At 64.9% G+C, this 57,671-nt stretch carries 43 protein-coding genes and 1 tRNA gene (2 of these 44 only partly in view); 31 read left to right on the top strand and 13 right to left on the bottom strand.

Annotated elements, in window-relative coordinates; translation table 11 throughout:
• The 3 genes in view from murI to HUX88_RS22415 are tightly spaced (at most 16 nt apart) and all read right to left on the bottom strand, a layout consistent with a single transcriptional unit that may run on beyond the window.
• Nucleotides 1-802, bottom strand: partial view of a glutamate racemase gene (gene murI, locus HUX88_RS22425; RefSeq protein WP_176363179.1) — the 5' portion only. Its footprint begins 38 nt before the window's first position; 802 of the gene's 840 nt are visible here — the first part of the coding sequence; its start codon is at nucleotides 800-802; the stop codon falls past the left edge of the window.
• A complete protein-coding gene (locus tag HUX88_RS22420; RefSeq protein ID WP_117013260.1) occupies nucleotides 802-2,331 on the bottom strand; it encodes a fumarate hydratase in 1,530 nt (509 codons plus the stop codon). The genes murI and HUX88_RS22420 overlap by 1 nt, the downstream gene beginning before the upstream one ends.
• A gap of 16 nt (nucleotides 2,332-2,347) precedes the next feature.
• Nucleotides 2,348-2,938, bottom strand: a complete 591-nt coding sequence (locus HUX88_RS22415) for a YqhA family protein (protein WP_176363178.1) — start codon at nucleotides 2,936-2,938, stop codon at nucleotides 2,348-2,350.
• 220 nt (nucleotides 2,939-3,158) lie between these two features.
• Between HUX88_RS22415 and acs the strand changes: the two genes are divergently transcribed.
• The 5 genes from acs (at nucleotide 3,159) to HUX88_RS22390 (ending at nucleotide 7,405) form a co-directional block, all read left to right on the top strand.
• On the top strand, nucleotides 3,159-5,147 hold the full coding sequence (gene acs / locus HUX88_RS22410) for an acetate--CoA ligase (RefSeq protein ID WP_117013262.1): 1,989 nt from the start codon (nucleotides 3,159-3,161) through the stop codon (nucleotides 5,145-5,147).
• Between the two features lie 77 nt (nucleotides 5,148-5,224).
• A tRNA-Ser gene (locus tag HUX88_RS22405) sits at nucleotides 5,225-5,315 on the top strand.
• A gap of 219 nt (nucleotides 5,316-5,534) precedes the next feature.
• Nucleotides 5,535-5,906, top strand: a complete 372-nt coding sequence (locus HUX88_RS22400) for an Arm DNA-binding domain-containing protein (RefSeq protein ID WP_176363177.1) — start codon at nucleotides 5,535-5,537, stop codon at nucleotides 5,904-5,906.
• Nucleotides 5,907-5,995: 89 nt separating this feature from the next.
• Nucleotides 5,996-6,730, top strand: a complete 735-nt coding sequence (locus tag HUX88_RS22395) for an SDR family NAD(P)-dependent oxidoreductase (protein WP_176363176.1) — start codon at nucleotides 5,996-5,998, stop codon at nucleotides 6,728-6,730.
• Between the two features lie 72 nt (nucleotides 6,731-6,802).
• The gene (locus tag HUX88_RS22390; protein ID WP_176363175.1) at nucleotides 6,803-7,405 is read left to right on the top strand and encodes an NADPH-dependent F420 reductase; all 603 of its coding nucleotides are present in this window, start codon (nucleotides 6,803-6,805) and stop codon (nucleotides 7,403-7,405) included.
• Nucleotides 7,406-7,448: 43 nt separating this feature from the next.
• On the opposite strand, the gene HUX88_RS22385 is transcribed toward HUX88_RS22390, so the two are convergent.
• On the bottom strand, nucleotides 7,449-7,901 hold the full coding sequence (locus HUX88_RS22385; protein WP_176363174.1) for a helix-turn-helix domain-containing protein: 453 nt from the start codon (nucleotides 7,899-7,901) through the stop codon (nucleotides 7,449-7,451).
• A gap of 181 nt (nucleotides 7,902-8,082) precedes the next feature.
• Between HUX88_RS22385 and HUX88_RS22380 the strand changes: the two genes are divergently transcribed.
• Together HUX88_RS22380 and HUX88_RS22375 are read left to right on the top strand one after the other, a co-directional pair.
• The gene (locus HUX88_RS22380) at nucleotides 8,083-9,021 is read left to right on the top strand and encodes an SDR family oxidoreductase (protein WP_176363173.1); all 939 of its coding nucleotides are present in this window, start codon (nucleotides 8,083-8,085) and stop codon (nucleotides 9,019-9,021) included.
• A 33-nt stretch (nucleotides 9,022-9,054) separates the two neighbouring features.
• Nucleotides 9,055-9,684 (top strand): NADPH-dependent F420 reductase, encoded by a 630-nt coding sequence (locus HUX88_RS22375; protein ID WP_176363172.1) that lies wholly within the window; start codon nucleotides 9,055-9,057, stop codon nucleotides 9,682-9,684.
• 99 nt (nucleotides 9,685-9,783) lie between these two features.
• Here HUX88_RS22375 and udk read toward each other — a convergent pair whose 3' ends face one another.
• The gene (udk, locus tag HUX88_RS22370; protein ID WP_117013271.1) at nucleotides 9,784-10,425 is read right to left on the bottom strand and encodes a uridine kinase; all 642 of its coding nucleotides are present in this window, start codon (nucleotides 10,423-10,425) and stop codon (nucleotides 9,784-9,786) included.
• Nucleotides 10,426-10,661: 236 nt separating this feature from the next.
• On the opposite strand from udk, the gene HUX88_RS22365 reads away from it, so the two are divergent.
• Genes HUX88_RS22365 through HUX88_RS22355 form a run of 3 tightly spaced genes read left to right on the top strand, consistent with a single transcriptional unit; the run spans nucleotide 10,662 to nucleotide 12,882 of the window.
• Complete coding sequence (locus HUX88_RS22365) at nucleotides 10,662-11,129, top strand: MarR family winged helix-turn-helix transcriptional regulator (protein WP_176363171.1); 468 nt, start codon at nucleotides 10,662-10,664, stop codon at nucleotides 11,127-11,129.
• A gap of 11 nt (nucleotides 11,130-11,140) precedes the next feature.
• Nucleotides 11,141-11,989 carry a CPBP family intramembrane glutamic endopeptidase gene (locus tag HUX88_RS22360; protein WP_229219472.1) on the top strand — a complete coding sequence of 283 codons (849 nt, stop codon included), beginning with the start codon at nucleotides 11,141-11,143 and terminating at the stop codon, nucleotides 11,987-11,989.
• Between the two features lie 41 nt (nucleotides 11,990-12,030).
• Nucleotides 12,031-12,882 (top strand): GNAT family N-acetyltransferase, encoded by an 852-nt coding sequence (locus tag HUX88_RS22355; protein ID WP_176363170.1) that lies wholly within the window; start codon nucleotides 12,031-12,033, stop codon nucleotides 12,880-12,882.
• 55 nt (nucleotides 12,883-12,937) lie between these two features.
• Here HUX88_RS22355 and HUX88_RS22350 read toward each other — a convergent pair whose 3' ends face one another.
• Nucleotides 12,938-14,518 carry an isocitrate lyase gene (locus HUX88_RS22350; protein ID WP_176363169.1) on the bottom strand — a complete coding sequence of 527 codons (1,581 nt, stop codon included), beginning with the start codon at nucleotides 14,516-14,518 and terminating at the stop codon, nucleotides 12,938-12,940.
• Nucleotides 14,519-14,932: 414 nt separating this feature from the next.
• Between HUX88_RS22350 and HUX88_RS22345 the strand changes: the two genes are divergently transcribed.
• The 4 genes from HUX88_RS22345 (at nucleotide 14,933) to HUX88_RS22330 (ending at nucleotide 20,307) form a co-directional block, all read left to right on the top strand.
• Nucleotides 14,933-15,463: a lysozyme gene (locus HUX88_RS22345; RefSeq protein ID WP_176363168.1), complete on the top strand. Its 531-nt coding sequence runs from the start codon at nucleotides 14,933-14,935 to the stop codon at nucleotides 15,461-15,463.
• Between the two features lie 4 nt (nucleotides 15,464-15,467).
• Complete coding sequence (locus HUX88_RS22340; RefSeq protein ID WP_176363167.1) at nucleotides 15,468-15,923, top strand: hypothetical protein; 456 nt, start codon at nucleotides 15,468-15,470, stop codon at nucleotides 15,921-15,923.
• A 78-nt stretch (nucleotides 15,924-16,001) separates the two neighbouring features.
• The gene (locus tag HUX88_RS22335; RefSeq protein WP_176363166.1) at nucleotides 16,002-18,116 is read left to right on the top strand and encodes a phosphocholine-specific phospholipase C; all 2,115 of its coding nucleotides are present in this window, start codon (nucleotides 16,002-16,004) and stop codon (nucleotides 18,114-18,116) included.
• A 295-nt stretch (nucleotides 18,117-18,411) separates the two neighbouring features.
• Nucleotides 18,412-20,307 carry a methyl-accepting chemotaxis protein gene (locus HUX88_RS22330; protein WP_373886826.1) on the top strand — a complete coding sequence of 632 codons (1,896 nt, stop codon included), beginning with the start codon at nucleotides 18,412-18,414 and terminating at the stop codon, nucleotides 20,305-20,307.
• A gap of 7 nt (nucleotides 20,308-20,314) precedes the next feature.
• On the opposite strand, the gene HUX88_RS22325 is transcribed toward HUX88_RS22330, so the two are convergent.
• Entirely contained in the window at nucleotides 20,315-20,569 is a 255-nt protein-coding gene (locus tag HUX88_RS22325) for a hypothetical protein (protein WP_117013279.1), read from the bottom strand.
• A 114-nt stretch (nucleotides 20,570-20,683) separates the two neighbouring features.
• Here HUX88_RS22325 and HUX88_RS33155 point away from each other — a divergent pair, with 114 nt between their 5' ends.
• The 14 genes from HUX88_RS33155 (at nucleotide 20,684) to HUX88_RS22260 (ending at nucleotide 47,180) form a co-directional block, all read left to right on the top strand.
• Nucleotides 20,684-21,376, top strand: coding sequence for an MFS transporter (locus tag HUX88_RS33155; RefSeq protein WP_308937140.1), 693 nt, complete (start codon nucleotides 20,684-20,686; stop codon nucleotides 21,374-21,376).
• Complete coding sequence (locus HUX88_RS33150) at nucleotides 21,292-21,855, top strand: MFS transporter (protein ID WP_373886824.1); 564 nt, start codon at nucleotides 21,292-21,294, stop codon at nucleotides 21,853-21,855. Before HUX88_RS33155 ends, HUX88_RS33150 begins: the two co-directional genes overlap by 85 nt.
• A 104-nt stretch (nucleotides 21,856-21,959) precedes the next feature.
• Nucleotides 21,960-25,301 carry a GDSL-type esterase/lipase family protein gene (locus tag HUX88_RS22315; protein ID WP_176363165.1) on the top strand — a complete coding sequence of 1,114 codons (3,342 nt, stop codon included), beginning with the start codon at nucleotides 21,960-21,962 and terminating at the stop codon, nucleotides 25,299-25,301.
• Nucleotides 25,302-25,418: 117 nt separating this feature from the next.
• Nucleotides 25,419-26,645, top strand: a complete 1,227-nt coding sequence (locus HUX88_RS22310; protein ID WP_117013282.1) for a DNA-binding transcriptional regulator — start codon at nucleotides 25,419-25,421, stop codon at nucleotides 26,643-26,645.
• Between the two features lie 126 nt (nucleotides 26,646-26,771).
• A complete protein-coding gene (locus HUX88_RS33145) occupies nucleotides 26,772-28,715 on the top strand; it encodes an SDR family oxidoreductase (protein WP_176363164.1) in 1,944 nt (647 codons plus the stop codon).
• On the top strand, nucleotides 28,712-30,484 hold the full coding sequence (locus HUX88_RS22300; RefSeq protein WP_229213145.1) for an IlvD/Edd family dehydratase: 1,773 nt from the start codon (nucleotides 28,712-28,714) through the stop codon (nucleotides 30,482-30,484). Before HUX88_RS33145 ends, HUX88_RS22300 begins: the two co-directional genes overlap by 4 nt.
• A gap of 39 nt (nucleotides 30,485-30,523) precedes the next feature.
• Nucleotides 30,524-31,528, top strand: coding sequence for a D-xylose ABC transporter substrate-binding protein (gene xylF / locus HUX88_RS22295; RefSeq protein WP_117013285.1), 1,005 nt, complete (start codon nucleotides 30,524-30,526; stop codon nucleotides 31,526-31,528).
• A gap of 15 nt (nucleotides 31,529-31,543) precedes the next feature.
• Nucleotides 31,544-33,067: a D-xylose ABC transporter ATP-binding protein gene (gene xylG / locus HUX88_RS22290; RefSeq protein WP_176363163.1), complete on the top strand. Its 1,524-nt coding sequence runs from the start codon at nucleotides 31,544-31,546 to the stop codon at nucleotides 33,065-33,067.
• A 17-nt stretch (nucleotides 33,068-33,084) separates the two neighbouring features.
• The gene (locus HUX88_RS22285) at nucleotides 33,085-34,227 is read left to right on the top strand and encodes a sugar ABC transporter permease (protein WP_176363162.1); all 1,143 of its coding nucleotides are present in this window, start codon (nucleotides 33,085-33,087) and stop codon (nucleotides 34,225-34,227) included.
• A gap of 325 nt (nucleotides 34,228-34,552) precedes the next feature.
• On the top strand, nucleotides 34,553-37,507 hold the full coding sequence (locus HUX88_RS22280; RefSeq protein ID WP_176363161.1) for a TonB-dependent receptor: 2,955 nt from the start codon (nucleotides 34,553-34,555) through the stop codon (nucleotides 37,505-37,507).
• A 21-nt stretch (nucleotides 37,508-37,528) separates the two neighbouring features.
• Complete coding sequence (locus HUX88_RS22275) at nucleotides 37,529-39,175, top strand: DUF5597 domain-containing protein (protein WP_176363160.1); 1,647 nt, start codon at nucleotides 37,529-37,531, stop codon at nucleotides 39,173-39,175.
• 16 nt (nucleotides 39,176-39,191) lie between these two features.
• A complete protein-coding gene (locus tag HUX88_RS22270; RefSeq protein ID WP_176363159.1) occupies nucleotides 39,192-42,068 on the top strand; it encodes a TIM-barrel domain-containing protein in 2,877 nt (958 codons plus the stop codon).
• 1 nt (nucleotide 42,069) lies between these two features.
• Nucleotides 42,070-44,412, top strand: a complete 2,343-nt coding sequence (locus tag HUX88_RS22265; RefSeq protein ID WP_229219470.1) for a glycoside hydrolase N-terminal domain-containing protein — start codon at nucleotides 42,070-42,072, stop codon at nucleotides 44,410-44,412.
• Nucleotides 44,412-47,180 carry a glycoside hydrolase family 2 TIM barrel-domain containing protein gene (locus HUX88_RS22260; RefSeq protein WP_176363158.1) on the top strand — a complete coding sequence of 923 codons (2,769 nt, stop codon included), beginning with the start codon at nucleotides 44,412-44,414 and terminating at the stop codon, nucleotides 47,178-47,180. Before HUX88_RS22265 ends, HUX88_RS22260 begins: the two co-directional genes overlap by 1 nt.
• Here HUX88_RS22260 and HUX88_RS22255 read toward each other — a convergent pair.
• From HUX88_RS22255 to HUX88_RS22245, 3 genes are all read right to left on the bottom strand, one after another.
• Nucleotides 47,177-48,403, bottom strand: a complete 1,227-nt coding sequence (locus tag HUX88_RS22255) for an NADH:flavin oxidoreductase/NADH oxidase family protein (protein WP_217916402.1) — start codon at nucleotides 48,401-48,403, stop codon at nucleotides 47,177-47,179. The two genes, HUX88_RS22260 and HUX88_RS22255, sit on opposite strands and share 4 nt — an antisense overlap.
• Before the next feature lie 133 nt (nucleotides 48,404-48,536).
• Nucleotides 48,537-49,706 (bottom strand): M23 family metallopeptidase, encoded by a 1,170-nt coding sequence (locus HUX88_RS22250; RefSeq protein ID WP_176363157.1) that lies wholly within the window; start codon nucleotides 49,704-49,706, stop codon nucleotides 48,537-48,539.
• 58 nt (nucleotides 49,707-49,764) lie between these two features.
• Nucleotides 49,765-50,544 carry an alpha/beta fold hydrolase gene (locus HUX88_RS22245; protein ID WP_301549489.1) on the bottom strand — a complete coding sequence of 260 codons (780 nt, stop codon included), beginning with the start codon at nucleotides 50,542-50,544 and terminating at the stop codon, nucleotides 49,765-49,767.
• Nucleotides 50,545-50,683: 139 nt separating this feature from the next.
• Here HUX88_RS22245 and HUX88_RS22240 point away from each other — a divergent pair, with 139 nt between their 5' ends.
• A complete protein-coding gene (locus tag HUX88_RS22240; protein WP_117013296.1) occupies nucleotides 50,684-51,526 on the top strand; it encodes an alpha/beta hydrolase in 843 nt (280 codons plus the stop codon).
• Here HUX88_RS22240 and HUX88_RS22235 read toward each other — a convergent pair.
• From HUX88_RS22235 to HUX88_RS22225, 3 genes are all read right to left on the bottom strand, one after another.
• Nucleotides 51,507-52,955, bottom strand: coding sequence for a DUF3422 family protein (locus HUX88_RS22235; protein ID WP_117013297.1), 1,449 nt, complete (start codon nucleotides 52,953-52,955; stop codon nucleotides 51,507-51,509). The genes HUX88_RS22240 and HUX88_RS22235 overlap by 20 nt on opposite strands.
• Before the next feature lie 177 nt (nucleotides 52,956-53,132).
• Nucleotides 53,133-54,425: an ABC transporter substrate-binding protein gene (locus tag HUX88_RS22230; RefSeq protein WP_176363155.1), complete on the bottom strand. Its 1,293-nt coding sequence runs from the start codon at nucleotides 54,423-54,425 to the stop codon at nucleotides 53,133-53,135.
• Nucleotides 54,409-56,568: a TonB-dependent siderophore receptor gene (locus HUX88_RS22225; RefSeq protein WP_229219468.1), complete on the bottom strand. Its 2,160-nt coding sequence runs from the start codon at nucleotides 56,566-56,568 to the stop codon at nucleotides 54,409-54,411. The genes HUX88_RS22230 and HUX88_RS22225 overlap by 17 nt, the downstream gene beginning before the upstream one ends.
• A gap of 245 nt (nucleotides 56,569-56,813) precedes the next feature.
• Between HUX88_RS22225 and HUX88_RS22220 the strand changes: the two genes are divergently transcribed.
• Entirely contained in the window at nucleotides 56,814-57,347 is a 534-nt protein-coding gene (locus HUX88_RS22220) for a YfiR family protein (protein WP_117013299.1), read from the top strand.
• A protein-coding gene (locus tag HUX88_RS22215; RefSeq protein WP_176363154.1) for an ATP-binding protein crosses the window boundary here: on the top strand, nucleotides 57,344-57,671 show its start. It continues 1,631 nt past the right edge of the window; the window shows 328 of its 1,959 coding nt (coding positions 1-328); it begins with the start codon at nucleotides 57,344-57,346; its stop codon lies off the right edge, out of view. Before HUX88_RS22220 ends, HUX88_RS22215 begins: the two co-directional genes overlap by 4 nt.

The raw sequence follows: 57,671 nt of genomic DNA, 5'->3' as shown, positions 1-57,671 counted from the left end.
GCAGATTGGCGAAGGCCGGCGCCAGCGCGCTCACATCCGCCGTCGTGTAGCCGCGCAGGGACGCGGGCGCCTCGCCGTTGGCGCGCGCCGGGTGCAGCAGGCCGCCGCCGTCCAGCAGGCGCACCAGCTGGCGCGCCACGGCGTCGCCCGTATCGATCAGCATCACGTCCGGGTGTCCGTGGCCGCGCAGCACGCGTTCGATGCCGGCCTGGACGAAGGGATAGTGGGTGCAGCCCAACACCAGCGTGTCGGCGCCCTGGTCCAGCAGCGGTGCCACGTATTGCTCCAGCAGCGCGGCGATGGCCGGGGTGTCCAGGTCGCCCAGCTCGATCTGGTCGACCAGGCCCACGCACGGCTGCAGCAGGAACTCGGCCCGCGTGGCGGCGCTGATCTGCTCGCGCAGTTGCAGGAACTTGTCGCCCTTGAGCGTGCGCGCCGTCGCCAGCACGCCGACCTTGCCGCTGCGCGTGATCGCCGCGGCGGGCTTCAGGCCGGGCTCTACGCCGACCACCGGCAGCTCGGGATAACGCGCCCGCACCGCCTTGATGGCGGCCACGGTCGCGGTATTGCAGGCCACCACCAGCGCCTTGGCGCCGCGCTCCAGCAGGAAGGCGGCCACCAGCAGCGCACGGTCGACCACATACTGCTCGGTCTTTTCGCCGTACGGCGCGTGGCCGGAATCTGCGAAGTAGATCAAGTCCTCGGCCGGCAGCTGCGCCCGGATGTGGCGCAGCACCGACAGCCCGCCCACGCCGGAATCGTAGACGCCGATGGGGGCGCCGGGAGAGCGGGCGCCTTGCATCAGGCCGTCACGACCGGAACGTTCAGCGCTTCGATCTTGGCTTTCCATTCCTTCGGACCGGTTTCATGCACCGAGGTGCCGGCGGCGTCCACCGCCACGGTCACCGGCATGTCGACCACGTCGAACTCGTAGATCGCTTCCATGCCCATGTCGGCGAAGCCCAGCACCTTGGCGCCCTTGATCGCCTTCGACACCAGGTAGGCCGAGCCGCCGACCGCCATCAGGTAGGCCGACTTGTGCTTCTTGATCGACTCGATGGCGACCGGGCCGCGCTCGGCCTTGCCGATCATCGCGATCAGGCCGGTTTTCTCCAGCATCATGTCGGTGAACTTGTCCATGCGGGTGGCGGTGGTCGGGCCGGCCGGGCCCACCACTTCGTCGCGTACCGGATCGACCGGGCCGACGTAGTAGATCACGCGGTTCTTGAAGTCCACCGGCAGTTGCTCGCCCTTGGCCAGCATGTCCTGGATGCGCTTGTGCGCGGCGTCGCGGCCGGTCAGCATCTTGCCGTTCAACAGCAGGGTCTGGCCCGGCTTCCACGAGGCGACTTCTTCCTTGGTCAGCGTGTTCAGGTCGACGCGCTTGGACTTCTCGGTGTCCGGCGCCCAGCTGACGTCAGGCCAGGTCGACAGCGGAGGCGGCGTCATGTAGGCGGGGCCCGAGCCGTCCAGCACGAAGTGGCCGTGGCGGGTGGCGGCGCAGTTCGGAATCATCGCGACCGGCTTCGATGCGGCGTGGGTCGGGTAGGTCATGATCTTCACGTCCAGCACGGTCGTCAGGCCACCCAGGCCTTGCGCGCCGATGCCCAGCGCGTTGATGCGGTCGCACAGTTCGATGCGCAGCTCTTCCAGCTTGTTCTGCGGGCCGCGCTGCTTGAGCTCGTACATGTCGATGTCTTCCATCAGCACTTCCTTCGCCATCAGCATCGCCTTCTCGGCGGTGCCGCCGATGCCGATGCCCAGCATGCCTGGCGGGCACCAGCCGGCGCCCATGGTCGGCACGGTCTTCAGCACCCAGTCGATCAGCGAATCGGACGGATTCATCATGACCATCTTGGATTTGTTTTCCGAGCCACCGCCCTTGGCGGCCACCTTGACGTCGACGGTGTCGCCCTCGACCAGTTCCATGTGGACCACGGCCGGCGTGTTGTCCTTGGTGTTCTTGCGGTCGAAGTGCGGGTCGGCCACGATGGAGGCGCGCAGCTTGTTGTCATCGTAGTTGTAGGCGCGGCGCACGCCCTCGTTGACGGCGTCGGTGACGGTGCCGGTGAAGCCCTCGAAGCGCACGCCCATGCCGATCTTCAGGAAGACGTTGACGATGCCGGTGTCCTGGCAGATCGGACGCTTGCCCTCGGCGCACATGCGCGAGTTGGTCAGGATCTGCGCGATCGCGTCCTTCGCGGCCGGGCTTTGCTCGGCATCATAGGCGCGCGCCAGATGCTGGATATAGTCGGCGGGGTGGTAGTAGCTGATGTACTGGAGCGCGGCGGCAACGGATTCGATCAGGTCTTCTTGCTTTATGATGGTCATGATGTTCTCGCGAGGGTTAATGGGATTCGTTATGGGTGAGGGTGGTGATGCGGTCGGTGTAGGAGATCGCCAATGCCGACAGCAGGAACACCGCGTGTATGCTGGTCTGGGCGATCAACGTTTTCGGGTCGTAGACGCTGGCGTTGATGAAGGTCTTCAGCAAATGGATGGACGAGATGCCGATGATGGCCATCGCCAGCTTGGTCTTCAGCACGGAGGCGTTCACGTGCGACAGCCATTCCGGCTGGTCCGGATGCGTGTCGAGATTCATGCGCGAGATAAAGGTCTCGTAGCCGCCGATGATGACCATCACCAGCAGATTGGAAATCATGACGACGTCGATCAGGCCGAGCACGACCAGCATGATGGTGGTTTCGTTGAGCTTTGCCGGCAGCGGGGCGCCGGGCACCGCGACAGCCTGGAAGATGTGCTCCAGTGCGGTCTCATTGCCCAGCACGGCGCCGATCAAGTCCTTGAGCTCGACCCAGAAATGGAACACGTAGACGCACTGCGCCAGGATCAAGCCCAGATACAGCGGCAACTGCAGCCAGCGCGTCATGAAGATAAAGGCGGGCAGCGGGCGCAGTTTCGGTGGTGGCTTGGTCATTACGGCGGAACTCCTTGAATTGGTGCAGACTAACGAGATGGCGACATTTTACACGTGCTGCTCAGCAATCGCAGCGGGGAGACACGACGTATGGCTTTAGAAATATTGGTAAAATTACATAGAGCACCACATCCTCCGCCGGGGACGTCCAATCTGTAAGGGCTCAGTAAGCGATGAAGTTTATGTTTATGACAAACGACTACAAACACTGGAGACAAGCATGAGCAGCACTACTACCCAACAAGGTCCGCAGGAATCCCGCATCTTCACGCCACCGGCGGCGTTTGCAGCACAGGCGACCGTGTCCGGCATGGACGCCTACAACGCATTGTGCGCGGAGGCGGCGGCCGACTACGAAGGCTTCTGGTCGCGTCTGGCGAAGGAAAACCTGGTGTGGCAGAAGCCGTTCACCAAGGTCCTGAACGAGGACGACGCGCCGTTCTACAAATGGTTCGAAGACGGTCACCTGAACGTCTCCTACAACTGCCTGGACCGCAATCTGCAGAACGGCAACGCCGACAAGACCGCCATCATCTTCGAAGCGGACGACGGCAAGTCGGTGCACGTCAGCTACAAAGAGCTGCACGAGAAGGTCTGCAAATTCGCCAACGGCCTGAAATCGCGCGGCATCAAGAAAGGCGACCGCGTCATCATCTACATGTCGATGTCGGTGGAAGGCGTGGCCGCGATGCAGGCTTGCGCGCGCATCGGCGCCACGCACTCGGTGGTGTTCGGCGGCTTCTCCGCCAAATCGCTGCAGGAGCGCATCATCGACGCCGGCGCGGTGGCCGTCATCACCGCCGACGAGCAACTGCGCGGCGGCAAAAGCCTGCCATTGAAAGCCATCGTCGACGAAGCGCTGGCGCTGGGCGGCTGCGACACCATCAAGGACGTGATCGTCTACAAACGCACCGGTGGCAACATCAACTTCCAGGCGGGGCGCGACCTGTGGCTGCACGACCTGGTCGCCAACCAGTCGTCGGTATGCGAACCGGAGTGGGTGGATGCCGAGCATCCGCTGTTCATCCTGTACACGTCCGGCTCGACCGGCACGCCGAAGGGTGTGCAGCATTCGAGCGGCGGCTATCTGCTGTGGGCCGCGCTGACGATGAAGTGGTCGTTCGACATCAAGCCGGACGACGTCTACTGGTGCACGGCCGACATCGGCTGGGTGACGGGCCACAGCTACATCGCCTACGGCCCGACGGCGGTGGGCGCCACGCAAGTGGTGTTCGAAGGCGTGCCGACCTACCCGAACGCCGGCCGCTTCTGGGACACCATCGCCAAGCACAAGGTCAGCATCTTCTACACCGCGCCGACCGCGATCCGTTCGCTGATCAAGGCGTCGGACGTCGACGCGAAAGTGCATCCGAAAAACTACGACCTGTCGTCGCTGCGTTTGCTGGGCACGGTGGGCGAGCCGATCAATCCTGAAGCGTGGATGTGGTACTACACGCAGGTGGGCGGCGAGAAGTGCCCGATCGTCGACACCTTCTGGCAGACCGAGACCGGCGGCCACATGATCACGCCGCTGCCGGGCGCGACGCCGATGGTGCCGGGTTCGTGCACCTTGCCGCTGCCGGGCATCATGGCCGCGATCGTGGACGAGGCTGGTGTGGACGTGCCGAACGGACAGGGCGGTATCCTGGTCGTCAAGCGTCCTTGGCCTTCGATGATCCGCACCATCTGGAACAATCCCGAGCGGTTCAAGTCGAGCTACTTCCCGGAGGAGTTGGGCGGCAAGATGTACCTGGCTGGCGACGGTGCGATTCGTAACAAGGATACGGGTTACTTCACGATCACCGGGCGGATTGACGATGTGCTGAATGTGTCGGGTCACCGCATGGGCACGATGGAGATCGAGTCGGCGCTGGTGGCCAATCCGCTGGTGGCTGAGGCTGCGGTGGTGGGCAAGCCGGACGATACGACCGGTGAGTCGATCTGTGCGTTCGTGGTGTTGAAGCAGGCGCGTCCTACTGGGGAAGAGGCCAAGAAGCTGGCGCTGGAGTTGCGGAATTGGGTCGCCAAGGAGATTGGTCCGATCGCCAAGCCGAAGGAGATCCGGTTTGGGGATAATCTGCCGAAGACGCGTTCGGGCAAGATCATGCGGCGGTTGTTGCGTGTGTTGGCCAAGGGCGAGGTGATCACGCAGGATGTGTCCACGCTGGAGAATCCGGCGATTCTGGAGCAGTTGAAGGAAGCTTCCTGAGGTTGGGGAAATAAACTTTGTACTCTTGGGAATTTTTGCTATAATTCGCGGCTTCTCCGAAAGGGGAAAGTGATGCAGGAGAGGTGGATGAGTGGTTGAAGTCGCACGCCTGGAAAGCGTGTATAGGTTCATAGCCTATCGGGGGTTCGAATCCCCCTCTCTCCGCCAAGGATTCAAATTGGGCAGTCTCAGCAAGTCCAAGGAAGTATTAAAAAAGCCGCTCTAGCCCCTGCTACAGCGGCTTTTTTGTATTCTGACGGCTCCTACTGTCCAGCAGCATCCAGCGTTTTTGGGGGCCTTGATACGGATCAGTTTTACCCCATTCAAAACCAATGCCCCAAAAACCTAGTCTAAAGTAGTTTCCGGCACCTGCCAAGGGAGACTACCATGCCCAAAATTATCCCACCTCTGACCGAAGCGCAAGTCCGAAATGCCAAGCCCCGCCAGAAACTATATAAGCTGTTTGATGGCGGCGGACTGTACCTAGAAGTTGCTCCAACCGGCTCGCGCAGCTGGCGTTTGAAATTTCGTCAACAGGACGGAAAAGAGAACCGGCTCACTTTCGGTCCCTATCCCGAAATTTCGCTTCAGGACGCGCGCGAACGGCGCTTGGCGGCGCGGCGACTCATAGCCACACTAGATGATGTCAAAGCCAGGCTGAACGGAGTGTTGAGCGCTGATATAGTTGAGCGCCAACTCGATGGTACCGACAGTGCCGCAGGTTTCAGTAGGAGTCGTCATAATTTTGTGGTTACCTAAAAGTGCATACTTGTGCATAGGTTACCTTAACTCCATACTCTATTCAAGCAAGCAGATTCCTGCTTCCTAACCAAGGAAGGATACAAGTTATGACCAGACTGAATGGAAAGACCGCCGTGATCACCGGCGGCGCTACCGGCATCGGCCGCGCAGCGGCAGCACGCTTCATCGAAGAGGGGGCCTTTGTCTTCATCTTCGGCCGCCGGCAGGAGGCGCTCGACGCCGCCGTGGCCGAGCTCGGACCCAACGCGCGCGGGGTGCAGGGCTCGGTCGCCGATGAGGCCGACCTCGACCGGCTCTACGCGGCGGTGAAGGCCGAGCGCGGAACGCTCGACATCGTCTTCGCCAACGCCGGGGTGGGTAGCCTGCTTCCGCTCGGCCAGATCACCGCCGAGCACATTGACGAAACCTTCGACACCAATGTGAAGGGTTTGATCTTCACGGTCCAGAAGGCGCTGCCGTTGATGGGCGAGGGCGGTTCGATCATCCTGACCGGATCGAGCGCCGGCACCACGGGCGCCCCGGCGTTCAGCGCCTACAGCGCGAGCAAGGCGGCGGTGCGCAACCTCGCGCGGTCCTGGGCGGAGGATCTGAAGGGCACCGGCATCCGGGTAAACGTGCTGTCGCCCGGGCCGACCGCTACCGAACTGGCGAAGGCCGCGGTGGGCGAGGAGGGCATGAAGGTGTTCGCCTCGATGAATCCGCTCAAACGCATGGCCGAACCGGTGGAGATCGGAGCGGTGGCTGCCTTTCTCGCGTCGCAGGACAGCAGTTTCATGACCGCCAGCGAGGTCGCCGCCGACGGCGGCCTGGCGCAAATCTGACGCGCCACGCCCTGCCGGCCGCTCCGGTCGATATTCGGTACCCGCAGGGCGTGCTCAACCAAAGGAAAATATATGAGCTACGCAATTATCGGCTTCGGCAAGCTCGGCCAGGCGCTTGCCAAGGCGTTTGCCCGAAGCGGCATCGAAGTATCCGTTGCCACCACTCGCGAGCCGGAAAGCTTTGCATCCGCTGCGGCCGCGATCGGACCCGGGATCCGTCCCCAAACACTGGCGGAAGCGGTCAAGGCCGACATCGTCTTTCTGGCGGTGCGTTTCGAATCGCACCGGGATGTCGCGAAGGCGCTGCCGACGTGGGCGGGGAAGACCATCATCGATGCGACCAATGCCTACGGCGTGCCGCTTGAGGAGCTGGGAGGGCAGCCTTCTTCCGCCAAGGTCGTCGCGCAGGCCTTCACCGGTGGGAAACTGGTCAAGGGCTTCAACCATTTGGTCGCCGCCGTCCTTGAGCAAGACCCGGCTGTCAATGGAGGCAGGAGAGTCGTATTCCTGGCCAGCGACGATGACGGCGCGGCAGCGGAGGTTGCTGCGCTTGCGGAAAACCTTGGTTTTGCGCCGATCAAACTGGGCGGGCTTTCGGAAGGCGGACTGCTGGTGCAGGCGCGCGGAAATAGCTGGGGTCAGCTGATCTTTAAAGACCTGGTCAAGTTCGACTGAGGCATCGCGCTCGCACAGTTCGTGCGGCGCGCTGCGGCCCCGATCATTCTTTGACGTTCGGGAATATACATCCGCCGCTGCGAACCAGTGCCTTCACCTCTTCGCTCACCTGCACGGGGTTTCGACTTATTCGTTTAACGAAGTCCTTTTGGGGCCGCACGTACGATTTCGCATCGTACCGCGCGCTCCAAAGGACGATGTTGAGCACGATGGGAATGAGGTCCAGGCCCTTCTCGGTCAACGTGTAGTAGTCCTTGCGCCCGTCATCGGGGCTGGGCGTCCTCGACAGAATTCCCTGCTCCTCAAGAAAGGCCAGGCGGGAAGCGAGGACATTGGTCGCGATTTTCTCTTCCGATTTCAGGAATTCTCCATACGTCTTCTTGCCGACAAAAACGATGTCGCGAATGATCAACAGCGACCACCTGTCGCCGAAGATCTCCACGCCGTAGTTCACTGCGCAATGGGACCGAAAGTCTTCTTTACTCGTCGTCTTCATGGTTGGATTCTAACATCGCTTGCGTCTCGCAAGTAAAATTCCAGAATTTCACTTGCTTTTTACAAGTGAAATGAATAGCATGGCCTGCATGTTGAGCGGTCACCGCCGGCCTTGCCGACAGGGCCGGGCACACCGCCGACAGCCATGTTCTCCCATCACATCACCCACAAGGAACAGCACTATGCGCGTTTTCGTTACTGGAGGAACCGGCCATATCGGTTCGTACATCATCCCCGAGCTGGTCGCGGCCGGACACGAAGTTACCGGCCTTGCCCGTTCGGACAAGGCTGCGGATGCGGTGTCCGCGCTCGGCGCCGAGGTGCGGCGCGGGGATATCTCCGACCTCGAGGGGCTCAAGGCGGCGGCGGTGGAGGCAGACGGCGTCATCCACATCGCGCACAGGCAGGACCTGCTTCTCTCGGGCGGGATCGATGCCGTAGCCGCTGCGGAACTCCAGATCATGCTCGCTTACGGCGAGGCGCTGGCGGGAACCGGAAAGCCGCTGGTCGTGTCGGGGAGCATAGGCTCGCCAGGGTGGGAAAAGTTGGGCCGCCCAGCCACCGAGGACGACCCGGCCCTGCCCGGCGGCGATGCGTACAAGGGGACCCTGCGGGCTCGCAACGTTGTGGAGCTCGCCGTCATCGGCCTCGCGGAGCGGGGCGTGCGTTCGTCGATCGTGCGGATTCCTCCCATCGCGCACAGCACGACCGATGTCGGCTTCCTGCCGCTGCTGATCGCGCTGGCCAAGGAGAAGGGCGTCGTCGGCTATCCGGGAGACGGCGCGAACGTCTGGCCGGCCGTGCATGGCCGCGACCTCGCCAGCTTGTTCCGCCTCGCGCTGGAGAAGGGGCCGGCCGGCAAATTTTGGCACGGGATCGAGGGCGAGGGCGTCCGGTTCCGCGAGATTGCCGAGGCCATCGGCAGCCGTCTGGGCCTGCCGGCGGTGAGCATTCCTGTGGACGTATTGATGTTGCCGGGATTCTTTGGGTTCTTCGCGAATTTGGTCACGCTGGATCTGCCTGCTTCCAACCTGATCACTCGCCAGATCCTTGGCTGGGAACCCGCTCAGCCCAGCCTGCTTGCCGATCTGGACAACGGCCATTACTTCCCGGCCGGCTAACTTTGAGCAATACCCTTTTCAAGGAAACGACACATGAGTACTCAGAAAACCATCAGCATCATCGGCGCGGGAGGAATGGCCACGGCGATCGCAGGTCGTAGCATCAAGGCCGGATATCGGGTCGAGGTGATCGGCCGCGACCCGGCCAAGGCGCGGGCCCTGGCCGACAAGCTTGGCGCCGGTGCTACGGCTGGAGTGTATGGCGCCGCGCCGGAGGGCGAAATCGTCATCCTCGCCGTGCCGTACAGCGGTGCGGTGGCGGCGGTGGCCGATTTCGGGAACGCGCTCGACGGCAAGGTGATCGTCGACATCACCAACCCGGTCGCCCCCGACCTCTCGGGCCTGGTGACGCCCAGCGGCAGTTCCGGTGCGCAGGAAACCGCCAAGGGGGTTCCAGCCGGCGCGCATGTCGTGAAGGCATTCAACACCCTGTTCGGCCACGTGCTTGCCCGGGGCGGGCGCCTCGACGCGTTCCTCGCGGCCGATAATGCCGAGGCCAAGGCGCGCGTTTCGGCCTTTCTCGACAGTCTCGGGCTGCGTCCGTTGGATGTCGGCCCGCTGCAGATGGCCAAGACGCTTGAGTCGCTTGGCCTGCTGATGATCGGGCTGGCGAAAAACGGCGCGGGCAGCTTCAACATCGCCATGCACGTCGACACCGCCTGAAGCCGGGACAAGGGAGTGAGCGGTCGTCACCACGCCCATGATCGCCCTTGACCTGAGACCCGCCTTAAACGGATGCCAGGCGAGTTCCAGACGAAAGAATCAGGGCCGCTTCAGCTGGTCGATAACGCTCGCCACCTTGGTGGTGATCATGTCGACCGCCGGGCCATTAGCGCCGTGCGGAATGATGATATCGGCGTTGCGCTTGGTTGGCTCGATGAATTGCTTGTGCATTGGGCGTACGGTTTCCAGGTACTGGCTGACGACGCTCTCCACCGAACGGCCGCGTTCGGTGATATCCCTTTGCATGCGGCGGATGAAGCGGATGTCGGAGGCGGTGTCGACATAGATCTTCAGCGACATCATGTCGCACAGGTCCGCGTCGTACAGGGCAAACAAGCCTTCGATCACGATCACCGGGGCCGGCTTGACCGGAATGGTCCGGTCGGAGCGGTTGTGAAGCGTGAAGTCGTACTCGGGCATCTCGATCGCCTGGCCATTGCGCAAGGCCTGGATATGCTGCACAAGCAACGACCATTCGAAAGCCTGCGGATGGTCGTAATTCTGCTGAGGGCGGACTTCAGGGGGGAGGTGGGTTTGGTCGCAGTAGTAGTCGTCCTGCATCACGACCGAGACCATGTCTGCGCCAAACGCTGCCAGCACTTTCTGGGACACAGTGGACTTGCCACTGCCGCTACCGCCTGCGACGCCAATAATAAACGGTTGGAAGGAAATCGTATTCATGCCGAATGATACCGGAACCGCGACCGAACCGACAGGGGTGGGCTACCCATATGCTTACTTCCCCGCGTTAAGTTGTCTATTTTGTGCCTTTAAGTTGATAACTTCAAAACCGCCGGCTGACGGCAGCTGATTTATTGCATCCACCGATCCGCGTTACTTGGTGTGGAAAACGACTTCTCCTAAGACTTCTTAAAAATTTATATAAGTGCTTATGTAATAAGTGCTACAATCGCCACATGAAACAAGGACTCGGAACCCAATTACGACATCTGATCGAACTGCTCGACGGAGCGGTTCAGCAATCCTATACGGACGCTGGCCTCGATTACCGGCCGCGCTACACGCCGGTGATGCGGGCGCTGGCGCAGCAGCAAAGCGCGACGGTCGGCCAACTAGCCGAACTGGCCGGCATCACCCAACCGGCGGCCACGCAGACGGTGGCGCTGATGAAGAAGGAGGGCCTGCTGCTGGTGGCCGCCGGCGACGAAGACGGTCGCCAGCGCGTGGTGCGCCTGAGCAGCAAGGGCGAGGCCTTGTTGCCGCAACTACAGGCGTGCTGGAAGGCGACCAAGCGCGCGGCCGACAGCCTGGATGCGGAGTTGGAGTTTCCGTTGTCCGAATGCCTGGCCCAGGCCATCGCGGCGCTTGAGCAGCGCTCCTTCGGCGACCGCATCCGCGCGGCGAACAAGAAAGTACGACCTTAATGAAAGCGATTATGGATACGACTCTGAACATGGCGGCGAATAAACCGACCCTGGCATCGCGCCTGATGGCGAACCCGGTGGTGCGTATTGTGCTGGGCCTGGTGCTGACCTTTGCCGCTGTGCCGCTGACGATGATCGTCGCCTCGCAGCTGGTTGCAAAGCCTTACCGCGTCGCGTGGCCGCAATTGCTGGCTGCCGTGTTTGTGTGGTTCGGCTATCGCTTCTATGTGCTGCGTATCGAAAAACGGCAGCCGGCCGAATTGGCGACGCCGGGCATGGCGCGCGAGATGGGCATGGGACTGTTGCTCGGCGCTGGCCTGGTCGTGTCCAGCTTTGCCGTGCTGGCGGTGCTGGGTGCTTACCGTTTCGATGGCGTCAATCCACTGAGTCTCAAGATGTTGTTACCGCTGGCTGAACTGGTGTTGGTCGGTATGGCGGAGGAGATGATGTTCCGTGGCGTGATATTCGGCGTGGTCGAGCGCTCGCTGGGCAGCAAGGCCGCCATCGTGATTTCGGCGTCGCTGTTCAGCCTGAGCCATCTTCCGAATGAAGGTATCTCGGTGCTGGCGATTGCTTCGCTTGCCGCGTATGGCGTGTTGCAAGCGGCGCTGTACATGAAGACGCGCCGTCTGTGGATCTGCATCGGCACTCACATCGCGTGGAACTATTGTGTCAGCACGGTGTTCTCGTCGACGGTGTCTGGCCACGCGGCCAGCGATGGCTTGCTGCGCGGCCAACTGGTGGGCGATGCGATGTTGACCGGTGGTGTATTCGGCGTGGAAGGTTCGCTGATTGTAGTATTGTTGATTGCCGGCGCCGCGGCGTTCTGGCTGCGTCGGGCTTTTGCCGGCAAGGCTTGAACCGCAGGGCCATCGGCACTCATCAATCGGGGGAGGCGACCATGGTGGCATCGTCGTTGGAAATACGTCAGATGAGCGAGGCTGAGCTCAACATCGCCCTGGACTGGGCGGCCATTGAAGGCTGGAACCCCGGCCTGCATGATGCCGCGTGTTTTTATGCGGCAGATCCAGGCGGCTTTCTGATCGGCGTGCTGGACGGCGAGCCGGTGGCGAGCATCTTTGCGGTCAAGTATGGCGCTGGGTTCGGCTTCATCGGCGGCTACATCGTCAAGCCGGCTTGGCGTGGCCGTGGTCATGGCTGGGCGATGTGGCAGGCTGCGATGGCGCGGCTGGCCGGTCGCAACGTTGGCCTCGACGGTGTGGTGGCGCAGCAGGCCAACTATGCCAAGTCGGGCTTCCGGCTTGCGCATCGCAATTTCCGGTATGAAGGGCAGGGCACCGGACGGCCTGGGGATGCGCGCGACATCGTGCCGTTGTCGGCGCTGAGCGATGACGAAATTTTCCGGTACGATCACAGCTATTTTCCGGAGGAGCGCGGCAGCTTCTTGCAGTGCTGGGTGCGGCATCCGCACCATATAGCGATTGGCTCCGTGAGCGCGCAAGGGCTGGCCGGTTACGCGGTGGCGCGCCCTTGCCGCAACGGTTATAAGATCGGCCCGCTGTTTGCCGATACGCCCGCTGTGGCGGAGCGGTTGCTTGACGGCTTGCTGGGCAAGCTGGGGCCGGAGCAGCCGGTTTTTCTCGATGTCCCTGAACTCAATCCTGCGGCCGTTGCGCTGGCCGAGCGTCATCAGATGCAGCGGTGTTTCGAGACGGCGCGCATGTACACGCGTGAGCAACCCAAGCTCCATATGGACAGGCAGTACGGCATCACGAGTTTCGAGCTCGGTTAAGCACCCACAAAAAAAGCTCGCCGAAGCGAGCTTTTCTGTGACACTGGAACCGTGGTTAGAACTGGTTCATGGTGTTGTCTTTACCTGCGGCCTTCAGCGCCGCTTCGCCGCTGAAGTAATCCTTGTGGTCGTCGCCGATGTCCGAGCCGGACATGTTCTGGTGCTTGACGCAGGCGATGCCTTGACGGATCTCCTTGCGCTGCACGCCAGCCACATAACCCAGCATGCCCTGGTCGCCGAAGTATTCCTTGGCCAGGTTGTCGGTCGACAGCGCGGCGGTGTGGTAGGTCGGCAGCGTGATCAGGTGATGGAAGATGCCGGCTTCGCGGGCTGCATCAGCCTGGAAGGTGCGGATCTTCTCGTCGGCGACGATCGCCAGTTCGGTCGTGTCGTATTCCACGCTCATCAGCTGGGCGCGCTCGTAGGCCGAGACGTCCTTGCCGGCGGCTTTCATCGCGTCGTACACCTGCTGGCGGAAGTTCAGCGTCCAGTTGAACGATGGGCTGTTGTTGTACACCAGCTTGGCGTTCGGGATGACCTTGCGGATTTCGCTGACCATGCCGCCGATCTGGGCGATATGCGGTTTTTCGGTTTCGATCCACAGCAGGTCGGCGCCGTTCTGCAGCGAGGTGATGCAGTCGAGCACGCAGCGCGCTTCGCCGGTGCCGGCGCGGAACTGGAACAGGTTGCTCGGCAGGCGCTTGGGACGCAGCAGCTTGCCGTCGCGCTTGATGATGACGTCGCCGTTGCCCAGCGCGTCGGCCGAGACTTCCTCGCAGTCCAGGAAGGAGTTGTACTGGTCGCCCAGGTCGCCTGGCTTGGCGGTCACGGCGATCTGCTTGGTCAGGCCGGCGCCCAGCGAGTCGGTGCGGGCGACGATGATGCCGTCGTCCACGCCCAGTTCCAGGAAGGCGTAGCGGATGGCGCGGATCTTGGCCAGGAAGTCTTCGTGCGGCACGGTGACCTTGCCGTCCTGGTGGCCGCATTGCTTCTCGTCGGAGACCTGGTTTTCGATCTGGATGCAGCAAGCACCGGCTTCGATGAATTGCTTGGCCAGCAGGTAGGTCGCTTCGGCGTTGCCGAAACCGGCGTCGATGTCGGCGATGATGGGCACGACGTGGGTGACGTGGTTGTCGATCTGCGACTGGATGGCGGCTTTGGCCGGACCTTCGGCGGCGTCCAGCTGGCGGAACAGGCCGCCCAGTTCGCGGGCGTCGGCCTGGCGCAGGAAGGTGTACAGCTCTTTGATCAGCGCCGAGACGGCGGTCTTTTCGTGCATCGACTGGTCAGGCAGCGGGCCGAACTCGGAGCGCAGCGCGGCGACCATCCAGCCCGACAGGTAGAGGTAGCGGCGGTCGGTGCTGTTGAAGTGCTTCTTGATCGAGATCATCTTCTGCTGGCCGATGAAACCGTGCCAGCAACCCAGCGACTGGGTGTACTTGGACGAGTCGGCGTCGTAGGCGGCCATGTCGGCGCGCATGATCTTGGCGGTGTATTTGGCGATGTCCAGACCGGTCTTGAATTTGTTCTGGGCGCGCATGCGGGCGGCGGACTCAGGATTGATGGCGTTCCAGGCACTGCCTTGTTGCTCTTTCAAACCAGCAACCGCCTTGATGTCGTCTTGATATTGGGACATGTGTATCTCCTAAAGAATAAAGCAAGTTTGAGAAAATCTTGAGTGCGCCGCTACGTCTTGTCGAAGCAAACTGCATGACTAAATAGTAGGCCATTCTGGTGCACTGCATCAAGGTCTTATATAAGACATATAACTAAAATTTATCTGTTTATTTTCAATGACTTGGCTTGTTTGTCTCATAATGTAAAATGATTTTTCAAAAAGTGGATGAAATGTGGCGGCCGATTCGTCAGCTGATTTTCACGATATGAAATGATTTTTCAGCTTCTGATGTAACGGGGAAAAACGTTACCCGAGGACAGCATGGGCAACTTTGCGCGCGCTCAGAGTCCGGCGCCGCCGGCGGACTAGAGTGAACGAAGGTTGACCCAGCCGTGGCCGACCGCACTCCAGCCACCCACCCGCGAGGAAGCCATGCCGGACGATGCCCTGAACGCGCCTGCCGTCGACAACTCCAAGCTGCGCTTGAGCGCCGCAGCCAAGGCCCGCATACGCCGGTATGAAAATCCCAGGTATTCCTATTACGACGACGGAGGCAAACCCGGCCGGGGCAATTGCACCTGGGGCGTGGGCACGCTGGCGCACAAGGGACCGTGCAGCGTGGCCGAGCTGAAGACCAAGGTGGACACCATCCAGGTCGAGGCGGTCTTCGCCTCCAGGCTGGCCGATGCCGAGCGCGCCGTGCGCCGCGAGGTCACCAGCCGGGCGCTTAGCCAGAACCAGTTCGATGCGCTGGTCAGCTTTGTCTACAACGTCGGCGCCACCGGGGCCGGCAATGTGCTCTCGCTGGTCGACGATGGCGATTTCAAGGGCGCGGCGGGCGCCATTTCCCGCACCATCTACATGACCCTGCGGACGAGGCGCGGGGCGAAGAAGGTCATCGCCCGCGGGCTCATCCCCCGGCGCGCGGAGGAGAGCGCGCCGTTCCGGGTGCCGGCGGACTAAGGCCATGCCAGGGCACAGCTGGGCGTCGAGTCGCCGCCGCGCCGCCGGCCTCGGCCTGCTGGCGACGTTGCTGTGCACGCTGCCCGCCGCCGCCACGGACAACGCCGACATCTACGGCCGCTGGAGCCTCACCCGGTTGCTGGACTCGGCCGACATCGCCGCGATGCCGGAGCGCGAGGCGAGGGCGCTGGTGGGCACGCAGGTCGTCATCGCGCAGGACCGCTTCGTGATCGACAGCCGCACCTGCAGGCATCCCAGCTACGAACGCAGCGTCGACGACCTGCCCAGGTCGTTTCGCGAGCAGGGGCATGTGAGCTCCGCCAACATGGGACTGCCCGATCCGGTGACGGCCATCGACGCCCGCTGCACGCATATCTACCTCAAGGCGCCCGGCCGCATCGTGGTCCAATGGGACGGCTACTACTACGACGCGGAGAAGTTGAAGCCCATCGAAAAATGAATCTTTAGCAGGGACGTGCAACGACGCCGTCATATTCACCGGCTATGATCTCCGGTCCGCCTACCTGGGAGCCATCCGATGACCATCAGCCGCCGCAAGTTCCTGCGCTACGCCGCCGGCGCCAGCGCCACCTCCATGTTCCCCGACCTGATCCGGCAGGCGCTGGCGGTGCCCGCCAACAACGCCACCGGCACGCTGGCCGATGTGCGGCACGTGGTCATCTTCATGCAGGAGAACCGCTCCTTCGACCATTACTTCGGCACACTGTCCGGCGTGCGCGGCTTCGGCGATCCGCGCGCCATCGACCTGCCCGGCGGCCGTCCGGTCTGGTACCAGCCCGACAACGCGGGCGGCTACGTGCTGCCGTTCCACTTCGACGCCAAGAACACCAGCGCGCTGTCGGTCGGCACCAACCACTCGTGGAAGGGATCGCAGGCCACCTGGCAGGGCTGGGACGCCTGGGTCAAGCAAAAGACGCCGCAGACCATGGGCTACTTCGACCGCGGCGACCTGCCGTTCTACTACGCGCTGGCGGACGCCTTCACCATCTGCGACGCCTACCACTGCTCGGTGTTCGGCGCCACCGATCCCAACCGCATGTACTCGCTCACCGGCAGCAGCCAGGGATGGCTGGACTCGATGGGCGGCCTGTACAACGTCAGCGCGGCGGGCTACTACAACAACGATCCGGCGCTGGACAACATCAGCCCCGGCGTCACCGCCAGCGCGCCCACGTGGCGCACCTATGCCGAGGTGCTGGAGGCCAACCAGGTCAGCTGGAAGGTCTACCAGGAGTGGGACAACTATGGTGACAACTACCTGGCCTACTTCCGCAACTTCCGCGTCAACGCCGACGGCAGCCGGCTCGACCCCGACTCGCCGCTGTACCGCAAGGCGCGCGCGCTGGCGCCCGGATCCACCGCCGCCAACGCCACCGGCACCACCGGCGACTGGCTGGTCAATGCTTTCGCCGACGACGTGCGCAACAACCGCCTGCCGCAGGTGTCGTGGATCTGCGCACCGAACGACTACACCGAGCACGCGCCCAACTCCCCCAACGCCGGCGAGAACATCACCGCGCGCCTGCTGGCCGCGCTGGTGGCCAATCCCGAGGTCTGGTCCAAGACCGTGTTCCTGTTGATGTACGATGAAAACGATGGCTTCTTCGACCACGTGCCGTCCGACCTGGCGCCGCTCAACCCCGGCATGGGCAGGACCACGCTGGCCGACATCGGCACGTACGAGAGCTACCAGGGCGTGCCGATGGGCCTGGGCCCGCGCGTGCCGATGCTGGTGATCTCGCCGTGGAGCAAGGGCGGGCGCGTGTGCTCGCAGCTGTTCGACCACACGTCCAAGCTGCGCTTCCTGGAGGAGTGGCTGGTGGCCGGCCTCGGCAAGGACCGCGCCAGCGTCCAGTGCGACCTGATCTCGCCGTGGCGCCGCGCCGTGTGCGGCGACCTGACCTCGGCCTTCGACTTCAGCGCGCCCAACAGCAACTGGCCGGCCAGCGTGCCGAAGACGGCCGCGTATCAGCGCGTGTCCGGCAAGCCGTATCCGACGCCGCCGGCGGTGCAGAGCCTGCCGAGGCAGGAGGTCGGCGCGGCCGGCCCGCGCGTGGCCTGTGCGCTGCCGTACGAACTGGCGACGCAGGGCCGCGTGGCCAGCGCGCGCCAGTTCGAGCTGAGCTTCGCCAACAGCGGCAAGGCCGGCGCGGCCTTCATCGTGTATTCCAGCCTGCGCGCGGATGGCCCGTGGTACTACACGGTCGAGGCCGGCAAGCGGATCGAGCACGAGGTGTGGAACTGGAACACCGGCAATTACGAACTGAGCGTGCGCGGCGTCAATGGCTACCTGCGCCAGTTCAAGGGCGCGTTCGGCGCCGCGCGGCCGGAAGTGCACACCAGCTTCGACCGCAGCCAGGGCGGCATCGCGCTGGTGCTGTCGAACCAGGAAGGCTTGCATGCCTGCAGCTTCACCATCGCCGACAACGCCTACGGCGCGCGGCCGGCCACCCACCGCGTGGCGGCGGGCGCGACCTTGTCGGTTCTGCGCAACCTGTCGGGCAGCTTCGGCTGGTACGACTTCAGTGTTACCAGCGACGCCGATCCGCAATGGCTGCGCCGGGCCGCGGGCCATGTGGAAACAGGGCGCGCCAGTCGCACGGACCCGATGATAGGTGCTCAGCGCGGCTAGCATGCGATGGCGCGCGGTGCCGCCGCGCGCCGGACGGCATGTGAATTTGTAGCCACGCCGTCGGCATCGAAATGATTGACCTGAGGAATGTGCTGGCGGACAATCTCCGTCAGCAGCAGGCAACTCGTACATAAAAAAAGTCATCCGTGGCACGGCGTCAAGCTTGATTTGACGCCAGCTTTTACTTTTTGATCAGATAGTCGAGATGAGCGCGCACATTCCAACCTCTCCTCCAGCACGCCGGCGCGCGCCCGAACCATCTCTCATGACATAACGTTCCTACCAGGGAGACATGATGTTTGCAAATATGAAGGTGGCGACCCGTCTGGGTCTGGGTTTTGGCGCCGTGCTGGTTCTGCTGTTGATCCTGGCGGTGGTGAGCACGATGCGCATGGCGGCGGTCAACGATGGCTTCAGGCGCATCATGGAAGACCGCTATCCCAAGGTCGTGATGGCGAAAGATAACATCCGCTACACGATAGACAGCGGCCGCCAGCTGCGCAGCATGCTGCTCGCCACGAGCGACGATGAGCGCGAAAAATTCCGGCGGCTGGTGGAGGCCAACCGGGCCAGGATCGCCGAAGCGATGGGCAAGATCGAAAAGCTGCTCAGCAGCGAGAAGGGCCGCCAGATGTTCAAGGAGGTCAACACCAAGGGCGAGGCGATGGCGCCCAAATATGAGCAGTTGTACACCCTGGCCAAGAGCGACCCGAAGAAGGCGGTCGAGTACATAAAAAACGATTTCGCGGAGGCCAACAACATCTACGCCAATTCGCTGGATACGTTCGCCAAGTTCCAGGGCGACCTGATGGATACGGAGGCCCAGACGGCCAACGACACTTATCTGGAAACGCGCAAGGTGGTGATCCTGCTGTCGATCGCGGCGGTGCTGATCGGCGCTGCGATCGCGTGGCTGATCACGCGGGACCTGGTCAAACGGCTAGGCGGCGAGCCGGTCTATGCGGCCGACCTGATGGAGCGCGTCTCCAAAGGTGACCTGAGCTGCGAAGTGCAGCTCAAGCGCGACGACCGCGGCAGCATGCTGTATGCCGTCAGCGAAATGATCGCCAAGCTGCGCCGGGTGGTCGAGGGCCAGCGCGCCCTGGTGCAGGCCGCCAACCGCGGCAACTTCGATGTGCGCGTGGACCTGACCGGCATGGCCGGCTTCCAGCAGGAGATGGGCGAGAGCCTGAACCAATTGGCCATCACCACCGGCGCCAGCATCGCCGACGTGGTGCGGGTGATGGGCGCGATGTCCGAGGGCGACCTGACCAAGACCATCGACAAGCCCTACGAGGGCGCGTTCGGCGAGCTGAAGGAATACACCAACAACACGGTGGCCAAGCTGGCGCAGGTGGTCAGCGAAGTCAACAACAGCGCCGAGGGCCTGGCCGCCGCGTCCGAGGAAGTCAGCGCGACCTCGCAGTCGCTGGCGCAGGCGGCCAGCGAGCAGGCCTCCAGCGTGGAGGAGACCTCGGCCTCGGTCGAGCAGATGACCGCCTCGGTGGCGCAGAACACGGACAACGCCAAGGTCACCGACGCCATGGCCAGCCGCGCCGCCAACGAGGCGAGCGAGGGCGGCGACGCGGTGCGCTCGACGGTGGCGGCCATGAAGCAGATCGCGGCCAAGGTCCTGATCATCGACGACATCGCCTACCAGACCAACCTGCTGGCCTTGAACGCCGCCATCGAGGCGGCCCGCGCGGGCGAGCACGGCAAGGGCTTCGCGGTGGTGGCGGCGGAGGTGCGCAAGCTGGCCGAGCGCAGCCAGGTGGCGGCGCAGGAAATCGGCCAGGTGGCCAGCGGCAGCGTGGAGCTGGCCGAGCGGGCCGGGCAGATGCTGGGCGCGATGGTGCCCAACATTAAGAAGACCTCCGACCTGGTGCAGGAGATCACGGCCGCGTCGGAGGAGCAATCGTCCGGGCTGGCGCAGATCAATTCGGCGATCAGCCAGCTGAGCCAGACCACGCAGCAGAACGCCTCCGGCTCGGAGGAATTGGCGGCCACGGCGGAGCAGATGAGCAGCCAGGCGGAGGAGCTGCAACAGACCATGGGCTTCTTCATCCTGAGCGGCTCCGGCACGCGGCCGATGCGCAGCCGGGACGCGGCCAACACCGGCCGCATGCGGCCGGCGGCCCTGCGCGCCATCAACGCCGAGGCGCCGGACGAATCGCAGTTCGTGCGTTACTGAGCCGCCGTCAGCTCCTTCCCGCCGGCCCCGCCTTGAGCGAGGCCACGATATCCTGCGCCGCCGCTTCCGCCGCGGCGCAGGCGCTTTCGGCGTCGGTGAACTGCTGGACCGCCGCCACCCGGTGCTTGCGGCGGACATTCAAACGATGCATCGGCGACCCCGACGGCGCGAACACCGCGACGTAGGCGCCCCACAGCTTGCAGCCCTCCAAGCGTTCCGCTGAAAACTCGATTTCAAAGTTGTCGATGTACTTGGTCGGCACGGCTCCCTCCCCGATGACTGGCGATACCCGTCCAATGTACGCGCTCCGGGCCGGTAATGTCGCGCAGTTTCTGCAATCCGTTACAATCGGGACAATATCGACATATCGCCAACAATGACCAATTCCCCGAATGTGCGGCGCCGTTCCCTGATCGCCGCTTGCAGCGCGCACGCCATCCACGATGGCCTGACCGATGTGATCTACGTGCTGCTGCCCGTGTGGCAGGCGCAATTCGCGATCAGCCTGGCGATGGTGGGGCTGCTGCGCGGCGCCTACTCCGGCATGATGGCCGGCTTCCAATTGCTGGCCAGCCGCCTGGCGAAACGCTGGGGCCGCGAGCGCATGCTGATCGGCGGCACGGCGCTGGCCGGCATCGCATACTTGATCTCGGGCATGGCCGGCGGCCTGACGGTGCTGCTGATTTCGCTGCTGCTCGGCGGCCTGGGCGCCAGCACCCAGCATCCGCTGGCCTCGTCCATCGTCACCGACACGCACGAGGCGGGCGGCGGCGTGAAGGAGGCGCTGGCGCAATACAACTTTGCCGGCGACATCGGCAAGACGCTGGTGCCGGGCGCCGTCGGCCTGCTGCTGGTGGTGGTGAGCTGGCAGGCCAGCGTGGTCCTGATCGGCTGCCCTCGGCCTCGGCGGCGGCGGTGCTGCTGTGGTGGCTGCTGCCGACGGCGGCGGAGTCGGCCCATCATCGGGCGCAGTCGGCCAGGGTGGTGGCCGGCAAGGGCTCGGCCAGCGGCCTGCGCGCGCTCATCGCCACCGGCATGCTCGACAGCTCGGTACGCATGGGCTTCTTGACCTTCCTGCCGTTTCTGTTGCAAAGCAAGGGCGCCGGCACCGCCGGTATCGGCCTGGCGTTGTCGCTGCTGTTTGTGGGCGGCGCTTTCGGCAAGCTCTCCTGCGGCTACCTGGGTGCGCGCATCGGCATGATGAGGACGGTGTGGATCACCGAGTCCGCCACGGCCCTGCTGATCCTGCTGTCGGTGTGGCTGCCGCTGACGGCCATGATGGCCATGCTGCCGCTGCTGGGGCTGGCGCTGAACGGCACCTCCTCGGTGCTGTACGGCGCGGTGCCGGAGCTGGCCGAGACGGGCAAGCGCGAGCAGGCGTTTGCGCGCTTCTATACCGCCACCATCGGCGGCGGCGCGCTGGCGCCGGTGCTGTTCGGCCGACTCGGCGACGTGGCCGGCGTCCCCAACGCATTGATGGCGCTGGCGGCCTTGCTGCTGCTGACGCTGCCTTTGTCGTACCGGGTGCAAAAGTCCCTGGACGGTTGAAGCGCCGCGAATATCATTGGCCCCATTGGTGATTTTCGTAATTGCTAGGCCTGCGGGTAACTTGCAGAATGTAGCGACAAAAAATCTCAACGAGACATTCCCCCATGACCTCTACCCACTGGCGCCTGGCATTCTGCCTGGCTGCGGCATCGGCGTCCGCCTGCGCGGCGCCGACGCGCGACCTGAACGTCTATGCCGGCCGCCCGCAGCCCTCATGGCATCTCACGCTGACCGGCCTGGACGTGAACATGAAGATGGACGGCGCCAGCGCCGCGATCCCGCCGTCGGCCGCGATCCCGGCCAGCCGCGTCAGCGCCAGCCAGGACGGCAAGGCGCTGACGCTGGACTTCAAGGAATCCTGGTACGCCGGCGTGCGGCTGGAGGGCGGCAAGCCGCTCGACCTGCGGCCGTACCTGGCGCACGGCGTGCTGGCGCTGGATGTCAAGGTCGCGGACATGGAGGAGGGCGGGCTGGGCATCGCGGTCGGCTGCGGCGACAAATGCCAGCGCAATGTGCCCTTCATGCTGCCGGCGCGCGCCATGGCCGGCAAGGGCTGGCAGCACGTGGTGCTGGCGATGAGCTGCTTCGCGCACGACGGCGACGACTTCAGCGCCGTCACCCAGCCCTTCGTGCTCAACGCGAACGGCAGCGGCGTGGTCTCGGTGGCCAACATCCGCTACCAGGCCAGCGGCAAGCCCAACACCAGCTGCCCGGATTACCGCACCGTCTCGGTCACGCCGGACAAGTTGAACGAACCGTGGTCGATCAAGTGGTGGACGCCGCGCCACGAGAAGAAGGTAGCCGAGGCGCAGGCGCTGGGCAAGTCGGCCCAGGTCGTGTTCATCGGCGACTCGATCACCGAGGGCTGGGAGAAGAGCGGCGCACCGGTCTGGGAGCGCAACTACAAGCCGATGAACGGCCTGGCGCTAGGCTTCGGCGGCGACCGCACCGAGAACGTGCTGTGGCGCCTGCTGCACGGCGAGGTGGACGGCCTCGCGCCCAAGGTCGCGGTGCTGATGTTCGGGACCAATAACACCGGCCACCGCCACGAGGATCCGAAGCTGACCGCCGCCGGCATCCGGCGCGACATCGACGAGCTGCGCCACCGCCTGCCGGACACCAAGATCCTGCTGCTGGCGATCTTCCCGCGCGGAGAGAAGCCGGACGACGAACTGCGCCAGCTGAACGAGCAGGTCAACGGCATCATCGCCGGCTTCGCCGACAACCAGCACATCTACTTCCTCAACATCAACCAGGCCTTCCTGGCGCCGGACGGCACGCTGTCGAAGGACATCATGCCCGACCTGCTGCACCCGAACGAGAAGGGCTACGAGATCTGGGCCAAGGCCATGGCGCCGACGCTCAAGCGGCTGATGGGCGGCGACGCCTACGCCTGGGACAACGTCGCTATCGGCGGCAGCGGCTATGTCTCCGGCATCGTCACCAGCAAGGCCGAGAAGGGCCTGGTCTACGTGCGCACCGACGTCGGCGGCGCCTACCGCTGGGACGGCGCCGCACAGCGCTGGATACCGTTGCTCGACTGGGTGTCCGACAAGGACACCGGCTTGCTCGGCGTGGAGTCGATCGCCATCGATCCGGGCGCGCCGTCCAGGGTGTACCTGTCCACCGGCATCGCCTATTTGAACGGCGGCGCCAGCGCGATCCTGAAATCCAGCGACTACGGCAAGACCTTCACCAGGATCGACGTGACCGGCCAGTTCAAGGTCCACGGCAACGGCCTGGGCCGCGGCACCGGCGAGCGGCTGCAGGTGGACCCGGCCAACGGCAAGATCCTCTACATCGGCACGCGCGCCGACGGCATGTTCAAAAGCGCGGACGAAGGCCTGAGCTGGCAGCACCTGGACGGCCTGCCGGTGGCGGCCACACCCAACCGCAACGGCGTGGGCTTCGTGCTGCTGGACCCGGCCAGCGCGGCCGGCGGCGCCACGCAGCGGATCTTCGCCGGCGTGTCGCGCTACGGCTCGGTGGGCGCGAATATGTACATGTCCAACGACGGCGGCAAGACCTTCGCGCCGATGAACGGCGGCCCGACCGCCTTGATCCCGCAGCGCGCGGTGCTGGCCAAGGGCAGCCTGGTGGTGGTCTACGCCAATGGCGCCGGTCCGCACGGCGACGCGGCGCACGGCGAGGGCATGGACCAGGGCCAGGTGTGGAAGTACGATATCGCCACCGCCAAGTGGAGCAATATCTCGCCGCCGCTGAACCGCGCCTACGCCGGCATCACGGTCGATCCGGGCAACGAGGATCGCATGATCGTCTCCACCACCAACTACTACCGCAAGCCCGGCACGATGGGCGACCAGTTCTTTGAAACACTGGACGGCGGCAAGAGCTGGAAGAGCGTGGTCGACCAGGGCGTGCGTATCGACCCCAATGGCGTGAGCTGGATCGCGGGCAGCTTCATGCACTGGACCACCAGCATCGAGTTCGATCCCTTCGACACGCGCACGGTGATGGTCGTCTCCGGCAACGGCATCTTCAAGACGAACGACATCCACGCCACGCCGGCGGTCTGGAAATTCGAGGACAAGGGCCTGGAGGAATCGGTGCCGCTGGATATGATCAGCATTCCCGGCGGCCCGGCCATTTCCGCCATCGGCGACTACGACGGCTTCCGCCACACCGACGTCACCCAGTACGCGCCCATCCACACGCCGACCATGGGCACCACCTGGGGGCTGGACTACGCGGCCGCCAATCCCAATGTGGTGGCGCGCGTCGGCAGCGCGATGTACGTGTCGCGCGACATGGGCGTGAGCTGGAAGAAGACCGCCAGCCTGCAGGGCAAGCAGGGCCGCCTGGCGCTGAGCGCGGACGGCAAGGTCATCGTGCACAGCCCGGAAAAATCCGCCACCAGCTACTATTCGGCCGACGGCGGCGACAGCTGGCGCGTGGCCCAGGGCCTGAACGGCGCGCGGCCGGTGGCCGACCCGGTCAATCCCCGTAAGTTCTACGCGCTGAGCGGCGCCGCGCTGCTGGTCAGCACCGACGGCGGCGCCAGCTTCGCGCCGGCCGGCCGCCTGGGCGGCGCCAAGGGCTCGCCGGTGGTACGCGCCGCGCCGGGCCGGGAAGGCGACGTCTGGGTGCCGCTGTACGACGGCGGCCTGGCCCGTTCCACCGATTCCGGCGCCACGTTCGCCAACCTGGCCAATGTGGGCTATGCGGCGGCGGTCGGCTTCGGCAAGGCGGCGCCGGGCGCCAGCTACCCAACGGTGTACATCTGGGGTTCGGTGGGCGGCGTGCGCGGCCTGTTCCGCTCCACCGACAGCGGGGCCAGCTGGTTGCGTATTAATGACGATAATCATCAATATGGCGGCCCGGGCGATGCGCAATTTGTTATCGGAGATGCAAACACCTACGGCGTGGTGTACATGAGCACGGCGGGTCGGGGCATCGTGACTGGCAAGCCGATTGTCGCCAATTAGGGACGTGATCGCCTTTTTCATCGGTACATGATCGGAAACATGCCACAATACCCGGTACATCCCGCAGAGGGTGTATCGAGACGTGCTGTACCGAGATTGAGGTCGTTGAAAATGTCGATGAAGTCCCACCGTATTGCGTTGCTGTTCAACGCCAATAAAATTTTTGACCGCGAGGTTATTTCCGGCGTGGCCGCTCACCTGAGCAGCACCCGCGCCTCCTGGGATCTGTTCCTGGAAGAAGACTTCCGCCTGCGCCTGCCCGGCATCGAGCACTGGCAGGGCGACGGCATCATCGCCGACTTCGACGATCCCGCCGTGGCCGCCGCGCTCAGCCGCAGCCGCATCCCGGTGGTGGCGGTGGGCGGCTCCTACGCCGACGAGAGCAATTACCCGGACTCCATCCCCTACGTCGCCACCGACAATTTCAAGCTGATCAAGCTGGCCCACGACCACCTGATCGAGGCCGGCCTGCGCAATTTCGCGATGTTCAGCCTGCCGGAGGCGCAGGAAAACCGCTGGGCGCAGGAGCGCGAGACCGCTTTCCGCACGCTGATGCGCAAGGATAAGATGGAGCCGCACATCTACCGCGGCCTGGGCACCAGCGCGCCGTCGTGGGACGAGGCGGTGGAGCAGCAGATCAAGTGGCTGCACAGCCTGCCCAAGCCGGTCGGCATCATCGCCGTCACCGACGCCCGCGCGCGCCAGCTGCTGCAGGCCTGCATCATGGCCGGCATCGAGGTGCCGGAGCAGGTGGCGCTGATCGGCATCGACAACGATCCGCTGGCGCGCATGCTCACCCGCATTCCGCTCAGCTCCGTGATGCAGGGCGCGCAGGAGATGGGCCGCACCGCCGCCCACTTGCTGGACCAGATGCTGCACGGCGTGCGCCTGGGCGGCACGCGCATCCTGGTGCCGCCGGTCGGCATCAACGTGCTGACCTCGACCCGCCACGAGGCGCCCAAGCATCCGCACGTGATGCGGGCGCGCCATTTCATCCGCCAGTACGCCTGCCAGGGCATCAAGACGCACCAGGTGGCCGAGTATGTCGGCATCTCGCGCTCGTCGCTGGAATCCTACTTCCGCCAGGAGCTCGATTGCAGCGTGCATGACGTGATCCTGCGCTTCAAGCTGGACGCCGCCACCGAGATCCTCGCGCGCGGGGAGCGCAGCATCGCCGACGTGGCGCTCAGCTGCGGCTTCACGTCGGTGCAGTACATGCACGCGGTGTTCAAGCGGGAACTGGGCTGCACGCCGCGCGCCTACCAGGACCGCGCCATGCAGGGCCGCGCCGGCGAAGCCGATGGCGACGGCGCCGCCGTGGCGGATTTGCGCAGCGTCGCCTGAGCGCGGGCGAGGCGTAAAACATGACCGGGATTGGTGAGTTTCATAATTGCCGTCATGGGTGAATCGGGTCAAAATCCTCCACGCAGTTTGCTTGCCAGCCTGGAGAGAGAGACCTTGGAAAATAATATGAGTACGATGCTGCCCGACGATGTCGAACGGGCAGTTCTGGTGGGCCGTGTGTGGCGCGATGGCGTCATCAACGGACCTTGCGTGGTCGCCGTGCGCAACGGCGAGGTGTTCGATATCACCGGCCACGCGCCCACCATGTCCGATCTGCTGGAGCGCGACGACGCCCTCGAGGTGGCGCGCTCCGCCCCCGGCGAGCCGCTGGGCAGCGTGCAGCAGCTGATGGCCCACGCGCTCGACGCCAAGGCCGCCGTCGGCGCGCCGCGCCTGCTGGCGCCGTGCGACCTGCAGGCGATCAAGGCCTGCGGCGTGACCTTCGCCGTCAGCCTGCTGGAACGCGTGATCGAAGAACAGGCAGGCGGCGACGCCTCCCGCGCCAGCGCGCTGCGCTCCGAAATCCAGTCCATCATCGGTTCCGACCTGTCGGCCATCCGTCCCGGCTCGCCCGAGGCGGCGCGCCTGAAGGCGGACCTGATCGAGCGCGGCCTGTGGTCGCCGTACATGGAGGTGGGCATCGGCCCGGACGCCGAGGTGTTCTCCAAGTCGCAACCCATGTCGGCGGTGGGGCAGGGCGCGGACGTCGGCCTGCACCCGGATTCGAAATGGAACAACCCCGAGCCGGAGATCGTCCTGGCGGTCAACAGCCAGGCGCGCGTGCTGGGTGCCACGCTGGGCAACGACGTCAACCTGCGCGACATCGAAGGCCGCAGCGCCCTCCTGCTGGGCAAGGCCAAGGACAACAACGGCTCCTGCGCCATCGGCCCCTTCATCCGCCTGTTCGACGAACACTTCACCATCGACACCATCCGCAACGCGGAAGTGAGCATGCTGATCGAAGGCGAGGACGACAACTTCCACCTGGCCGGCGCCAGCCGCATGCGCGAGATCAGCCGCGATCCGCTGGACCTGGTGAGCCAGGTCTGCGGCCGCCATCACCAATACCCGGACGGCTTCATGCTCTTCCTCGGCACGATGTTCTCGCCGATCAAGGACCGCGACACCGCCGGCGGCGGTTTCACGCACCATCTGGGCGACCGTGTCAGCATCTCGACGCCGTCGCTGGGCAAGCTGGTGAACCACGTGCAGCGCAGCGACGCCATCGCGCCGTGGACCTTCGGCGTGCGCGCCTTGCTGGGTCGCGCGCGCGGCGCTACCGCCGTGCGCCCAGCGCCGATCGTGCAGGCCAGGATGCAGCATGCGACCTACCCTAGCCTGGCCGGCAAGCGCGTGGTGGTCACGGGCGGCGGCAGCGGCATCGGCGCGGGCATGGTGGAGGCGTTCGCGCAGCAGGGCGCGCAGGTACACTTCCTCGACGTGGCCGAAGCGGATTCGCTGGCGCTGCAAAGCCGCCTCGCCACGCTGGCGACGCCGCCGGTGTTCATGCGCTGCGACCTGACCGATCTCGAAGCGCTGGAAGCGGCGTTCAAGGGCATCGGCGAGGTCGATATCCTGATCAACAACGCCGCCAACGACGACCGCCACAAGCTGGCCGACGTCACCCCCGAATACTGGGAGCAGCGCATGGCCGTCAACCTGCGCCACCAGTACTTCTGCGCCCAGGCCGTGGCCGAGGGCATGCGGCAGCGCGGTGGCGGCGTGATCCTGAACTTCGGTTCGATCTCGTGGCACCTGGCTTTGCCGGAACTGACCCTGTACATGACGGCGAAGGCCGCCATCGAGGGCATGACGCGCGGCCTGGCGCGCGACCTCGGTCCGCACAACGTCCGCGTCAACTGCATCATCCCGGGCGCGGTGCGTACGCCGCGCCAGGAAGCCCTGTGGCATACGCCGGAAGAGGAAGCGCGCATCCTGGCGGGCCAATGCCTGCCGCAGCGCGTGCAGGTGGACGACGTGGCCGCGCTGGCGCTGTTCCTGGCCTCCGACAACGCAGGCCGCTGCACCGGCCGCGATTACTTCGTCGATGCGGGATGGTACGGCGCATGAGTACCCAACGCCGCTTCCGCTCGCAGGACTGGTTCGACAATCCGGACCACATCGACATGACGGCGCTGTACCTCGAGCGCTTCATGAACTACGGGATCACGCCGGAGGAGCTGCGCTCCGGGCGTCCCATCATCGGCATCGCGCAGAGCGGCAGCGACATCAGCCCCTGCAACCGCATCCACCTGGAGCTGGCCAAGCGCGTGCGCGACGGCATCCGCGATGCGGGCGGCATCGCGATGGAGTTCCCGCTGCATCCGATCTTCGAGAACTGCCGCCGCCCGACCGCCGCCATCGACCGCAACCTGGCCTATCTGGGCCTGGTCGAGATCCTGCACGGCTATCCGATCGACGCGGTGGTGCTGACCACCGGCTGCGACAAGACCACGCCGTCGCAGCTGATGGCTGCGGCGACGGTCGACATCCCCGCCATCGTGCTGTCCGGCGGGCCGATGCTGGACGGCTGGTTCGAGGGCGAACTGGCGGGTTCCGGCGCGGCGATCTGGAAGGGCCGCCGCCAGCTGGCCGCCGGCGAGATCGACAACGAAAAATTCCTGCAGATCGCGGCCGCCTCGGCGCCGTCGGCGGGACACTGCAACACCATGGGCACCGCCTCCACCATGAACGCGATGGCCGAGGCGCTGGGCATGTCGCTGACCGGCTGCTCGGCGATCCCCGCTCCGTACCGCGAACGCGGCCAGATGGCGTATGAAACCGGCAAGCGCATCGTCGAGATGGCGCGGTTGGACATCAAGCCTTCCAGCATCCTGAATCGCGAAGCCTTCCTGGACGCGATCGTCGTCAACGCGGCGATCGGCGGCTCCACCAACGCGCAGCCGCACATCATGGCGATGGCGCGCCACGCCGGCGTCGAGCTGCATTCGAGCGACTGGATGGAGTACGGCCACGCGGTGCCGCTGCTGCTGAACATGCAGCCGGCCGGTAAGTTCCTCGGCGAGCGCTTCCACCGCGCCGGCGGCGTGCCGGCCATCATGTGGGAGCTGGAGCAGAAGGGCATGCTGCGTTCGGACCGTCCAACCGTCACCGGCCGCACCATGCGCGACAACCTGGCCGGCCGCGAGACGCACGACCGCGAAGTGATCTATCCGTTCGACCAGCCGCTGAAGAAGGACGCCGGTTTCTTCGTCCTGAAGGGCAACCTGTTCGACTTCGCCATCATGAAAACCAGCGTGATCTCGGACGCCTTCCGCGCCCGCTATCTGAGCACGCCGGGCAGCGAGAACATCTTCGAATGCCGCGCCATCGTGTTCGACGGCTCCGACGACTACCACGCCCGCATCAACGATCCGTCGTTGAACATCGACGAGGACTGCATGCTGGTGATACGCGGCGCGGGCCCGGTGGGCTGGCCCGGTTCGGCCGAGGTGGTGAACATGCAGCCGCCCGATGCATTGGTCAAGCGCGGCATCAACGCGCTGCCGACGCTGGGCGACGGCCGCCAGTCCGGCACCTCGGACAGCCCGTCGATACTGAACGCGTCGCCGGAGAGCGCGGTTGGCGGCGGCCTCGCGTGGCTGCGCACGGGCGACCGTATCCGCGTGGACCTGAACGCCGGCCGTTGCGATGTGCAGGTGGGCGAGGCGGAATGGGAAGAGCGCAAGAAGGACGGCCTTCCGCCCATCCCGGCCAGCCAGACGCCGTGGCAGGAGATTTACCGCAGCACCGTTGGGCAGATGGAAAACGGCGCCTGCATGGAACTGGCTGTACCATACCGGGGAGTGGTTAACAACCAGGCACGTCACAATCACTAATCGGCCGGGCATGGACCCGTGCGATAACAGGAGACGACAATGAAGAAATTACTGAACGCCGCGGCAGTCGCCGTCATGCTGGTTTGCGCCGGCGGGAACGCCATGGCCGACGCCAAGAATCCGAAGATCGGTTTTTCGATCGACGATCTGCGGCTGGAGCGCTGGGCGCGCGATAGGGATTACTTCGTTGCGGCGGCCGAGCAGCAGGGCGCCAAGGTCTTCGTGCAGTCGGCCGACGCCAGCGAGCAGCGGCAGATCGCGCAGATCGAGAACCTGATTTCGCGTGGCGTCGATGTGCTGGTGATCGTTCCATATAACGCCACGGTGCTCAACAACGCCGTGCGCGAGGCCAAGAAGGCGAAGATCAAGGTGGTTTCCTACGACCGCCTGATCCTCAATGCCGATATCGACGCCTACATCTCCTTCGATAACAAGATGGTCGGCGAGATGCAGGCGCAGGGTGTGGTGGCGGTCAAGCCGAAGGGGAATTACTACCTGCTGGGCGGCGCGCCGACCGACAACAACGCCAAGATGCTGCGCGAGGGCCAGCTGAAGGTGCTGCAGCCGCTGATCGACAAGGGCGACATCAAGGTGGTGGGCAAGCAGTGGGTCAAGGACTGGAATCCGGCCGAGGCCATGTCCATCGTCGAGAATGCGCTGACCGCCAACGCCAACAAGCTCGATGCGGTGGTCGCGTCGAACGACGCCACCGCCGGCGGCGCGATCCAGGCGCTGGCTTCGCAAAAGCTCGATGGCAAGGTGGCCGTGTCCGGGCAGGACGCGGACCTGGCGGCGGTGCGCCGTGTGATCGCCGGTTCGCAGACCATGACGGTCTACAAGCCGTTGAAGGTGATCGCCACCGAGGCGGCCAAGCTGTCGATCCAGCTGGTGCGTAACGAGAAGCCGGCCTTCAACGGCGAGTACCAGAACGGCTTCAAGCAGGTCCCGACGCTGCTGCTGAAACCGACCATGCTGACCAAGGCGAATGTCGACCTGGTGGTGACGGACGGCTTCTACACCAAGGCTCAATTGGCTGCCAAGTAAGCGGCGGGATCCCGCATGTCCGCCTATCTGCTGGAAATGAAGGGCATCGTCAAGAAATTTGGCGGTGTGCCCGCGCTCGACGGCATCGACCTGCAGGTCCGGCCCGGCGAGTGCATCGGCTTGTGCGGCGAGAACGGCGCCGGCAAGTCCACTTTGATGAAAGTGCTGTCCGCCGTGTACCCGCACGGCACATGGGACGGCGAGATCCTGATGGACGGCCAGCCGCTGCGCGCGCAGTCGATACGCGAGAGCGAGGCGGCAGGCATCGTCATCATCCACCAGGAGCTGATGCTGGTGCCGGAATTGTCGGTGACGGAAAATCTCTTCCTTGGCAACGAGATCACGCTGCCCGGCGGCCGCATGGATTATCCGGCCATGAACCGGCGCGCCGAGACGCTGCTCAAGGAGCTGAAGCTCAACGACGTCAACGTGGTGCTGCCGGTGATGAACTACGGCGGCGGCCATCAACAACTGATCGAAATCGCCAAGGCGCTGAACAAGAACGCGCGCCTGCTGATCCTGGACGAGCCGTCGTCGTCGCTGACGGCGTCGGAAATCGAGGTGCTGCTTGAGATCATACGCGGCCTGAAGGCCAAGGGCGTGGCCTGCGTCTACATCTCGCACAAGCTCGATGAGGTGGAGGCGATCTGCGACACCATCGTCGTCATCCGCGACGGCAAGCATATCGCCACCACGCCGATGCGGCAGATGGATGTGCGCCAGATCATTTCGCAGATGGTGGGGCGCGAGATGAACCAGCTGTATCCCAAACTGGAACGCACGCAGGGCGAGGTGATTTTCGAAGCGCGCAACGTGGTTTGCTACGATACCGAAAAGCCGGACCACAGGAAGGTGGACAACGTCTCCTTCGCGCTGCGGCGGGGCGAGATCCTCGGCATCGCGGGGCTGGTGGGCGCGGGCCGCACGGAGCTGGTGTCGGCGCTGTTCGGCGCCTACAACGGCCGCAGCGAGGCCGAGGTGTGGCTCAACGGCGAGAAGATCGACACCCGCACGCCGCTCAAGGCCATCCGCGCCGGGCTGGCGCTGGTGCCGGAGGACCGCAAGCAGCACGGCATCATCCGCGACCTGGACGTGGGCCAGAACATCACGCTGGCGGTGCTGGGGCGCTACGCGCGCTTCACCCGCATCGACCGCGAGGCTGAGCTGAAAACCGTCAGCGAGGAGATCGCGCGGCTAGGCCTGAAGACGGCCAGTCCCTTCCTGCCGATTACCTCGCTCTCCGGCGGCAACCAGCAGAAGGCGGTGCTGTCCAAGATGCTGCTGACGCGGCCCAAGGTGCTGATCCTCGACGAACCCACGCGCGGCGTGGACGTCGGCGCCAAGTACGAGATCTACAAGCTGATGCTGGAACTGGCCAGCCAGGGCGTGTCCATCATCATGGTGTCGTCGGAGCTGGCCGAGGTGCTGGGCGTGTCCGACCGCGTGCTGGTGATGGGCGAAGGCCAGCTGCGCGGAGACTTCATCAACCGGGACCTGACCCAGGAAATGCTGCTGTCGGCGGCGCTCGATCATTCATAGCGCGTTTTGTAAAACCTATGCAAACCACCAAACTCAAACAGCTCTTCACCCAATACAAAATCCTCGCGCTGCTGATCGCCATCGCCATCATCTGGAGCTTCTTCAGCTGGAAGACGGAGGGCGGCTTCATCTCGGCGCGCAACCTGTCCAACCTGATGCGGCAGATGTCGGTGACCGGCGTGGTGGCCTGCGGCATGGCCTTCGTCATCATCTCCGGCGAGATCGACCTCTCGGTCGGCTCGCTGCTTGGCCTGCTGGGCGGGGTGGCTGCGGTGCTCGACGTGAACCGCCACATGCCGCTGCCCGTGACGGTGGCGGCGGTGCTGGCCTGCGGCCTGGCGCTTGGCCTGGTCAACGGCTACCTGACGGCCTACAAGGGCATACCGTCCTTCATCGTGGGCCTGGGCGGCATGCTGGCGTATCGCGGCATTGTGCTGGGCGTGACGGACGGCGTGACGGTGGCTCCGGTGTCGGAGGCGATGGTGCAGGTGGGGCAGGGCTATCTGTCGCCGGAGCTGGGCGTCACGCTGGGCGTGGCGCTGTTCGCGCTGGCCGCCGTGCTGACCTGGCGCCAGCGCCTGAACCTGGGCCGCCACGGCTTGCCGGTGCCGCCGGTGTGGCGCGACGGCGTGCGCCTGGCCGCCATCGGCGCGGTGCTATTCGCTTTCGTGCGGACCCTGAACAGCTACGAGGGCATACCGCTGCCGGTGCTGCTGTTGCTGGTGCTCCTGGGCGCCTTCAGCTACGTCGCCACGCAGACCGTGTTCGGCCGCCGCATCTACGCGGTGGGCAGCAATATGGAGGCGACCCGCCTGTCCGGCGTGAACGTGCAGGCGGTGAAGCTGTGGATCTTCGGGATCATGGGCCTGATGTGCGCCCTGGCGGGCCTGGTCAACACAGCGCGGCTGGCTGCGGGGTCGCCGTCGGCCGGCACCTCTGGCGAGCTGGATGCCATCGCGGCCTGCTTCATCGGCGGCACGTCGATGCGCGGCGGGTCCGGCACGGTCTACGGCGCCTTGATCGGCGCGCTGGTGATGGCCAGCCTGGATAACGGCATGTCCATGCTGGACGTGGACACCTACTGGCAGATGATCGTCAAGGGCTGCATCCTGACGCTGGCCGTGTGGGTCGACGTGGCGACGCGCTCCAGCCGCCGCTGATGTCGTTTTTTGTGCACGGTCCGCCGCGCCGGCCCGTGCGCTTGCTCATTATCATTCCACGCCTTGGTGAATTTCGCAATTGCGGCTCGCTGTCGTAACTTGCAAAATGGTTTCATAAGTCGTATGACCTGGCACCCCGCCAGCAAGTCAGCACGATAAAAAAACCAAGAGCGAGACACTATCAATGAATCTCAAAATTCCGCGCTGCCCAGCGCCTGCGGGCCCGTTCGCCTGACGATTTCCCAAACCAACACTACAACACTAAAACACAAATAGTAAATGGCCAAAGAGCCGTGAATTATTCGCACAACCCTGGAGAGTGTAAATGAAACAGTTCAAAAAAACGGCGATCGCGCTGGGCCTGGCCCAGATGGCGTCCATGGCGATGGCGCAGACAGCTCCCGCCACCGATACCGGCGCGACCGTGATCGTGACCGGCCAGCGCGCAGCGCTGCAGTCGGCGCAGAAGATTAAACAGAATGCCGATGAAATCGTCGATTCCATCGTCGCCGACGATATCGGCAAGCTGCCGGACCGCTCGGTGACGGAGGTATTGCAGCGCATCGTGGGCGTGACCATCGACCGCACCATGGCCAAGGGCGACCCGGAGCACTTCTCGGTCGAAGGCTCGGGCGTGTCGATCCGCGGCTTGAGCTATGTGCGCTCCGAGCTCAATGGCCGCGATTCGTTCTCCGCCAACGGCGGCCGTTCGCTGAACTTCGAAGACGTGCCGCCAGAGCTGATGGCCGGCGTCGACATCTACAAGAACCCGTCGGCCGAGCAGGTCGAAGGCGCCATCGGCGGCCTGGTGAACCTGCGCACCGCGATGCCGTTCGATTACAAGGGCTTCAAGGCCGCCGTCTCGGCCGACCGCACCTGGTCGGAACTGAAGAAGGGCAAGACCTCGCCATCGTATTCGGGCCTGGTGTCCAACCGCTGGAAAACCCCTGTCGGCGAAGTCGGCGCCTTGCTGGACCTGGCGTACTCGGAAAGCGCAACCCGCACCGACGCCTTCCAGGTCGAGCCTTACTATCCGATGAAAGACGCCAACGGCAATCCGGTCTTCGCACCGAAGGGCGCACAATGGCGCACGCTGCAATTCGACCGCAAGCGCGAAGGCGCATACGGCGCGCTGCAATGGAAGAAGGACGACTGGTCCAGCTCCCTGACCATGTTCAAATCGAAGTATGAGATGAAGTGGGACGAGCAGGCGATCTTCGCGCAATCGAGCCCGTACAACATCCGCCTGTCCCCGGATTCGACCTTCAACTCGCGCGGCGCGCTGCTGACCGGCACACTGACCGATTCCTCCGGCGCCGGCATCAACTTCGGCGACGACACGCGCGCCGCCAACCGCAAGTCCGACACCACCGACCTGTCGTGGAACCTGCGCTGGCGTCACGACAGCTGGACCGTCACCACCGATCTGCAGCACATCAAGGCCAAGACCAACAGCTTCGATTCGACCGTGGCGACCGGCGTCCAGATGCCGAAGGAGCAGGTTGACCTGACCGGCAGCGTACCGAAGCTGATCTTCAGCGACGCGGACCGCGCCTACCTGGCGAATCCGAACAACTACTACTGGGCGTTCACGATGGAACACCTGGACCGCGCCAAGGCCGATGAAACCGCGTGGAAGACGGACGTCAAGTACGACTTCGATCATCCGGTGCTGCGCGACGTGCGCTTCGGCGTGCGCCTGACGGACCGCTCGGCGACGACGACGAAATCCAACCCGGACTACAATTGGGCCGCCATCACCCAGCCATGGCAGGGCGAGATTTCGCACCTGGCCTACCTGGGCGATCCTCGCTTCGCCGGCAATACCAACCTGCATAGCTTCAATAACTTCTTCAACGGCGGCGTGTCCGTGCCGTCGGTGGTGTTCCCGAACGCCTCGCTGGCGCAGGGCTACCCAGATTCCTACGCCCAGCTGCACACCTATCACGACATCCTGTGCGCGGAAAAAGGCAATACCTGCTCGCCATGGACGCCGGCCAGTTTCGGCACCAATCCTATCGGCACCAACGACCAGACGGAAAAGACCAAGGCGCTGTACGGCCAGTTGCGCTTCGGCTGGGATAACCTGAAATATCCGGTGGACGGCAACGTCGGCCTGCGTTATGTGCAGACCGATTCGACCGCGCACGGCTACACGGTGTTCAGTTCGACCGCGCCGACCGGCGCTACGCAGGGCGTGCCGGTTCCGATCATCGCGCCGTTCGCCAAGGCGCAGGACTTCGACAACAGCTACCACAACTTCCTGCCTAGCCTGAACCTGCGCCTGAAGGCCTCGGACACGCTGCAGTTCCGCTTTGCCGCCGCCGCTGCGTTGTCGCGTCCTGATTTCGACAAGCTGCAGGCTTATACCACGCTGACGCAGACCGCCGATTCGACGACCACGAACGGCGTCACCACCATCAACACCTTGACCCAGGCCGGTACCGGATCGGGCAATCCCAACCTGCGTCCGACCACCTCCAAGCAGCTCGACCTGACGATGGAATGGTACTTCGCGCCTACCGGCTCGTTCACTGCGGCGGTGTTCAACAAGCAGCTGAAAGACATCGTCGTCAACCAAGTGTACAACTATCAGTTGACCGACGTGAACGGCAAGCCGCAGAACTTCAACGTGACCGGCCCGATCAACGGCGCCAAGGGCCACGCGCGCGGTATAGAGCTGGCCTTCCAGCAGTACTTCGACAAGCTGCCTGGCGTATGGTCGGGGTTCGGCATGCAAGCCAACTTCACCTTCGTCGACAGCAAGCGCGAACTGTATAACCCTGTGTTCTCGAAATACTGCACCGGCGGCGACAACGCCGGCAACGTCAACCTGAACCTGAACGGCTGCGACACCAACGGCACCACCTTCGGCAATCTGCCGCTGGAGAACCTGTCACGCCAGTCGTACAATCTGGCGCTGCTGTATGACAAAGGCCCAGTGTCGGGACGCCTGGCCTACAATTGGCGCTCCAAGTCGCTGCAGGGCGTGAACGTCAACGGCACCAAGGGCGGCGACGCCACGGACAGCAATCCGGCCAGCCCGGGCTTCGGCCAGACCAATGTGGCATGGGCGCTGCCTACCTGGGCGGATTCGTACGGCCAGCTGGATGCGTCGGTGTTCTATAAATTCAGCGACAAGGTGCAACTCGGCCTGGAAGCGCAGAATCTGACCGATTCGACCTTCAAGCAGCTGATGCAGCAAAATATCGGGATGATGGGGCGCGCATGGTTCAAGACCGGCCGCCGCGTGGTCGCGAAACTGAGCTACGACTTCTAACCTACGAAAGGCTTTAACCAGATGAAGCATACCGCCCGCCAGTTTGTCTCCGTTTTGACTTTCGCGGCCCTGGCCGCAACTGGCGCGGCGGCTGCCGATCTGCCGCAGCTTGTGAAGAAGGACGGCCGCCACGCCCTGATGGTCGATGGCGCGCCGTTTGTGATGTTCGGCGCACAGGTACACAACTCCAGCAATTATCCGCTGGCGCTGAGCAAAGTATGGCCGGCCATCAAAGACATGAACGCCAACACCGTCGAGATTCCCGTGGCCTGGGAACAGATCGAGCCGGTCGAAGGCAAATTCGATTTCAGTTACGTCGACACCTTGCTGGCGCAGGCGCGCGAGCACAAGGTGCGCCTGGTGCTGCTGTGGTTCGGCACCTGGAAGAACACCGGCCCGCAGTACACGCCGGAGTGGGTTAAGTTTAACAACAAGCGCTTCCCGCGCATGGTCGACAAGGACGGTAAGACCATCTACTGCCTGTCGCCGAACAGCGAGGAAACGATGAAGGCCGACAGGAAGGCGTTTGTCGCGCTGATGGAACATATCAAGAAAGCCGATTCGGCGCAGCGCACCGTCATCATGATGCAGGTCGAGAACGAGGTCGGCACCTACGGCTTTGTGCGCGACTTCGCGCCGAAGGCGCAGGCGGCGTTTGAGCAGAACGTGCCGCAGGTCGTGCTGGATCATAAAAAATCTCCGGTGGCGCTGGCGGCCAGCGGCACCTGGAAGCAGGTCTACGGCGATTACGCCGACGAGTACTTCCACGCTTATTCCATCGCCAGCTACATCGAGGAAATCGCCAAGGCGGGCCGCGCGGTCTACAACCTGCCGATGTACGTCAACAACGCGCTGCGCGATCCGCTGGAGTCGCCGGTGATGCCGTGGAAGGGCAACTTCTCGAGCGGCGGGCCGACCTTCGACGTGATCGATATCTACAAGGCCGCCGCGCCGCATATCGACCTGGCCGCGCCGGATGTCTACGCTCCGGAGTCGGACAAATTCCACGCCACGCTGGACCGCTTCCAACGGCCGGACAACGCGCTGATGGTGCCGGAGATGAGCAACGCCTCGCAGTATGTGCGCTATGCCTACCTGGTACTGGGCCGCGGCTCGCTGGCGTTCTCGCCGTTCGGCATCGACTACGCGGACTACAGCAACTTCCCGCTCGGTTCCAAGGCGACCGACAAGACCATGGTGGCGCCGTTCGGAAAAATCTACGCCGCCTTCCGGCCGATGGAGCGCCAGTGGGCCAAGTGGGCGTTCGAGGGCCGAACCTACGGCGTGGCCGAGGGCGACGACCGCAAGCCGCAGACCATCGCGATGAAGAACTGGAAGGCCACCGTCAGCTTCCGCATGTGGCAGTTCGGCGATGCCGACTGGCTGGCCAAGATCAAGGACCTGCCGGCGGACACCGAGCAGCCCAACGGCGGCGTATCGATCGCGCAGATCGGCGACAACGAATTCATCGTGGTGGGCCAGCACGCGCGCGTGAGCTTCGACAGCGCGGATGGCAAGCCGTCCATGCTGGCGCGCGTGGAAGAGGGACATTTCGACCCTTCCGGCAAATGGATCATGGAGCGCAACTGGAACGGCGACCAGACAGATTACGGCTTGAACCTGACCGGCAATCCGGTGGTCCTCAAGGTCAAGCTGGGTACCTATTAAAAAATACGGAGATTAGATGCGATTCAAATCGATAGTGCCCGCGGCGTCGTGCCTGGCGGTGATGGTGTCGGGCCACGCGTTGGCCGGCACGTTTGAGAAGACCGCCACCGGCGTCGTGGTCAAGCCTGATACCGGTGCGGCGAAAGAGGTGCGCCTCGAGGTCATGGCCGACAATATCATCCACGTGGTGAAGCTCGACCAATCGGGCAAGGATCTCACGCCTTCGCTGATGACGGTGGCCGCTCCTGTTAGCGGTATCTTCAGCGTCGCGGCATCGGGCAAGGACAAGGTCACGCTGAAGGCGAAGAAGATCTCGGTGGCGGTATCGCTGGCGACGGGGCAGGTCCAGTTCTTCAACGCGGCCGGCAAGGCGTTCCTGAGCCAGGCCTCGGAGAGCATGGCGCCGGTCGATATCGGCGGCAAGCCGTTCATGGCGGTCAAGGAAGGCTTCAACCACGGCACCAGGGACGCCTACTACGGCCTGGGCCAGCACCAGAACGCGCAGATGAACCTCAACGGCGAAGACGTGCTGCTCATGCAGCACAATATGGCGATCGCCGTGCCGTTCGTGGTCTCGGACAAGAACTACGGCGTTTTGTGGGATAACAATTCGATCTCGCGCTTCGGCGACGCCAAGCCGTATGGCCCGATGGTGCGCGACCTGAAGGTGGTCGACGACGAAGGCAAGGCAGGCGGCCTGACGGCGCGCTACTACATCGGCGGCAAGCTGGCGTTGACCCGCCACGAGAAGGACATCGCCTATCAGTACCTGAAGGACGTGGCCGAGAACTGGCCGAAGGAACTGGGCGACATCAAAACGCTGAAGGACGTCAAGGTGGTCTGGGATGCGACGCTGAGCTCCGACAAGCCGGGCGTGCACAAGATGCAGCTGTATTCGTCGGACTACGCGACGCTGTCGGTGGACGGCAAGCAGGTGATGGACGTGTGGCGCCAGGGCTGGAATCCCTGGTATCACAACTTCGAGGTGAAGTTCGAGGCCGGCAAGCCGGTCAAGCTGCACCTGGAGTGGAAGCCATCCGGCGGCATGGTCGCGATCACGCACAACGATCCGCTGCCCGAACCGGAACGCCACTCGCTGACCTTCTCGTCGGAAGTCGCACAGAGCATCAACTACTACGTCGTCAGCGGCGACAGCATGGACAAGGTCATCGCCGGCTATCGCCACCTGACCGGCCAGGCGCCGATGATGCCGAAGTGGGCCTACGGCTTCTGGCAATCGCGCCAGCGCTACGAGACGCAGGAGCAGCTGCTTGGCGTGTTGCGCGAATACCGCAAGCAGGGCTGGCCGGTGGATAACATGGTGCAGGACTGGTTCTACTGGCCGCAGGACCAATGGGGCTCGCACGATTTCGACAAGGCGCGCTTCCCCGATCCGAAAGGGATGCTGGACGAGGCCCACAAGGCGCATGCGCGCGTGATGATTTCGATCTGGGGCAAGTTCTATTCGAACACCGACAACTACAAGGAGCTGGCGGCCAAGGGCCATATGTGGACCAAGAACGTTGAAGACGGCGCGCTTGACTGGGTGGGCCCAGGCTACAAGAACAGCCACTACGACCCGTACACCAAGGAAGCGCGCGACATCTACTATCGCCAGATGAAGCCGAAGCTGATCGACCTGGGCTTCGACGCCTGGTGGATGGATAACACCGAGGCGGACGTGCTGTCCAATTCCCGGCCGGAGGACTTCAAGAAGCTGATCGGGCCAACCGTGTATGGTTTGGGCGAGATCACCTTCAATCCGTATAGCCTGGCGCATACCGAGGGCTTCTACCAGGGCCTGAAGCGCGACCAGCCGGACAAGCGCCAGTTCATCCTGTCGCGTTCCGGCTTCGCAGGCATCCAGCGCAATGCCACCGCCGTGTGGAGCGGCGATACGGCCAGCCGCTGGAACAACCTGTACGACCAGATATCGGCCGGCGTGAGCATTTCGATGTCGGGCATCCCGAACTGGACGCACGATATCGGCGGCTATGCGCAGGAAGAGCGTTACCAGGTCGGCGAAGTCGGTTCGGCGCAGGAAAACCGTGCCACCGGCGCGGCCAAGGGCAACCCGGAGGACATGAAGGAATGGCGCGAGCTCAATCTGCGCTGGTTCCAGTTCGGCGCGTTCTCGCCGCTGTTCCGTTCCCACGGCGAGGTGGTCAAGCGCGAGATCCACGAGATCGCACCGGAAGGCTCGCCGATGCGCGACTCGATGGTCTGGTACGACAAGCTGCGTTATCGCATGATGCCTTACATTTACTCGGCCGCCGCCGATATCCATTACGAGTCCGGCTCGATCATGCGCGGGCTGGTGATGGATTTCCCGAACGACCAGGCGGTCAAGGATATCAAGGACCAGTACCTGTTCGGCCACAACCTGATGGTGGCGCCGGTGTATGTGTACGGTGCGCGCGAGCGCAGCGTCTACATGCCCAAGGGCGCGAGCTGGTACGACTTCTACACCGGCGAAGTGCACAAGGGTGGCGGCACGGCGACGATCAAGGCGCCTGAGACACGCATGCCATTGCTGGTGAAGGCCGGCTCGATCCTGCCGATGGGGCCTGTGACGCAGTATGTGGATGAGAAACCGGATGCGCCGATCACCCTCAACATCTACACCGGTGCCGACGGCAAGTTCAGTCTCTATGAGGATGATGGCGTGAGCAATGCCTACCTGCGCGGAGAGTTCAGCCGCATCCCGTTGAGCTACAACGACAAGACCGGCGTTGTGACCATCGGCGAGCGCGTGGGGCAATACAAGGGCATGGTGGCCAAGCGCCAGTTCAAGCTGCGCTTCATCAAGGCAGGCGTATCGAGTTCGGATGATTTTGATGCGGCCGACAAGGTGGTCGCATACGAAGGCAAGTCGATCACGGTCAGGAAATAAGATGTTTCGACACGCGATGGTGGCGGCCTTGCTCGCCGCGCAGCTGTGCCACGCAGCGGAGGTCCGCGACCTCGCGCTGCGCTACGACCGGCCAGCGCCGGATACGGCGCAAGGCTGGGAGCAGGAGGCGCTGCCGATCGGGAATGGTCGCATCGGCGCGATGATCTTCGGTCAGCTGGCGCGGGAACGCATCCAGTTCAACGACATCACGCTGTGGACCGGCGACGACAAGGTGATGGGTTCCTACCAGCCGTTCGGCGACGTCTACATCAACCTGCCGGGGCACGAGCAGGCCACCACGGCCTATGCGCGCCAGCTGGATATCGGCCAGAGCCTGCACAGCGTCAGCTACACGCACGGCGGCGCCAAGTTCAAGCGCGAAGCCTTCGCCAGTTTCCCGTCGCAGGTGATCGCGATGCGCCTGAGCGCCGACAAGCGCGGGCAGTACACCGGTTCGATAGAACTGACCGACATGCACGACGCGCAGATCAACGTCGTGGGCAACCGGATTGTCGCCACGGGTTCGCTACGCGGCAAGGGCGACGTCTCCAGCAATGCCATGGACTACGCCAGCGAGCTGCAGGTGATGAACGAGGGCGGGGCGATCGCTGTCGATGGCAACCGGATCACGTTTGCAGGCTGCGACGCGGTGACCTTGATACTGGGCGCCGGCACCAGCTACGTCCTTGACCCGGCCAGGAAGTTCCAGGGCGAGCATCCGCTGCCGCGCGTGACGGCGCAGGTGAGTGCGGCCGCGCGTCCATGGGCGGCGCTGCTGGCCGAGCACCAGAAGGATTTCGATGCGCAGTTCAAGCGCATGAGCGTGGACTTCGGCGCCGCCGCGCCGGCACGCCGCGCGCTGCCGACCGACCAGCGCATCGCCACCTACACGGCGGAGGGCAACGATCCCGGACTTGAGGCGCAGTTCTTCCAGTTCGGCCGCTATCTGCTGATCTCCAGTTCGCGCGATTCGCTGCCGGCCAATCTTCAGGGCCTGTGGAACAACAGCCTCACGCCGCCGTGGAAGTCGGACTATCACACCAACATCAACATCCAGATGAACTACTGGCCGGCGGAACCGGCCAACCTGTCGAAGAACGCGTTGCCGTTCTTCGCGCTGGTGCAGGGCGTGGCGCCCGTGTATCGGCAGCTGGTCGCCGATACGGCGGCGCAGGCGCTTGCGCATCCCGAAGCTGTGCAGATGGCGAAGCCTGACCTGAGCGGCAATGCCGTCCAGCGTGAAGAGACCTTCATCGGTAATGCCGGCAAGCCGGTGCGCGGCTGGACCGTGCGTACCGAGTCGAATCCGTTCGGCGCGATGGGTTATGTGTGGAACAAGACCGGCAACGCCTGGTATGCTCAGCACTTCTGGGAGCACTACGCCTACACGCAGGACAAGACTTTCCTGCGCAACGTCGCCTATCCGATGATGAAGGAGGCGGTGCACTTCTGGCAGGACTACCTGAAGCAGCTGCCGGACGGGCGGCTGGTCGCGCCGTTGGGCTGGTCGCCGGAGCATGGGCCGATCGAGGATGGCGTCACCTACGACCAGGAGATCATCTGGGACCTGTTCAACAACACCGTGGAAGCTGCGGACGTGTTGGGCGACGACCAGGCCTTCCGCGCGCAGGTCGCCGCCATGCGCGACAAGCTGGCCGCGCCACGCGTGGGCAGCTGGGGCCAGCTGCTGGAGTGGATGGAGGAAAAAAAAGATCCGGTGCTCGATACGCCGGGCGATACGCATCGCCACGTGTCGCATCTGTTCGGGCTTTATCCCGGGCGCCAGATCTCGCCGACGCAAACGCCGGAGCTGGCGGCTGCGGCGCGCAAATCGCTGGAAGGACGCGGCGATGCCGGCACCGGCTGGTCGATGGCTTGGAAGACGGCTTACTGGACGCGCTTGCTGGATGGCGACCATGCCTACAAGATGCTGCGCGGGCAGTTGGCCAAGCCGGGCGCGCGTGCTGCGCAGCAGAGCGGCAAGGGCAGCGAGGGTAACAACGCCGGCGGCACTTATCCGAACATGCTGGACGCGCATCCGCCATTCCAGATCGACGGCAATTTCGGCGCGGTGGCGGCGATCTGCGAGATGCTGGTACAGTCGCAGACCGGCGAAATCCATCTGCTGCCGGCGCTGCCGTCGGCGTGGCCGGCCGGCTCGGTCAAGGGCCTGCGCGCGCGCGGCGGCTACGAGGTGGATGTGGCATGGGCGGGCGGCAAGCTGACTTCCGCCACGATACGCCGCACGGCGGGCTCCGGCGCCGGCAAGGTGCGTTACGGCGGCAAAGTCATTCCGCTAAACCTGAAGGCCGGCGAAAGCAAGCGCCTGGGCGCGCAGCTGTGATGCGCGGCCTGTTGTGCTGCCTGCTGCTGGCGCTGAGCAGGCTGTGCATGGCGGATGCCACGCAGGTCCGGTACCTGAGTGGCACGGACAAGGACCATCGCGTCGACTGGGAATTCATGGTCAACGGCGGGCGCAATAGCGGGACGTGGAAGACCATTCCCGTACCGTCGAATTGGGAGATGGAGGGCTTCGGCACTTACCGCTATTTCAGCGACTCGCAGAACGACCCGGCGCCGGACAAGACCGGCATCTACCGCCACACCTTCAAGGTGCCGGCCGATTGGCGGGGCAAGCGGATCGACATCGTCTTCGGCGGCGCCATGATGGATACGCTGGTGAAGATCAACGGCCAGCCGGCGGGGCCGGTGCACCAGGGCGGATTTTATGAGTTCCGCTACGATGTGTCGGCGCTGCTGAAGCTTGGCGCGGACAACCAGCTGGAGGTGACGGTCGACCGCTACTCCGCCGATGCATCGGTCAACCGCGCCGAGCGCGCCGGGGACTACTGGCTGTTCAGCGGCATCTACCGGCCGGTGTGGCTGGAGGCCAAGCCACAGCACAACATCGAGCGCGTAAGCCTGGACGCGAAACACAACGGCGACTTCGACGCGGATGTATTCATCGATGGCAGCCAGGTCGGCAAGGTGGTCGCTCGCGTGTTCACGCTGGACGGAAAGCCGCTGGGCGCGGACATGGGCGCCGCCGTGGCGGACGGCAAGGCGCATGTGCGCGGGCATCTCGACGGAATAGCTCCGTGGTCGGCCGAATCGCCGCAGCGGTACCGGGTGCGCTTCCAGCTGCTCGACGGCGGCCGCGTGGTCCACGAAACCAGCAAGGTGATTGGTTTTCGTACGGTCGAACTGCGCAAGCGCGATGGCCTGTACGTCAACGGCGTGAAGGTGCGCCTCAAGGGGGCGAACCGCCATTCGATCTGGCCGACTTCCGGCCGGACCACCAGCAAGGAACTCAGCTACCTCGATGCGAAGCTGATGAAGGACATGAACATGAACGCGGTGCGGATGTCGCACTATCCGCCGGACGCGCACTTCCTCGACGTGGCGGACGAACTTGGCCTGTATGTGATCGATGAGCTGACCGGTTGGCAGAAGGCTTACGACACCGGCGTCGCCACGCCGCTGGTGAAGGAGCTGGTGCAGCGGGACCAGCATCATCCGTCGATCATCCTCTGGGCGAATGGGAACGAGGGCGGCTTCAATCTTGAGCTGGACCGGCTGTATCCGATGTGGGATGCGCAGCGGCGGCCCGTGATCCATCCATGGGCGAACTTCGGCGGCATCGACACCGCGCACTATCCCACCTACGATTGCTGCGCGACGTCGCTGTTCCATGGCCGTGATGTGTTCATGCCGACCGAGTTCCTGCATGGCCTGTACGACGGCGGCGCCGGCGCGGGCCTGGACGACTGGTGGAGGGCGATGCTGGCCAATCCACTCAGTGCTGGCGGATTTATCTGGTCCTTCGTGGACGAGGGCATCGTTCGCGACGACAAGGGCGGCATGGTCGATGTCGCCGGCAACCAGGCGCCGGACGGCATCCTCGGGCCGTACCGGGAAAAGGAAGGCAGCTTCTTTGCGATCAAGAAGATATGGTCGCCGGTCTACCTGCCGTTGGGCGAATTGTCCTCGCTGGCGCCGACGTTCGACGGCAGTATCTTGCTGGAGAACCGCTACGACTTCAGCAACCTGAATCGGCTCAAGCTAAGCTGGAAGCTGGTGAAGTTCGGCGCGGGCGTTGGCCACACGGTTGTCGCACAAGGCAGCGCCAAGGCGCCGGATGTCGCGGCCGGCATGCGCGGCGTCACCCGCATCGCCTTGCCGCAGGACTGGGCGCAGCAGGATGCGCTATACCTCACGGCGACGGACGCCGACGGCCGCGAAATCTATACGTGGTCGTGGATGATCTCCGGCGCGGAAAAGGTCGCGTTGCGCATGCAGCCGGAACGCCCAGCGGCCGGCGCGGCCAGGCTGACGGAGAGCGCGGGCAGCTTCCTGCTGCAGGCAGGGACCGTGAGCGCCGCCATCGACAAGGCGACCGGCTATCTGCGTGAACTGAAGAAGGGCGATGTCGTGGCGCCGCTGTCGAACGGGCCACGGCTGGTGGCCGGCAGCGCCACGTTGAAATCGATACGGGCGGCGGTCGAAGGTGGCGACGTGGTGGTGAGGGCTGAATATGCCGGTAATCTGCACAGGATAAACTGGCGCTTGAACGCGGCGGGCACGCTGAGCGTCAACTACGCGTACTCGGTCGAAGCCGGCAAGCAGGTCGATGCGCTGGGAGTCAGTTTCGACTATCCCGAACAGCAGGTGCGTTCCGTGCGCTGGCTGGGAAGGGGGCCTTACCGCGTATGGAAGAACCGCCGGCAGGGCGTGGAGTTCGATGTGTGGGACAAGGCGTATAACGATACCGTCTCCGGCTTGTCGTGGAACTACCCGGAGTTCAAGGGCTTCCACGACCAGGTCTACTGGGCGCGGCTGGCGACGGCCAATCTGCCGCTCACCTTCATCAACCACGCCGACGACATCGCGCTGCGCCTGTTCACGCCGCGCGAGGCGAGCGGCGAAGGCTCCGAGCCGAAGGCCACGCATGTGGACTTCCCGCCGGGCGATATCTCGTTCCTGAACGCGATACTGCCCATCGGGACCAAGTTCCATGCGCCGGATGAAATGGGGCCATCAGGCCGCCGCGCCCACACGCCCAACCTTGGCATCTGGCTGGAGAACACCATCGATATCGTGGTGGGCGATTAGCCGGCGGCGGCCAGCCAGGCCCGATAGCGCCTGGTCAGCAGCGCCAGGCGGAATTGGCCGATCAGCATCGTCATCAGCGGAGAGTAACGGCGCGCCTGCGTGGCGCCGTTCCCCAATGCGCGCAACCTGCGCTTGACCAGCGCCATCATGGCGACCGACACCATCGTCTTATCCTTCCACTTCACAGGCGGCGGCAGCGCGGCCGGATCGCGGCCTGCGCGCCATTGCAGCGGCAGGTCCGGCACTTCGGCCAGCGCCGTGGCGATGCCCGCCACGGCGACGCCGCTGGCCAATACCTGTTCGGCCACGGCCTTGCGGGCGATGCCGCCGGTGGTCATCACCGGCATGCGCGCCACGGCGGCAAGCTCCTTGGCGAATTCCAGGAAGTAGGCTTCGCGCGCCAGTGTGCGGCCGTCGACGGTGCGGCCCTGCATGGCGGGGCTTTCGTAGCTGCCGCCGGACAGTTCGATCAGGTCCACCGGCAGTTCGTTCAGCAGCAGCACGACCTGCTTCGCGTCGTCCTCGGAGAAGCCGCCGCGCTGGAAGTCGGCGGAATTCAGTTTGACGGACACGCAGAAGCCGGGCGAGACGCGTGCCCGCACGGCGCGCACCACCTCCAGCAGCAGGCGCGCCCGATTGGCCAGGTCGCCACCCCAGTTGTCGCGGCGGCGGTTGGTCAGCGGCGACAGGAACTGCGAGATCAGGTAGCCGTGGGCGGCGTGGATTTGCACGCCGTCGAAGCCCGCCTGTTCGGCGGCATGGGCGGTGGTTGCGAAGCGCGATATGACTTCTTCGATCTGCGCGGTGCTCATCTCGACCGGTTGCGCGAACAGTTTGCTGTGCTTGCCCATGTCCAGCGCCACCGCCGACGGCGCCCAGGCGTTGCCGCCCATGTTGGCCATCACTTGGCGGCCGGGGTGGTTAATCTGCATCCACACCTGCGCGCCTTGCTGGCGCGACGCCTGCGCCCAGCGCTGGAAAGGCTCCAGCGGCGTGCCTGCTTCCAGTGCCACTGTTCCCGGTCCCGTCATCGCGCGGCGGTCGACCATCACGTTGCCGGTGATGATCAGGCCCACGCCGCCCTCGGCCCAGCTTTGGTATAAACGGTTTAGCGCCGGGCCGGGAAGCTGGCCGGCATCCGCCATGTTTTCTTCCATCGCGGCCTTGGCCAAGCGGTTGGGGAGGGTGCTGCCGTTCGGTAGTGCCAGTGCGGTGAACATCATGTCGGGTCCGGGCGTTGTAAGGGATATGATGTATGTTAAGGTTGAAGTTCACTTCAAGGTCAAGCGAAATATGAAAATAGGCGAACTGGCGGAGCGCTCGGGCATCGCGGCGTCGGCGATCCGCAATTGCGCTCTAGAAGCCGACGATGTCGCCGTCCAGCGGCATGCGGCGGCGCAGCCTGGGCGCTTGCGGCGACAGCTTGATCGCCGAGGTGTTGTTCAGCGCCTCGCCTTCGCTGCTGCGGCCCGCAGGCGTGTAGCTGTCGAACACAAAGGGCAGCCCTTGCGAGTCGGCGAAGCTGGCCTTGTCCGATACATGGAAGTGCAGGTGGGGCGCGCCGGCGCCGCCCGTCAGGCCCAGGTGAGCCAGCAGCGCGCCGCGCTTGACGCGTTGGCCCGGCCGGACTTGAATGCTGCCTTGGCGCAGATGGGCGTAGTGGACGAAGACCCCGGGCGCTATCTCCAGCACCACGAAGTTGCCATACAGGGCGCGCGTGCTCAGCTCCGGCGGTTCCTCCTGCGGCGACAAGGGCTTGCGGTCGGCGACGCCGTCCCGCATGTCGCGCACCACGCCGTCGGCGGCGGCCAGCACGTCGCTGTTCCAGCCTGCCCAGTCTTCGACGCGGCTCTCCGCCAGCTTCTCCACCGGCGCGTGGACGGCGTGGCCTTGCGCGTCCAATCCGAAGAAGTCGATGGCGTAGCGCTGCGGGATGGTCAGGCGGCCGTTTTGCGCGATCGCACCGCCCCAGTGGTGCGATTGGGCGTGGCCCGGTCCCTCGTCGGCCAGCCACAGGCCGCCGCGAAGCGGGGCGCCCAGCGTGACCGGCGGCCTGGCGTCGACCGGCACGGGAATGTCGCCGGCGGTTTGCGTTTCGCCCTTGGCGGTTTTGAAGGTGAGCGTGTGGCGCAGCGTGCGGGGTGGCTTGCGGCCCGCCGGCAAAGGCGCGGCGATCAGCAGCAGCGCGTGCGTGCCGCCGGCGATGGCGAGGCTGTTGTCGGCTTCCAGTTCCTTGTTGGGCCGCAGCAGGCTTGCCAGCGCGGGACCGCTGAAGGTGGCCAGCGGCCGGGCGTCGCCGTCGGCGTAGACTGCCGCCTCGGTCAGTTTCAGTACGCCGGTATCGGCGTAGAAATTGCCGATGTCCAGTTCATAGTACAGGCGGCGCACGCCGTCGGTGCCGGTCACTGCCTGCGGCGCATGCGGGACGTGTGCCTCGACCGGTGCCTGTGCGGGCGCGGCATGGGCGATGGTGAACGCTGCCGCCAGTAGGGCGGCCAGGGACTGCTGCAAGGATGGGCTGCGCATGTGTGACGTTTCCGGCTGGTGGCGAAGCACCGACAGTGTCACATCGCCGCCGTCCTTGTCAATCGGCGGTGACTTCGGCGTCGGCCAGGAAGTTGACGATGGCGGGGTTGACCACGGCGCCGTGGGTGATCGGCGCCATGTGGCCGCCGCGCGTTTGCAGCGCGATGGCGTCGGGCAGGGCGGCGGCCAGCGCCTCGGCCAGCAGGCGCGTGGAGGCCGGACTATGCGCGCCCGACATCACCAGCGACGGCATGGTCAGCGCCGACAGGTCGTCCAGCGTGGCCGCTTCGCCCAGCAGCGCCTGGAAGTCCAGTCGCACCTTGGCGATCATGCCGGCCATCTTGTCCTGCGCCGCCGGCGGCGCGGCGTCGAAGGCGCCGGCGCGGTTCCAGTAGTCGATGAAGATGCGGGTGGCGTCGCGGTCCTGCTGCGGGCCGCAGGCGTTGATGCGCTCCACCACGCCGACGATTTCGGCGCGCGCGGGGTGCTGCGCCGGCAGCAGGTGGAAGGCCACCGGCTCGAACAGCGTGAGCGACAGCACGCGCTCCGGCATGCGGCGCGCCATGTGCAGCGCCGAGGCGCCGCCGAAGGAATGGCCGATCAGGTGGAAGGCCTCGCCCGGCTCCAGGCGCGAGGCGATGGCGGCGTTGACGGCGTCGACTTCGTGCGCCAGCGTGTGGACGTAGCCGGCGTCGACGTCGGCCGGGAAGGGCGAGGCGCCGTAGCCCAGAAGGTCGACGGCGATGCAGCGGAAGCCGTCTTCAAGTTGCGACATCAGGTCGGCCCACTGGGCCTTGGAACTCATGGAGCTATGCAGCAGTACGACAGCAGGTTTCATTATTGGCATGCTTGAAAAACGGAGCGCGTATTATACCGGCACTTGTGTAAACGGCCATGTGCCGCCATCTGTGGCCTATACCACGCACGTGGCGATTTTTCATTACCGTGCCAGCATGGAACGAAGGTAGAGTAGAGGCATGAAACATTCTAAAAAAGTGGCTGGATTGGCCGGGCTCGCCAGCGTGTTGTGGATGGGGCTGACCGCTGCGGTCGCCGCCAACCAGAAGCGGCTGTTGTTCAATCCGCTGGGCAGCAAGCGCGAGGTGCTCAAGCCCTACAGCAGCGGCCACCGCACGCGGCCGATCGTGGTGCGCTCCAACGACGGCACGCGGCTGTCCGGTTGGCTGATGACGCCGCCGGTGGCGGGGCCGCATCCGGGCGTGATTTATTTCGGCGGGCGGTCGGAGGAGGTGTCCTGGGTGGCGCGCGACGCCGGCAAGCTGTTCCCCGGCATGGCGGTGCTGGCGGTGAATTATCGCGGCTACGGCGATTCGCACGGCGATCCGGCCGAGGAGCATTTCGTCGACGACGGCCGCATGCTGTTCGACTGGCTCAGCGAGCGTCATCACGTCGATTCCAAGCGCATCGCGGTGGTGGGGCGCAGCCTCGGTTCCGGCGTGGCGGTGCAGGTGGCGATGGAGCGCGACGCCAATTCCATCGTGCTGATCACGCCCTACGATTCCATCCTGGCCCTGGCCCAGCGTAAGTTCAAGGCGATCCCGGTGGAGTATGTGCTGCGGCATAAATTCGAGTCGGTCAAGTACGCGCACCACCTGAAGGCGCCGACCTATGTGCTGCGCGCCGCCTTCGACGACGTGGTGCCGCATTCGCACACCGACCTGCTGGTCGAGAAGCTCGGCCAGCTGCATGCGGACGAAATCGTGCCCGACTCCGACCACATGAACATCCCCTACCTGGAGGCGACGCAGCAGCGCATCGCCAGCTTCCTGGCCAGCCGCTTCAACCAGCCGCAATCCTGACCGGCTTCTCGGTCAGCTGCTTGTGCAGCCGGCGCAAGCCCATCCACACGCCGATGAACACCAGCGGCGCGGCCAGGCCGGTGAGGATGTCGGGATTGACCGGGATGTTGCTGGCCTTCAGGGCCTTGCCCGCGTAGCCGATCAGGCCCAGCGTGTAGTACGAGATCGCCACCGCCGACAAACCTTCCACCGCCTGTTGCAGGCGCAGCTGCTGGGCCGCGCGCGCGTCCAGCGACTGCAGGATCTTGCGGTTCTGCCGCTCCTGCTCGATGCCGACGCGCGTGCGCAGCAGGTCGTTGCTGCGGGCGATACGCTTGGCCAGCGTCTCCTGCCGCTGCGACACCGAGGTGCAGGTGTGCATGGCCGGCGCCAGGCGGCGGCCCATGAACTCGGCCAGGGTCGGCATGCCGGCGATGCGGACCTCGCGCAGCTCCTGGATGCGCGACTGCACCAGGCTGAAGTAGGCCTGCGCCGCCGCGAAGCGGTAGCTGTTGTTGACCGACAGCTTTTCCAGCCGCGCCGCCAGGCTGGTGATACGGTGCAGCAGCGCCTGTTCCTCGCGCGCCTCGTTGGCCACGCCCTCGGGCAGGTCGCCCTGCACCAGCGTTGCGGTCAGGTCGGCCAGCTCGTTCTCGATGCCGTTGAGCAGCGGCTGGCTGGCTTCCGCCTGCGGCAGGCCCAGCAGGGCCATCATGCGGTAGGTTTCGATTTCCAGCAGGCGGCCGACCAGGCGGCCGGCCTGGAACTCGCGCAGGCTCAGGTCGCGCACCACGAAGCGGCTGAAGCCGTCGGGCTGGATCAGGAAATCGGTCCACACCTCGGCGCCGCTGCCGACGCTGCTGCCGACCAGCGATTTGCCCTGGAACAGTTCACGGATGGCATCGGTCGCGCCGGCGTCGTCCGGCTGACCCTGGCACAGCAGCACATGGGCGGCCACGATGATCTTGCCGTGCAATCCAGCCAGCCACTCCTGCGGCACATGCCGCAGCGGCATGCGCTCAAACGCCGGGGTCAAGTCTGACATTCGGACACGAGCACTGCCGTTGTCGTCGCTACTGCCGACCTCGTGTCCGAATGTCAGACTTGACCCCACCGGGTCTTGGCGCTCGACGAAGGTGTAGGTGGCGAATTCGGTGTGGCATTCCCATTTCAGGCGGAAACGGTCGAAGTCGTGGAAGAAGTAGCGCGCCTGCGGGGCGGGCGCGGCCACGCCGTAGTGCAGGCACAGCTGCTCCAGGATCTGGTGCTGGGTGCTGCGGTGGTATTTTTGCGACGGCTGGTCCTGCTGCACGTACAGCGCGAAATGGGTCAGGCCTTCCGGCGCTTGCAGTTGCAGGAACGGCCGCGAGTGGATTTCCGCCGACAGCGGCACCCGCATCGGATGGTTTAACTTGGCGAAATCGGCATTGGCGCGGTAAGCGAGAGACATGACCTTCCCCGGATTTGGACTGCGATCGAATGTGAAGAAACGTGCATGTTGCAGTGCAGTATAGCCAGCCGGCCTCGGCCGCACAACCATGCATTCCGCATACCTGTCATGCGGAACGCTGATGTTACCGGGGAAAAGATGTGCCGGCGATCATTTTTTGAGCGCCACCGATGCCGTTCAACGGGGCAGGCCGATGATCAGCTGCTCGCTGGCGTCCCAGCTGCGGGCCGCCGTGTCGAGCCGGAACACGGTGAACGGCACCTGGCCGACGATGTCGCCCACGCCGTCCCAGTCGATGTCGGCATAGGCGCCGGCGTAGTCGACGTCCTTGCCGGCCCGGACCAGCGCCAGTGCGGCGCCGATGGTTTCCGGCCGCACCTTCTCGCCCGGCGCGTTCATCACGAAGCGCAGGCTGTCGCGCACCATCAGGCCGGTGGGACTCTTGCTGTTGTTGACCAGGCCGGCGCGCTCGATGGCCAGCGCCATCACCATCGCGATGTCGTAGGTGGGCGCGGTGAAGTCCTGCGGCTCGCTGCCGTACTGGGCGATGTAGCCGGTGCGGAAGCTCTGGTAGGAGCTGTTGCCGTAGGCGCCGATGGTGGCGGCCGAGCCGCGCGCGCCGCCAATCAGCTTGCCCGGGTCGGCCAGGTTGTCGAGGAAGGTCTGGTTGCCGGCGGCGGTGCCGGGCAGCAGCCACATGGCGCCGCTCTGGAACGGCAGCGATTCGTTGAGCACATTGGCCGAGATGTCGGCCGCCAGGATGCCGTTCAGGATCACGTCCGGCTTGGCGTCGTAGACTTGCTTCAGGTAGCCGGCGAAGCCGTTCTTCAGGCCGAACGGGATGGTGACCGTGGCCACCACCTGGCCGCCCAGCTTCTGGAAGGCCGGCGTGAACAGGCTGGCCAGGCCGGCGCCGAAGGCGTCGCCGGCGTTGATCAGCACCACGGCGCGGCGCTTGCCCGCTTCCCACGCGACCTTGGCCAGCACCGGCGTGGCGTCGACGTCGGAGACGCCGATGCGGTACACCAGGTCGTTGTCGGCCACCGTGCTCAGCGTGGGCGAGGAGCTCGATTCGGTCAGGATGGGCACGCCCTTGGCCAGCGCCTGCGGCAGCAGGTTGAGCACGCGGGTGGAGGTGGAGACGTTGAGCGCGATGACGCCGGCGTCCAGCAGCTGCTGGCCCATGTCCTGCGCCTCGGCGTTGTCGCGCGCGACCAGCGCGATGGCGTTCAGGCGCTTGCCCAGCACGCCGCCGGCGTCGTTGATCTGTTTGGCCGCCAGCAGGAAGGCGTCGCGGGTCGAGGTGCGCCAGCCCACCGAGGCGATGTTGATGGCGGACGGATCGATCATGGCCTTGATCGGATTGGCCGGTAGCGGCGTGGTGGCGTCGCCGGTGCCGCCGCCCCCGCCGCAGGACGCCAGCAGGGACAACGCGGCGGCGGCCAGCAGGCGGCTAGTAGCGGTATTCATATTGCACTCCATAGCGGCGGCCCAGCGATGGATAGTCGATGCCGCCGACGCCGGGATCGACATACTGGCTGTTCCACAGGTCGCGCACCTGCACGCGCAGGCTGGCGCGGGCGTTCAGGCTCCAGCGCGCGCTCAGCGTGGTGTCGACGTAGCTGGCCAGGTGGTAGCTCTGGTTGGCCAGCAGCACGTTGGCGGTGGCGGCCGGGCGCGGGCCGACGTAGCGGTTGTCCAGGCTGAGCAGCAGCTTCTGTCCCATCAGGCTGGCGCTGGCGCCGGCGTTGGCGCTGTTGGTGGGGAACAGCTCGCCGTCGCTGCGCTGGGCCAGCGGCGCCAGCGTGTAGCGGTTGATGCCGCGGCTGCCGTTGGCGCGGCTCAGGTTGGCGTAGGCGTTGAACCAGTCGCGCTGGTAGCGCAGCTCCAGCTCCACGCCGTTGACCTTGCTGTCGCTGGTGTTGCGCGCCACCAGGTTGAAGAAGGCCTGCTCCAGCGTGACCAGCTCGCTGACCTTGGTGTGGTAGACCGTCAGCGCGCCGTTCCAGCGCGGATGCGGCGGCGTGCTCAGTTGCAGTTCGAGCGTGCGCGATTTCTGCGGCGCCAGCTCGGGGTTGCCCTTGATGTCGCCCGGCTGCACGGCGGTGCGGTACAGCAGCTCGGCCGACGGCGCCTGGAAGGCGGTGCCGCCCAGCACCTTCAGGCCCCACTCGCCCGGCAAGGTGCCGACCACGCCGGCGCGCAGCGATTCCTGCGTGCCGTAGACCGAGTGCCGGTCCTGGCGGCCGCCGAGGATGGCCTGCCACTTGCCGACCAGGGGGAACTGCCATTGCGCGTACAGGCCGGTGTTGCGCAGCGTTTTCTCGCCCGGCTGGCTGAGCTGGAAGTCGCTGCCGTCGACCAGGCTGTGGCGGCGGAACGATTCCAGCGTCTCGCGGTCGCGCAGCGCGTCGGCGCCCAGCAGCAGGCTGGTCTGCTCACTGGGTTGCCACAGCCATTCGACGCTGCCGTCGACCGCCTTGTAGCCGAAGTCGCGCAGCAGGTAATAGTCGGCGGCGCCGGTGCGCAGGCGGTCGCCGCTGCCCGGCTCGCCCTGTCCGTAGTTCAGGCTGGCGCGCAGCGTGTGCTGCTCGTTGAAGCGGTGGTTGGCGCCCAGGTGTACGAAGCCCTGTTCCAGCACCACGCGGCTCGGCGGGCGCAGCAGCGGATTGAGGCTGGCGAAGACGTTGTCGCTGTCCTGCCGCTGCCAGAAGACGCTGGCCTGCACTTCGTCGGCCGCGCCGCGCCAGCCGCCGCGCAGGTACAGGCTGCGCGGGTCGGCGTCGTCGGCCGGGGCCGGGCTGAGGGCGGCGTAGCGCTGGTAGTCGGGCGAGATGCGCGGCAGCGCCAGGCCGGCGCGGTCGGCCTTGGCCGCCTGCACGCCCCAGGCCAGCCAGTAGGGCGACGGCGCGCCCTCGGCCGCCGTGCCGAACTGCGCGCTGCCGCTGGCGGCCAGCAGGTCGGCGCTGCGGCCGCCGCCGGACCATTCGTGGCCCAGCGCCAGGCGCTGCTCGGTGCCGTCGCGCCGGGTGATGACGTTGACCGCGCCCAGCAGCGCGTCGGCGCCGTACAGCACCGACACCGGCCCGCGCACGATCTCGATGCGCTCGACCATGTTCATCGGGATGAATTCCAGCCCGGTCAGCTGCTGCTGGGTGCTGCGGAAGGCGATCGGCTGGCCGTCCAGCAAAATCTTGATGGCGCGGCTGGCCGACTGCGCGCCGGCGCTGATGCCGCGCACGCCGAAGTTGTGGTTGAGGCGGTCGTCGCTCTCGACAAAGCCGGCCACGTGGGACAGCGCCTCGGCCAGCGTCTGGTAGCCGTAGCGGGCGATGTCGTCGGCCGTGACCAAGGTGACCACGGCCGGCGTCGCGTACAGCGGGGTGGCGGTCTTGGTGGCGGTGAGCACCTTGACGTTGCGCAGCTGGTCGAGGCTGAGGTCGAACAATGTGTCGTCGCCGCCGGCGCCATCGGCGGCGGCAGCAGTAGCAGCGGCAGCGGCCAGGGGCAGCAACAGCAGCGCCGTCGCGCAGGCGGACGGCAGCCGCGCCCGGGGCCAGCGCGCCGGCCCGGCCGGGGCCTGGATGCTGCGATGCTGTGTGCTCCCGATCAAGAGTGTTCCCCTTTGTCGCGCGATTTAACAAAGTATTCACCAATTTCCGCATGATCACAAGCTGCAAGCCGGCCGTGGGCGGCGCGCGTTGTGTTTCGAGAACAAGTCCTTGCGGACTAGCGAAAAAAACTTGCTCCTGGAGCTATTCGGATAAAATCGAGAGGCGTTCCAGCCCTGGAAACACGCGGCGGCGCTACTTGGAGGCAGAGGGCACGATGAAGCGACAGCGCATGGCGGGATACCGGATGCTGGCCGTTCTGGCCTGCCAGCTGGCGGCCCTGGCCGGCGTTGCCGTGCGCGCCGAGCAGGCCATGCCCGAGCAGCAGGTCAAGGCCGCCTACATCCTCAACTTCACCCGCTACGCCAGCTGGCCGGCGCCGACGCTGGCCGATCCGCACGCGCCGCTGGTGGTGTGCATGGTGGGCGCCGGCGCGGCCGACATGGCGCGCCAGCTGCAGAAGCGCGCGGCAGGCAGCCATCCGCTGGAACTGCGCATCGTCAGCCGCATGGAGGAAACCGATCCCTGTCACGCGGTCTACCTGGCGCTGCCCGAACGCAGCCGCCAGAGCGCGTGGCTGACCCGCATGCGCGAGCAGGCCATCCTCACCATCGGCGACTCCGCCTCCTTCCTGGCCGACGGCGGCATGATCAACATGCTGCTGGTGGACGGCAGCATCCGTTTCGAAGTCAACCTGACGGCGGCCAAGCATTCCGGCGTCGGCCTCAATCCCCGCATGCTGGCGCTGGCCGAACGCGTGGTCGGTGGAGACGCCAAGTGAGCGTCATCCCGCACCGCTGGAACGACCTGGCCTTGCAGCGCAAGCTGCTGATCGTCGCGCTGTTGACGGCGCTGGCGGCGATGCTGGTGGCGCTGGCGGCGCTCATCGCCTACGACATCAGCGTGGTGCGGGTGCGGCTGGTGCAGGACCTGGCCAGCCGCATGGACCTGGTGTCGCTCAACCTCGACGTCGACCTGAACTTCGGCGACCGCAGCGCCGCCACCCGCACGCTGTCGGCGCTGCGCGGCACGCCGGACATCGACAGCGCCTGCCTGTTCGACGCGCACCACCAGCCGTTCGCCAGCTATGCCCGGCGCGGCGCGG

The organism is Duganella sp. BJB1802, assembly GCF_013369445.1.
GTDB lineage: Bacteria > Pseudomonadota > Gammaproteobacteria > Burkholderiales > Burkholderiaceae_D > Rugamonas > Rugamonas vulcania_A.
This window is presented reverse-complemented; position numbering and strand designations above follow the sequence as displayed.

Coding starts and splice junctions, on each gene's coding strand:
- HUX88_RS22420 (WP_117013260.1), bottom strand. CDS start 2,331: ATGACCATCATAAAGCAAGAAGACCTGATCGAATCCGTTGCCGCCGCG.
- HUX88_RS22415 (WP_176363178.1), bottom strand. CDS start 2,938: ATGACCAAGCCACCACCGAAACTGCGCCCGCTGCCCGCCTTTATCTTC.
- acs (WP_117013262.1), top strand. CDS start 3,159: ATGAGCAGCACTACTACCCAACAAGGTCCGCAGGAATCCCGCATCTTC.
- HUX88_RS22400 (WP_176363177.1), top strand. CDS start 5,535: ATGCCCAAAATTATCCCACCTCTGACCGAAGCGCAAGTCCGAAATGCC.
- HUX88_RS22395 (WP_176363176.1), top strand. CDS start 5,996: ATGACCAGACTGAATGGAAAGACCGCCGTGATCACCGGCGGCGCTACC.
- HUX88_RS22390 (WP_176363175.1), top strand. CDS start 6,803: ATGAGCTACGCAATTATCGGCTTCGGCAAGCTCGGCCAGGCGCTTGCC.
- HUX88_RS22385 (WP_176363174.1), bottom strand. CDS start 7,901: ATGAAGACGACGAGTAAAGAAGACTTTCGGTCCCATTGCGCAGTGAAC.
- HUX88_RS22380 (WP_176363173.1), top strand. CDS start 8,083: ATGCGCGTTTTCGTTACTGGAGGAACCGGCCATATCGGTTCGTACATC.
- HUX88_RS22375 (WP_176363172.1), top strand. CDS start 9,055: ATGAGTACTCAGAAAACCATCAGCATCATCGGCGCGGGAGGAATGGCC.
- udk (WP_117013271.1), bottom strand. CDS start 10,425: ATGAATACGATTTCCTTCCAACCGTTTATTATTGGCGTCGCAGGCGGT.
- HUX88_RS22365 (WP_176363171.1), top strand. CDS start 10,662: ATGAAACAAGGACTCGGAACCCAATTACGACATCTGATCGAACTGCTC.
- HUX88_RS22360 (WP_229219472.1), top strand. CDS start 11,141: ATGGATACGACTCTGAACATGGCGGCGAATAAACCGACCCTGGCATCG.
- HUX88_RS22355 (WP_176363170.1), top strand. CDS start 12,031: ATGGTGGCATCGTCGTTGGAAATACGTCAGATGAGCGAGGCTGAGCTC.
- HUX88_RS22350 (WP_176363169.1), bottom strand. CDS start 14,518: ATGTCCCAATATCAAGACGACATCAAGGCGGTTGCTGGTTTGAAAGAG.
- HUX88_RS22345 (WP_176363168.1), top strand. CDS start 14,933: ATGCCGGACGATGCCCTGAACGCGCCTGCCGTCGACAACTCCAAGCTG.
- HUX88_RS22340 (WP_176363167.1), top strand. CDS start 15,468: ATGCCAGGGCACAGCTGGGCGTCGAGTCGCCGCCGCGCCGCCGGCCTC.
- HUX88_RS22335 (WP_176363166.1), top strand. CDS start 16,002: ATGACCATCAGCCGCCGCAAGTTCCTGCGCTACGCCGCCGGCGCCAGC.
- HUX88_RS22330 (WP_373886826.1), top strand. CDS start 18,412: ATGTTTGCAAATATGAAGGTGGCGACCCGTCTGGGTCTGGGTTTTGGC.
- HUX88_RS33155 (WP_308937140.1), top strand. CDS start 20,684: ATGACCAATTCCCCGAATGTGCGGCGCCGTTCCCTGATCGCCGCTTGC.
- HUX88_RS22315 (WP_176363165.1), top strand. CDS start 21,960: ATGACCTCTACCCACTGGCGCCTGGCATTCTGCCTGGCTGCGGCATCG.
- HUX88_RS22310 (WP_117013282.1), top strand. CDS start 25,419: ATGAAGTCCCACCGTATTGCGTTGCTGTTCAACGCCAATAAAATTTTT.
- HUX88_RS33145 (WP_176363164.1), top strand. CDS start 26,772: ATGAGTACGATGCTGCCCGACGATGTCGAACGGGCAGTTCTGGTGGGC.
- HUX88_RS22300 (WP_229213145.1), top strand. CDS start 28,712: ATGAGTACCCAACGCCGCTTCCGCTCGCAGGACTGGTTCGACAATCCG.
- xylF (WP_117013285.1), top strand. CDS start 30,524: ATGAAGAAATTACTGAACGCCGCGGCAGTCGCCGTCATGCTGGTTTGC.
- xylG (WP_176363163.1), top strand. CDS start 31,544: ATGTCCGCCTATCTGCTGGAAATGAAGGGCATCGTCAAGAAATTTGGC.
- HUX88_RS22285 (WP_176363162.1), top strand. CDS start 33,085: ATGCAAACCACCAAACTCAAACAGCTCTTCACCCAATACAAAATCCTC.
- HUX88_RS22280 (WP_176363161.1), top strand. CDS start 34,553: ATGAAACAGTTCAAAAAAACGGCGATCGCGCTGGGCCTGGCCCAGATG.
- HUX88_RS22275 (WP_176363160.1), top strand. CDS start 37,529: ATGAAGCATACCGCCCGCCAGTTTGTCTCCGTTTTGACTTTCGCGGCC.
- HUX88_RS22270 (WP_176363159.1), top strand. CDS start 39,192: ATGCGATTCAAATCGATAGTGCCCGCGGCGTCGTGCCTGGCGGTGATG.
- HUX88_RS22265 (WP_229219470.1), top strand. CDS start 42,070: ATGTTTCGACACGCGATGGTGGCGGCCTTGCTCGCCGCGCAGCTGTGC.
- HUX88_RS22260 (WP_176363158.1), top strand. CDS start 44,412: ATGCGCGGCCTGTTGTGCTGCCTGCTGCTGGCGCTGAGCAGGCTGTGC.
- HUX88_RS22255 (WP_217916402.1), bottom strand. CDS start 48,403: ATGATGTTCACCGCACTGGCACTACCGAACGGCAGCACCCTCCCCAAC.
- HUX88_RS22250 (WP_176363157.1), bottom strand. CDS start 49,706: ATGCGCAGCCCATCCTTGCAGCAGTCCCTGGCCGCCCTACTGGCGGCA.
- HUX88_RS22245 (WP_301549489.1), bottom strand. CDS start 50,544: ATGAAACCTGCTGTCGTACTGCTGCATAGCTCCATGAGTTCCAAGGCC.
- HUX88_RS22240 (WP_117013296.1), top strand. CDS start 50,684: ATGAAACATTCTAAAAAAGTGGCTGGATTGGCCGGGCTCGCCAGCGTG.
- HUX88_RS22235 (WP_117013297.1), bottom strand. CDS start 52,955: ATGTCTCTCGCTTACCGCGCCAATGCCGATTTCGCCAAGTTAAACCAT.
- HUX88_RS22230 (WP_176363155.1), bottom strand. CDS start 54,425: ATGAATACCGCTACTAGCCGCCTGCTGGCCGCCGCCGCGTTGTCCCTG.
- HUX88_RS22220 (WP_117013299.1), top strand. CDS start 56,814: ATGCTGGCCGTTCTGGCCTGCCAGCTGGCGGCCCTGGCCGGCGTTGCC.